General features: G+C 74.9%; 42 protein-coding genes. 24 read left to right on the top strand and 18 right to left on the bottom strand.

Annotated features, from left to right (window positions below):
- On the bottom strand, positions 1-443 hold a 443-nt coding region (locus AC3ET3_RS32165), incomplete at its 3' end, for a PPC domain-containing DNA-binding protein (RefSeq protein WP_432133683.1).
- 187 nt (positions 444-630) lie between these two features.
- Here AC3ET3_RS32165 and AC3ET3_RS32160 point away from each other — a divergent pair.
- Positions 631-1,710 carry a hypothetical protein gene (locus AC3ET3_RS32160; RefSeq protein WP_432133684.1) on the top strand — a complete coding sequence of 360 codons (1,080 nt, stop codon included), beginning with the start codon at positions 631-633 and terminating at the stop codon, positions 1,708-1,710.
- A gap of 131 nt (positions 1,711-1,841) precedes the next feature.
- On the opposite strand, the gene AC3ET3_RS32155 is transcribed toward AC3ET3_RS32160, so the two are convergent.
- Complete coding sequence (locus AC3ET3_RS32155; RefSeq protein WP_432133685.1) at positions 1,842-3,116, bottom strand: MFS transporter; 1,275 nt, start codon at positions 3,114-3,116, stop codon at positions 1,842-1,844.
- Between the two features lie 77 nt (positions 3,117-3,193).
- Here AC3ET3_RS32155 and AC3ET3_RS32150 point away from each other — a divergent pair, with 77 nt between their 5' ends.
- The 5 genes from AC3ET3_RS32150 to AC3ET3_RS32130 all read left to right on the top strand — a co-directional run bounded on the left by AC3ET3_RS32150 (position 3,194) and on the right by AC3ET3_RS32130 (position 10,312).
- Positions 3,194-3,937: an ArsR/SmtB family transcription factor gene (locus AC3ET3_RS32150; RefSeq protein ID WP_432133686.1), complete on the top strand. Its 744-nt coding sequence runs from the start codon at positions 3,194-3,196 to the stop codon at positions 3,935-3,937.
- Positions 3,938-4,075: 138 nt separating this feature from the next.
- Positions 4,076-5,464 (top strand): MFS transporter, encoded by a 1,389-nt coding sequence (locus AC3ET3_RS32145; RefSeq protein ID WP_432133687.1) that lies wholly within the window; start codon positions 4,076-4,078, stop codon positions 5,462-5,464.
- Between the two features lie 201 nt (positions 5,465-5,665).
- Positions 5,666-7,804 (top strand): TerD family protein, encoded by a 2,139-nt coding sequence (locus tag AC3ET3_RS32140; RefSeq protein ID WP_432133688.1) that lies wholly within the window; start codon positions 5,666-5,668, stop codon positions 7,802-7,804.
- Between the two features lie 285 nt (positions 7,805-8,089).
- Complete coding sequence (locus AC3ET3_RS32135; protein ID WP_432133689.1) at positions 8,090-8,548, top strand: MarR family transcriptional regulator; 459 nt, start codon at positions 8,090-8,092, stop codon at positions 8,546-8,548.
- A gap of 315 nt (positions 8,549-8,863) precedes the next feature.
- The gene (locus AC3ET3_RS32130) at positions 8,864-10,312 is read left to right on the top strand and encodes a DUF5933 domain-containing protein (RefSeq protein ID WP_432133690.1); all 1,449 of its coding nucleotides are present in this window, start codon (positions 8,864-8,866) and stop codon (positions 10,310-10,312) included.
- A gap of 91 nt (positions 10,313-10,403) precedes the next feature.
- On the opposite strand, the gene arcC is transcribed toward AC3ET3_RS32130, so the two are convergent.
- From arcC to AC3ET3_RS32110, 4 genes are all read right to left on the bottom strand, one after another.
- Positions 10,404-11,339, bottom strand: a complete 936-nt coding sequence (gene arcC, locus AC3ET3_RS32125) for a carbamate kinase (protein WP_432133691.1) — start codon at positions 11,337-11,339, stop codon at positions 10,404-10,406.
- A 68-nt stretch (positions 11,340-11,407) separates the two neighbouring features.
- Entirely contained in the window at positions 11,408-12,409 is a 1,002-nt protein-coding gene (gene argF / locus AC3ET3_RS32120; RefSeq protein ID WP_432133692.1) for an ornithine carbamoyltransferase, read from the bottom strand.
- Positions 12,410-12,542: 133 nt separating this feature from the next.
- Positions 12,543-13,799, bottom strand: a complete 1,257-nt coding sequence (locus tag AC3ET3_RS32115; RefSeq protein WP_432133693.1) for an arginine deiminase — start codon at positions 13,797-13,799, stop codon at positions 12,543-12,545.
- Positions 13,800-13,856: 57 nt separating this feature from the next.
- Positions 13,857-15,317: an amino acid permease gene (locus tag AC3ET3_RS32110; protein WP_432133694.1), complete on the bottom strand. Its 1,461-nt coding sequence runs from the start codon at positions 15,315-15,317 to the stop codon at positions 13,857-13,859.
- 616 nt (positions 15,318-15,933) lie between these two features.
- On the opposite strand from AC3ET3_RS32110, the gene AC3ET3_RS32105 reads away from it, so the two are divergent.
- Positions 15,934-17,049, top strand: coding sequence for a hypothetical protein (locus tag AC3ET3_RS32105; RefSeq protein ID WP_435613393.1), 1,116 nt, complete (start codon positions 15,934-15,936; stop codon positions 17,047-17,049).
- A gap of 126 nt (positions 17,050-17,175) precedes the next feature.
- Positions 17,176-18,048, top strand: coding sequence for a universal stress protein (locus AC3ET3_RS32100; RefSeq protein WP_432133696.1), 873 nt, complete (start codon positions 17,176-17,178; stop codon positions 18,046-18,048).
- Positions 18,049-18,180: 132 nt separating this feature from the next.
- Here AC3ET3_RS32100 and AC3ET3_RS32095 read toward each other — a convergent pair whose 3' ends face one another.
- The 3 genes from AC3ET3_RS32095 to AC3ET3_RS32085 all read right to left on the bottom strand — a co-directional run bounded on the left by AC3ET3_RS32095 (position 18,181) and on the right by AC3ET3_RS32085 (position 19,012).
- On the bottom strand, positions 18,181-18,393 hold the full coding sequence (locus AC3ET3_RS32095; protein WP_432133697.1) for a hypothetical protein: 213 nt from the start codon (positions 18,391-18,393) through the stop codon (positions 18,181-18,183).
- 27 nt (positions 18,394-18,420) lie between these two features.
- The gene (locus tag AC3ET3_RS32090) at positions 18,421-18,693 is read right to left on the bottom strand and encodes a DUF1918 domain-containing protein (protein WP_432133698.1); all 273 of its coding nucleotides are present in this window, start codon (positions 18,691-18,693) and stop codon (positions 18,421-18,423) included.
- A 196-nt stretch (positions 18,694-18,889) separates the two neighbouring features.
- Positions 18,890-19,012, bottom strand: coding sequence for a hypothetical protein (locus AC3ET3_RS32085; protein WP_432133699.1), 123 nt, complete (start codon positions 19,010-19,012; stop codon positions 18,890-18,892).
- Positions 19,013-19,176: 164 nt separating this feature from the next.
- Between AC3ET3_RS32085 and AC3ET3_RS32080 the strand changes: the two genes are divergently transcribed.
- From AC3ET3_RS32080 to AC3ET3_RS32055, 6 genes are read left to right on the top strand one after another with little or no spacing between them, the layout of a single operon-like run.
- Positions 19,177-20,481, top strand: a complete 1,305-nt coding sequence (locus AC3ET3_RS32080) for an NAD(P)/FAD-dependent oxidoreductase (protein WP_432133700.1) — start codon at positions 19,177-19,179, stop codon at positions 20,479-20,481.
- Complete coding sequence (locus AC3ET3_RS32075; protein WP_435613392.1) at positions 20,478-21,242, top strand: DUF1365 domain-containing protein; 765 nt, start codon at positions 20,478-20,480, stop codon at positions 21,240-21,242. The genes AC3ET3_RS32080 and AC3ET3_RS32075 overlap by 4 nt, the downstream gene beginning before the upstream one ends.
- The gene (locus AC3ET3_RS32070; protein WP_435613391.1) at positions 21,239-22,525 is read left to right on the top strand and encodes a class I SAM-dependent methyltransferase; all 1,287 of its coding nucleotides are present in this window, start codon (positions 21,239-21,241) and stop codon (positions 22,523-22,525) included. The genes AC3ET3_RS32075 and AC3ET3_RS32070 overlap by 4 nt, the downstream gene beginning before the upstream one ends.
- A complete protein-coding gene (locus AC3ET3_RS32065; RefSeq protein ID WP_432157512.1) occupies positions 22,522-23,844 on the top strand; it encodes a class I SAM-dependent methyltransferase in 1,323 nt (440 codons plus the stop codon). Before AC3ET3_RS32070 ends, AC3ET3_RS32065 begins: the two co-directional genes overlap by 4 nt.
- A complete protein-coding gene (locus AC3ET3_RS32060) occupies positions 23,841-24,662 on the top strand; it encodes a DUF1295 domain-containing protein (protein ID WP_435613390.1) in 822 nt (273 codons plus the stop codon). The genes AC3ET3_RS32065 and AC3ET3_RS32060 overlap by 4 nt, the downstream gene beginning before the upstream one ends.
- Complete coding sequence (locus AC3ET3_RS32055; protein WP_435613389.1) at positions 24,659-25,396, top strand: alpha/beta family hydrolase; 738 nt, start codon at positions 24,659-24,661, stop codon at positions 25,394-25,396. Before AC3ET3_RS32060 ends, AC3ET3_RS32055 begins: the two co-directional genes overlap by 4 nt.
- A 71-nt stretch (positions 25,397-25,467) precedes the next feature.
- Here the strand turns inward: AC3ET3_RS32055 and AC3ET3_RS32050 are convergent, their stop codons facing one another.
- The 9 genes from AC3ET3_RS32050 to AC3ET3_RS32010 all read right to left on the bottom strand — a co-directional run bounded on the left by AC3ET3_RS32050 (position 25,468) and on the right by AC3ET3_RS32010 (position 34,740).
- Complete coding sequence (locus AC3ET3_RS32050; RefSeq protein WP_432133706.1) at positions 25,468-26,127, bottom strand: fasciclin domain-containing protein; 660 nt, start codon at positions 26,125-26,127, stop codon at positions 25,468-25,470.
- An 85-nt stretch (positions 26,128-26,212) separates the two neighbouring features.
- The gene (locus AC3ET3_RS32045; protein WP_435613388.1) at positions 26,213-27,832 is read right to left on the bottom strand and encodes a molybdopterin-dependent oxidoreductase; all 1,620 of its coding nucleotides are present in this window, start codon (positions 27,830-27,832) and stop codon (positions 26,213-26,215) included.
- Positions 27,833-27,948: 116 nt separating this feature from the next.
- Positions 27,949-28,701 carry an anti-sigma factor gene (locus tag AC3ET3_RS32040; protein ID WP_432133708.1) on the bottom strand — a complete coding sequence of 251 codons (753 nt, stop codon included), beginning with the start codon at positions 28,699-28,701 and terminating at the stop codon, positions 27,949-27,951.
- Positions 28,698-29,282, bottom strand: coding sequence for a sigma-70 family RNA polymerase sigma factor (locus AC3ET3_RS32035; RefSeq protein WP_432133709.1), 585 nt, complete (start codon positions 29,280-29,282; stop codon positions 28,698-28,700). Before AC3ET3_RS32035 ends, AC3ET3_RS32040 begins: the two co-directional genes overlap by 4 nt.
- 186 nt (positions 29,283-29,468) lie before the next feature.
- Positions 29,469-30,548: a YihY/virulence factor BrkB family protein gene (locus AC3ET3_RS32030; RefSeq protein WP_432133710.1), complete on the bottom strand. Its 1,080-nt coding sequence runs from the start codon at positions 30,546-30,548 to the stop codon at positions 29,469-29,471.
- Positions 30,549-30,608: 60 nt separating this feature from the next.
- Complete coding sequence (locus tag AC3ET3_RS32025; protein WP_432133711.1) at positions 30,609-31,466, bottom strand: hypothetical protein; 858 nt, start codon at positions 31,464-31,466, stop codon at positions 30,609-30,611.
- Positions 31,467-31,492: 26 nt separating this feature from the next.
- Positions 31,493-32,104: an RNA polymerase sigma factor gene (locus AC3ET3_RS32020; RefSeq protein WP_432157515.1), complete on the bottom strand. Its 612-nt coding sequence runs from the start codon at positions 32,102-32,104 to the stop codon at positions 31,493-31,495.
- Positions 32,105-32,280: 176 nt separating this feature from the next.
- The gene (locus AC3ET3_RS32015; protein ID WP_435613387.1) at positions 32,281-33,240 is read right to left on the bottom strand and encodes an SCO2400 family protein; all 960 of its coding nucleotides are present in this window, start codon (positions 33,238-33,240) and stop codon (positions 32,281-32,283) included.
- Between the two features lie 228 nt (positions 33,241-33,468).
- Positions 33,469-34,740: a L,D-transpeptidase gene (locus AC3ET3_RS32010; RefSeq protein WP_432133714.1), complete on the bottom strand. Its 1,272-nt coding sequence runs from the start codon at positions 34,738-34,740 to the stop codon at positions 33,469-33,471.
- Positions 34,741-34,954: 214 nt separating this feature from the next.
- On the opposite strand from AC3ET3_RS32010, the gene AC3ET3_RS32005 reads away from it, so the two are divergent.
- The 10 genes from AC3ET3_RS32005 to AC3ET3_RS31960 all read left to right on the top strand — a co-directional run bounded on the left by AC3ET3_RS32005 (position 34,955) and on the right by AC3ET3_RS31960 (position 44,600).
- Positions 34,955-36,151 carry a lipid II:glycine glycyltransferase FemX gene (locus AC3ET3_RS32005; protein WP_432133715.1) on the top strand — a complete coding sequence of 399 codons (1,197 nt, stop codon included), beginning with the start codon at positions 34,955-34,957 and terminating at the stop codon, positions 36,149-36,151.
- A 38-nt stretch (positions 36,152-36,189) separates the two neighbouring features.
- Positions 36,190-37,923 carry a murein biosynthesis integral membrane protein MurJ gene (gene murJ, locus AC3ET3_RS32000; protein WP_432157518.1) on the top strand — a complete coding sequence of 578 codons (1,734 nt, stop codon included), beginning with the start codon at positions 36,190-36,192 and terminating at the stop codon, positions 37,921-37,923.
- A 23-nt stretch (positions 37,924-37,946) separates the two neighbouring features.
- Entirely contained in the window at positions 37,947-38,630 is a 684-nt protein-coding gene (locus AC3ET3_RS31995; RefSeq protein ID WP_435613386.1) for a response regulator, read from the top strand.
- Between the two features lie 68 nt (positions 38,631-38,698).
- Positions 38,699-40,237: an ATP-binding protein gene (locus AC3ET3_RS31990; RefSeq protein WP_432133736.1), complete on the top strand. Its 1,539-nt coding sequence runs from the start codon at positions 38,699-38,701 to the stop codon at positions 40,235-40,237.
- Positions 40,234-40,881 carry a hypothetical protein gene (locus tag AC3ET3_RS31985; RefSeq protein ID WP_435613385.1) on the top strand — a complete coding sequence of 216 codons (648 nt, stop codon included), beginning with the start codon at positions 40,234-40,236 and terminating at the stop codon, positions 40,879-40,881. Before AC3ET3_RS31990 ends, AC3ET3_RS31985 begins: the two co-directional genes overlap by 4 nt.
- Before the next feature lie 80 nt (positions 40,882-40,961).
- A complete protein-coding gene (locus tag AC3ET3_RS31980; protein ID WP_432133718.1) occupies positions 40,962-41,366 on the top strand; it encodes a hypothetical protein in 405 nt (134 codons plus the stop codon).
- A gap of 434 nt (positions 41,367-41,800) precedes the next feature.
- Positions 41,801-42,004: a cold-shock protein gene (locus tag AC3ET3_RS31975; RefSeq protein ID WP_358779709.1), complete on the top strand. Its 204-nt coding sequence runs from the start codon at positions 41,801-41,803 to the stop codon at positions 42,002-42,004.
- A gap of 191 nt (positions 42,005-42,195) precedes the next feature.
- Positions 42,196-43,818 (top strand): DEAD/DEAH box helicase, encoded by a 1,623-nt coding sequence (locus tag AC3ET3_RS31970; protein ID WP_432133719.1) that lies wholly within the window; start codon positions 42,196-42,198, stop codon positions 43,816-43,818.
- A gap of 42 nt (positions 43,819-43,860) precedes the next feature.
- Complete coding sequence (locus AC3ET3_RS31965; RefSeq protein ID WP_432133720.1) at positions 43,861-44,232, top strand: CBS domain-containing protein; 372 nt, start codon at positions 43,861-43,863, stop codon at positions 44,230-44,232.
- Positions 44,233-44,285: 53 nt separating this feature from the next.
- Positions 44,286-44,600 (top strand): SCO5918 family protein, encoded by a 315-nt coding sequence (locus AC3ET3_RS31960; protein WP_432133721.1) that lies wholly within the window; start codon positions 44,286-44,288, stop codon positions 44,598-44,600.
- Positions 44,601-44,603: the final 3 nt, after the last annotated feature.

The raw sequence follows: 44,603 nt of genomic DNA, 5'->3' as shown, positions 1-44,603 counted from the left end.
GTGTGCTGGTCCGGCAGGTCGATCAGCGCCAGGCCCAGGTCCGGGCGGTGGGTCTTGGCCAGGGCCGCCGGGCTGTCCCGCACGATGACCTCCAGCGTCGGCCACACTCGCCCCTCCAGCAGGTGCCCGCCCCTGGTCGTACCGTCCGAGAGACCCAGTACGGCGTGCAGGTGCGGGGTCGGGCCGTCCTCGCCCACGGCGATGTCGCCGAGCAGCGACAGCACCTCGCACTGCTCGTCGACCGGGATTCTCCGGTAGTCCTTCTCCCCGCGGTCGAACCAGCCCACCGCGGCCCGGGAGAAGGCCCCCACGGCGGTCACCTGCGACGCCCCCAGTGACTGCTCCCGGGCGAACCGCGTGAGCGCGCCGACGGCCTCCTCCCCCTCGTCGAGCACCACGACGAACACCGCACCGGGTGCTCCCTGCACCTTCTGCCACTTCATGCCCCCGCGAGTACCCGGCCGCCGGGGCGCCACGCCGCCGACGGCGCCCGCCCGCGCCGGGAGCCCCTCGGCGGGGTGGGCGCTCATGCGGGGCAGGCGCTCACGCGGAGCAGCCGCCGGAGGCTTCGCCGGGACGGGCAGGCTGTGCGAGGGTGTGGCCCGGTCGTAGGCGCGTACGGGGGTGGCTGTGAGCGAGGTGCTCTACCAGGAGCGGTCGTGGAATCCGCTGGCGCGGGTCGTGGAGCTGGCCGAGGAAGGGCTGCGCAGGGGCGGCAGGGTCACGCCGCTCGACGAGCTGAACCTCGCGGCGATGGCGGAGGCGTACCTGCGGGGCCACTGGCTCGGGGGCGGCGGCGCGGAGCGCCCGTTGGAGCGGCTGGCGGAGGGGACCGGGGTGGTGCCGGTCACCCGGGTCACCGGCAGCGCCACCCCGGTGAAGGTGCGACAGGCCGCCGAGTTCGCCCGCGCGCTGGGCGAGTTGGCGGTACGGCGGTGCGGTGGCCCCGACCAGGTCGGGGCCCTCGCGGACCGCGCCCGGGCCGAGGGGGTGCCCCTGTGGATCGCGCGGCGGTACGCCTCCGGCCCCGCCGGGCCGGTCACCGTCGCCGTGGACCGCCGCCTCGTCCGCGTCGATGTCTGGGGGCCGCACGCCCCCGTCGTACGGCTCCGCGCGCCGCACCGCTTCGACCGGGACTCGCCGCAGCCCGCCAAGGGCCTGCGGCTGACCGTCGGCGACGCGACGGCGCAGCTCAGTCTCCGCAAGAAGCTGCGCAAGTCGAAGAGCACGGTGGAGGTCCGGCTGCCCGGGCAGGCGCACTGGGTGCTGCGGCGGGAGGACGCCCTGAGTTCCTGGCTGCTGCGCGACGGGCGACGCGTCGCCCTGCTGACCCGTCCGGCGCGCCGGCCCGCGCTCGATCCGGGCGAGGTCCTGCTGCCGCTGGCCCCCGTGCGGTACGAGAGCGCCGATCCGCTGGACGCGGTGATGGCGCAGGTCTTCTCCGTCGCCTTCGGGCTCGGCGACACCACCGGTCACGCGCGCTTCCCGTCGCAGCGCCGCCCTGCGGCCACCGGCGAGCCGCTCGCCGCCGACTGGGCCTGGGACCGGCCCTGGTTCAGCAACCTCGGCAGCGACGGCCAGGACAACGAGTCCGGCGGCGGCGACGGGTGGGGCGCGGACGGCGGCGACGGCGGTGACGGCGGCGGGGGCGGATTCGGCGGTGACGGCGGTGACGGCGGCGGCGGTGGTGGTGACGGCGGCGGCGACTGAGGCCGCGGCCGGGCCGGCGGCGACGGCTGGGGTACGGACGGCGGTGACGGCGGCGGAGGCGGCAGTGGTGACGGCGGCGGCGACTGAGGCCGCGCCCGGGCCGGCCGCGCCCGCACGGTCCGTCGGGCGGGTCAGGCGCGCGGGGGCGGCGCGGGGCGCGGGTGGGTTTCGTACATGCGGGTCGCGACGAGCAGGCCGGAGGCGGCGGTGAGGGCGGCGACGGCCCAGATCGCGCTGGTCAGGCCGTAGGCGTCGGCGAGGGCCCCGGCCAGGAGGGCGCCGACCGCGAAGCCGCCGTCGCGCCAGAGCCGGTAGACGCCGACCGCGCGGGCCCGCCAGGCCGGGTGGGCGACATCGCCGATGACGGCGAGCAGCGTGGGGTAGACGAGCGCGGTGCCGGCCCCGAGGAGGACCTGCGCGGTCGCCCAGACGGGGAACGTGGTGCCGAGGGCGACCAGCGCGATCGCCCCGGCCTGCAGCAGCATGCCGGCGGTGATGAGGTGCTTGCGTCCGACGCGGTCGGACCACCATCCGGTGACCGGCTGCCCCAGCCCCCACACGGCCGGGTAGAGGGCGCCGAGGACGCCGATGCGGGCGACCGACAGGCCGTGCGCGGCGAACAGCAGGGGGAACACGCCCCAGGCGAGCGCGTCGTTGAGGTTGTTGACCAGCCCCGCCTGGCTGGCGGCGGACAGCGCCCGGTCCCGGACGCTGGTGAGCCAGGCGATCCGGCCGGTGGTCAGGTCCCCGTGGTGGCCGGGGCGGTCGGGGCGGTGGCGTACGGCCTCCAGGCGGGCGTGGTCGCGGGTCTCGCGGACGGCCAGGGCCGACAGGCCGAGGCCGAGGGCGGCGTAGGCGATGCCCAGCAGGAACGGCTCGGGGCGCAGTCCGGCGTGGGCGGCGATGGCACCGGTGGCCAGAGCGGTGACGGCCAGCGCCCCGTATCCGGCGGCCTCGTTGAGGCCCATGGCGAGGCCGCGCCGCTCCGGGCCGACCAGGTCGATCTTCATGATGACGGTGGTGGACCAGGTCAGCCCCTGGTTCACGCCGAGCAGTACGTTCGCGCCGACGACCCAGCCCCACGCCGGGGCCCAGATGAGCAGCAGCGGCACGGGCAGGGCGACGAGCCACCCCGCCACCAGGACCGGCTTGCGGCCGTAGCGGTCGCAGAGCGCACCGGCGAAGAAGTTGGTCACCGCCTTGGTGGCGCCGAAGGCGGCGATGTAGGTGAGGGCGGCGGTGTAGGCGGAGAGCCGGAAGACCTCGTCGGCGAGCAGCGGCAGCACGACGCGTTCCTGCCCGAGTACGCCGCCGACCAGGGCGTTGACCGCGACGAGCAGGACGAACTGGGGCAGGTTGGCACGCAGGCCCAGCCGGATGCCGGCCGCTCCTTCGGCGACGCCCATGCCGTGCTCGCCTCCTTCTCGCTCCTTCGGCGCGCTTCTCTTGCGCCACGATCGCCTCTACGATATTCCATGGATTTATGGAGGATGAGATGGGAGCAAGGGGACCAGTGGGAGCGGCCGGACCAGCCGGAGCGGCCCGAGCGGGAGCCGAGGGCAGGGCGGACGCGAAGGCGCGGCTCTACGACGCCTTCGCGGTCGGCGGCAAGGCGCTCGCCAGCGGGAAGCGACTGGAGCTGCTGGACCTGCTGGCGCAGGGCGAGCGCACGGTCGACTCGCTGGCCAGGGCCGCCGGGCTGAACCTGACGACGGCCTCGGCGCACCTGCAGACCCTCAAGCGGGCCGGGTTCGTGACGACGCGGCGGGAGGGCGTACGCATCCACTACCGGCTCGCCGGGGACGACGTCGCCCGGCTGTTCGCGCTGCTGCGCAAGGTCACCGAGACCCACCGGGCGGCCGTGACCCCGGCCCGTGCGGCGTACCTCGGTGCGGACGGCGCGGCGGAGCTGCGCCGGGAGGACCTGCGGGTCCGGGTGGCGGCCGGAGACGTGGTGCTGCTGGACGTACGGCCGGCCGAGGAGTACCGGGCCGGCCACATCCCCGGCGCGCTGTCCATCCCCGTCGGCGAACTGGCCGACCGCATCGGGGAGTTGCCCGAGGGCGCGGAGATCGTCGTCTACTGCCGGGGCGAGTACTGCGTGCTCGCCCACGACGCGGTGCGGCTGCTCGCCGACCGCGGCCGACGGGCGATCCGCCTCCACGACGGCATGCTGGAGTGGCGCCTGGCCGAACTGCCGGTGGAGACGGCGGCGGACCCGACCTGAAGCCCCCCGCCCCTCGCCCGTGTCCCTCCTTCCACCCTCGCTCGTTCCCCTCCCCGTTCCTCCCCCGCCTTCCTGCCGGCCCCCAACCCCTCCCGCTCATCCCCGTGAAGGAGCCCGCCCCGTGAAGGAGCCCGCCCCGTGACGAGCACCGCTCCCGCCGAGAGCGACATAACGGCCCGGCACCCCGAGGCACAGCGCCGCATCCTCACCGTCCTGGTCGTCTCCCAGGTCCTCAGCGGCGCCGGACTGGCCGCCGGGATCACCGTGGGGGCCCTGCTCGCCCAGGACATGCTCGGCTCGACGGGGCTCGCGGGGCTGCCCAGCGCCCTGTTCACCGCCGGGTCGGCGCTCGCCGCGGTCGGTGTCGGGCGGGTCTCGCAGGCGCGCGGGCGAAGACCGGGGCTGGCCGCCGGGTATCTGACCGGCGCGGTGGGCGCCGCCGCCGTCATCGTGGCGGCCGTCGCCGACAGTCCCGTCCTGCTGTTCCTCGCCCTGTTCGTCTACGGCGCCGGCACCGCCACCAACCTGCAGGCGCGGTACGCCGGGGCCGACCTCGCCGCCCCGGCGCACCGGGCCCGCGCCGTCTCGACCGTCCTGGTCGCCACCACGCTCGGCGGCGTCGTCGGCCCCAACCTGGCGTCACCCACCAGCGACCTCGCCCACGCCCTCGGCATGCCGCGCCTGGCCGGGCCCTTCCTGCTGGCCGGTGTCGCCTACGCGCTGGCGGCCACCGTCCTCGCCGTGTGGCTCCGCCCCGACCCGCTCCTGCTCGCCCGCACCCTCGACGACCGGGGGCAACAGCAGGCGACGGTGGCGGCGAGGCAGGTGGAGGCGGCGGAGGCGGTGGGGTCGGCGGGAGCCGCGCAGGCGGCGGAGGCCGGGCAGGACCCGCCGCCCCTGCCGCCCGCGACGCCCTCGCCAACTGCGGCGCCCACGCCGGCCGCCGCGCCCGCGCCACCCGCAGGAGCCGAGCGCCGTCGCCCCACCGTCGTCCTGGGCGCCCTCATCATGATCGTCACTCAGCTGGTGATGGTCGCGATCATGACGATGACGCCGGTCCACATGCACGACCACGGCCACACCACCGCCGCCTCCGGTTTCGTCATCGCCGTGCACGTCGGGGCGATGTACCTGCCGTCGCCGCTCACCGGCTGGTTCGTGGACCGGTACGGCCCCGTCGCCGTCGCCGCCGCGTCCGGCGTCACGCTGCTGGCCGCCGGTCTCCTCGCCGCCGCCGCGCCCGGCGACTCCGTCGCCCCGCTGGCCCTCGCGCTGGCTCTGCTCGGGCTCGGCTGGAACCTCGGCCTGGTGTCCGGCACCGCGATCATCACCGACGCCGTGCCCCTGGCCACCCGGGCCCGGACCCAGGGCCTGGTCGACGTCTCCATCGCCGTGGCCGGCACCACCGGCGGCCTGACCTCCGGCGCCGTCGTGGCCGCCGCGAGCTACCCCGCCCTCGCCCTCACCGGCGGCGTCCTCGCCCTCTCCGTCCTCCCGTCCATCGCCGCCACGGCCAGCCGCCGCTGAGCGCCGCACCCCGGCGGCCGACCGACCACGTGCCACTCTCCGGCAGCCGTCCGGCCCGTTTCCGCCGGACGGCCACGGACGGCACAGGCTGGGTACTAAGGTGCCGCTGAGTACTGAGTGTGTGGCACGTCACACCGGGTCCGCTCGCGAAAGGTGAGGCACAGCGACCCGTGTCCGGCGTGCGCGAGTGGGGGTGGGGCCGTGTACGAGTTGACCAAGGGCGCCAATGTGGGGCTGGCGACCCTGAGCGGGGACATCGACTCCGTGATCGTGAGTCTGGACTGGAGCAGTCCCACCGGGGAGGGTGACGCGGATGTCTCCGTGCTGCTGCTCGACGCGCACGGCAAGGTGCGCAGCGACACGGACTTCTACTTCTACAACAACCCGGTGGCCGCCGACGGGAGCGTACAGCTGCTGGGCAAGGCGCCCACGGGGAGCGGTAACAGGGACCGGATCAGCTTCGACCTGACGGCGGTTCCGCAGGACATCTCCCGGATCGTGGTCGCCGCGAGCCGGTACGAGGGGGCCCGCTTCGACGAACTGACCGACCTGCGGCTGACGTTGACCGACGGCTCCGGCGAGGGACTGATCAGGTTCGCCATCGACGACGCGGACTCGGTGAGCGCCTTCATCTTCGGCGAGCTCTACCGCCGGGGCGGCGAGTGGAAGCTGCGTGCCGTGGGCCAGGGCTACGAGGCGGGTCTGGCGGGCCTGGCGACGGACTTCGGCGTCGACATCGACGACGACGCGGAGGCCGAGGAGGCAGAGGAAGCCGAAGAGGCGCTGGAGAGCGCGGCGGACGACGCCCCACCGAACCCTCCCGCCCCCGCCTCCGCCCTCTGCGCCCCGACGGTCCCGGCAGATCCGTCGGCCTCGACCCCCGGACCGGACACCGGACCCCGGCCCCATCGGCCGTCCGGCTCCCCCGGGAAGCCGGCGCTGGGCGCCGTCCCGGCCCCCCGGCGGCCCGAGGAGGACACGGCAGCGGGCAAAGCGGCGTCCGCGCGGCCCCGTACCGCCAAGAAGAAGGTCACCTTGCCGAAGGTGGTCAAGAAGTCCCTGGCGGAGAACGACTCCTGGAGGCAGGCCAGGCTCTTCCCGGTGTCCGCGCTCAAGAGCGACCGGGACCGCGAGACACGGGCCACGTCCGTCCTGTTGTCGGTGATGGCTCAGATCCCGGAGTTCGGCCGGAGGCTCATTGCCGGGTTCGGCGCACCGGCGGGCCGTGTGGAGACGTTCACCGAGGTCTCGCTGCCGCACGGCGACACCCCGCGGCGGCCTGACGGGGTCATCCGCGTCGAGCGGGCGGGCAAGCTGTGGACGGCGCTGGTCGAGACGAAGACCAACGGCAACGCCCTGAAGCCCGAGCAGGTGCAGGCGTACATGGACATCGCCGCCCGCCGGGGTTACGAGGCCGTCATCACCCTGTCGAACGACGTCGCGCTCGAAGGGAGCCCGCTGGTCGACGTCAGGATCGACCGGCGGCGCAAGCACAAGGTGGCGCTCTGGCACCTGTCCTGGGCCGAGGTCGCCCACCAGGCGCAGATGCTGATCCGGCACGAGGGCGTCGGCAACCTGGCGCACGCCTGGCTGCTCCAGGAACTGCTCCACTACCTTCAGCACGAGAACTCCGGCTGCCACGGCTTCCAGAACATGGGAGCGGCCTGGGTCCCCGTACGCAACGGGATCGACGACGAGACCCTCTGCAAGGGCGACCCCCGCGCCCTGGAGGTGGTGGAGAGCTGGGAACGGCTCATCCGCCAGGTCTGTCTCCGGCTCGGCGGTGAACTCGGGCAGAAGGTGCTGCCGGTTCTGCGCTCCAAGCGCGGCAGCGACCCGCGTGAGCGCCGGGCACAACTGGCCGACCGGCTCTGCCTGGAGGGACGGCTCGACGCGGAACTGCGGATCGAGGGCACGCCCGGAGTCGTGTCGGTGATCGCCGACCTGCGCACAGGCAAGCTGCGCACCTGTATCGAGGTGCCCGCGCCGGACCAGGGATACCCGCTGAGCTGGGCGAAACGGCTGGTGCGCCGGCTGGCCGAGGCGCCTGCCGACCTGCATGTCGAGACCGTGGTGGAGGGGGAGGAGGGCGGGCCGCGCGGCACCCTGGAGCGGCTGCGGCCCGAGCCCGCGGACCTCCTCCCCAAGGACGGCGTGCGGATCACCGGTTTCCGGCTCTCCCTCTTCAAGGGCATGGGCAGCACCCGCGGCAACGCCGAGTCCGGTTTCATCCGCAGCGTCGACGACGCCGTGCACCGCTTCTACGCGACCGTGGTCGCCCGGCTGGACCGGCCGTCCCCGAGGCGGCCGGCCGACGCGGCGGACCGCGGAAGGGGCTGAGGGCCCGGCGCCCACCCGGGCCTGTCGCGCGTTCCCGCCGCGCCGCGATGCCTGGCACGGCACCTCGCCACGTTGGGATGCCGCCCGCGTACGGCCCGTACGCGGGCGGCCTTCCGCTGAGCAAGCTCTTGGCGAGGAGCGCCCGGACCGTGCCGTTGACCTGTGCGGTGGTCGTCGCGACCCCCTGTGGTAGCTTCGCGGGCGATGTAAGTGCGCGCAAGAAGTGACTGCATCAGAGATGTCTCTTCTTCGGAGCGGGGATTATGGAGGGGGAGGGCCCTGTCGATGCCGCTCACGGGAGACGAGGCGAGCGAGGTCCACCGCCGGTATCTGAGCGCCGTGACGCTGCACGGCCAGGCCGGGGCCCGGGCCTGTGGCCTCGGCGCCACCGACCTGTACGCGCTGAACATCCTTCGGCTGTCCGGGCCGATGTCCCCCGGCGAACTCGCCTCGCGCACGGGGCTGACGACCGGTCCGACGACCCGGCTGATCGACCGGCTGGAGCAGGCCGGGTACGCCCGCCGCGCCCCCGATCCCGGTGACCGGCGCAAGGTCGTCGTGGAGCCGCTGGGCGAGCCGGCCGAGCTGGACCGGGTCCTGGAGCCCGCGCGGCGGAAGGCCGCCGAGATCCTCGCGGGCTACACGCCGGAACAGCGCGACGTCCTCTTCGACTACTTCGCCCGCGCGACGGAGGCCTACCGGTCGGCGGCCGACGAACTGCGCCGTCCCGCGGGTGACGGCTGAGCCCGGCGGCCGACGACCTGCGCCGTCCCGCGGGTGACGGCTGAGCCCGGCGGCCGGCGAACCGCGATGCCCGGGAGGCGCTGGACGAGCCCGGCGGTCGGCCGGCGAACCGCGCTGCCCCGAGGGGTGACGGACGAGTCCGGAGCCCGTCCGCGCCCCTCCGATAACATGTCCGAACTCACGACGTACGCCCGAACATCGCCCCGTCCTCCACAGTCCTCCGCCGGAACGACGGGGCGTCCAGCGCGACAGGCGACCCGCCCCGACCCCCACCTCTCACCATCGGCCGAAAAATTGATACCCATAGCATCGCGGTTGCTCTCCCGAATACGCCGCACGAACCCGCACCCCGCGGTGCGCCGGACACGGGTGGTCCTGTGGACCACGGCGAGCGCGGTGGTCCTCGGGTTCCTGGTCGCGCTGGAGACGACCGCCCGGCACTACGACCTCCGGGGTCCGCTCACCAGCCTGGGCCGGGAGCTGGTGCTCCCGCCGAAGTCGGGCTTCGCCCTGTACGCGGCGATGGCCCTGATGCTGGTGGTGCTCACGCGGCGGGAACGGCTGATCGCGGTGGGCGCGGCGGTAGCCGTCGACGTGGGTTTCCTCACGGTCCGGTGGGCGGTCGGCGCCGACCTGACCGCCGGTCACCCCTTCGGCAACGGCGCGCTGTGGGCGATGCTGGGCTGCGCCGTCGTCGCCCTCACGCGCCGCACGGGCCCGGACCGCACCCTGCTGCTGAAGGGCGCCGGTCTGGGGCTGCTGCTGGTGGCAGGGCGCAAGACGGGTGACACCTGGCTGCTGATCACGTCCGCGACCCGGCCGACGGTGCTCGACCAGTACGTGGCGACGGCCGACCACGCGCTGGGCAACCCGTCGTGGCTGGTGGGACGGGCGCTCACCGCCAGCGGCACGGTCGGCGCCCACGCGCTCAACTACGTCTACGCCCAGCTCGCGGTCGCCGCGGTCGTCGTCGCCCTCTACCAGCTCCGCGACGTCGCGACCGAGCGCCGCTTCCCGGGCCACTACATCGTGCGGACGTTCCTGGTGATCGGGCTCCTCGGGCCCGCCATCTACATGATCTTCCCGGTGGTCGGCCCGATCTACGCCTTCGGCACCGGAAACGAGCACTGGGCGTTCGCCCACCTGTGGCCGCCGACGCCGTCCACCGAGCCGTGGGCGGTCGCCGACCTGTGGCCGGACACACCGACGCCGGTCACCACCCCGCACCCGATGCCCTTCGACACGATCACCCCCCGCAACTGCATGCCCAGCCTGCACACGGCGTGGGCGACCGCGATCTTCATCCACACCCGCCGGGGTCCGCGCGTCCTGCGCGCCGCCGGCACGTTCTGGCTGATCGCCACCCTCACCGCGACCCTGGGATTCGGCTACCACTACGGCGCGGACCTCGTCGCCGGCGTCGTCTTCGCGATCACGATCGAGGCGGGTCTGCGCGCGCTCGACCGGGGCTGGGACCGGTCGGCCACCCTGCTCGTGGCCCACGGCACGGCGGTCTTCGCCGCGATGCTGCTGTCGTACCGCTACCTTCCGCTGGAGATGGCGGAGTACGCCTGGCTGGCCGGGCCGCTGCTGATCCTCGCCATGGTCTCGGTGATCGTCGGCTACGTCCGCACCACCGCCCGATGGAAGCCGGAACCCGTACCGGCGGCGCAGCCCGCACAGCCCGGCGTCGAAGTGATCCGCCAGCGGCAGCCGCACCCCGACGAGAACGCGTCCGACGAGGCGGTCCCCACGGCCGGCTGAGCGGGGCCGGCCGGGTCCGGCGGGTCCGTGCTGAACCGGGCGGGGCGCGCTCGGTGGGCGGGCCGGGCGAACGGCGCCGGTGACGATCACCTCAGAAGTGGCCCTGTTCGGGATAGAAGCCACTCGGGGTGACGACGGTGCCGGTCTTGCCGGCCAGGATGTCCGCCGCGTCCTCCAGGGCGCCGATCGCGGCCATGTCGCCCGTGGTCTCCACGAAGCGGCACACCGCCTCCACCTTCGGGCCCATCGAGCCCGCCGGGAAGTCCTCGGCGCGCAGCTGCGCCGGGGTGGCGTTGTTGACCGGCTCGGCGTGCGCGGTGCCGTAGCCGCGCATCACCGTGGGGACGTCGGTGAGCAGGAGCAGGGCGTCCGCCTCCAGGGTCTCGGCGAGCAGTGAGGCGGTGAGGTCCTTGTCGACGACCGCCTCGACGCCGGTGAGCCGGCCGTGCTCGTCCCGGATCACCGGTACGCCGCCGCCGCCCGCGCAGACCACGGTCGCCCCGGACTCCAGCAACTGCCGGATCAGCCGGGTCTCCACGACCCGCCGGGGCTTCGGCGAGGGCACGGTGCGCCGCCAGTACTCGCCGTCCCGGCGCACGGTCCAGCCGTGCCGCGCGGCCAGCGCCCTGGCCTCCTCCTCGCCGTAGACGGGGCCGACGAACTTGGTCGGGTTCGCGAACGCGGGGTCGGCGGCGGACACCAGCGTCTGGTTGAGCAGGGCGGCGACCTGACGGCCGGGCAGGACGTTCTGCAGGGACTGCAGCAGCCAGTAGCCGATCATGCCCTGGGTCTCGGCGCCGAGGACGTCGAAGGGGTACGGCTTGCTCAGCGAGGCGTCCGCGGCGCTCTCCAGGGCCAGGACGCCGACCTGGGGGCCGTTGCCGTGGGTGACGACGAGCTGGTGTTCCGCCGCGATCGGGGCGAGGGCCCGCATGGCCCGGCGCACGCCGGCCAGCTGGACGTCGGCGTCGGGGCGTTCCCCGCGCCGCAGCAGGGCGTTTCCACCGAGGGCTACGACAACGCGCATGGTTCTCCCTAGGGAGTGAAGTGGAGTGGAGTGAGGGGCTGGGGTGGAGGCGGGGCGGGCCGCGCGGGTCAGTCGCCGAGGGTGGCGACCATGACCGCCTTTATGGTGTGCAGCCGGTTCTCGGCCTGGTCGAAGACGACCGACCGCTCGGACTCGAAGACGTCCTCGGTGACCTCCAGGGCGGTCATGCCGGTCTTGCGGAAGATGTCCTCGCCGACCCTGGTCTCCCGGTTGTGGAAGGCGGGCAGGCAGTGCAGGAACCTGACGTCGGGGTTGCCGGTGGCCTTCACCACGTCGGAGTCGACCTGGTACGGCTTCAGCAGGGCGATGCGCTCGTCCCAGACCTCCTTGGGCTCACCCATGGACACCCACACGTCGGTGTAGAGGAAGTCCACCCCGGCCACGCCCTCGGGCACGGACTCGGTGCGGGTCAGCCGCGCTCCGGTGCGCTCGGCGATCCCGGCCGCCTCCTCGAAGACCTCCGGGGCGCTCCACAGCTGCCCCGGGGCGACCATCCGGACGTCCATGCCGAGCATGGCGCCGGTGACCAGCAGGGAGTTGCCGAGGTTGTTGCGGGCGTCGCCGAGGTAGGCGAACGAGATCCGGTTCAGCGGCTTGCCGGAGTGCTCCCGCATGGTCAGCATGTCCGCGAGCATCTGGGTGGGGTGCCATGTGTCGGTGAGCCCGTTCCAGACCGGCACTCCGGCGTACGCGCCGAGCTCCTCGACGAGGGCCTGGGAGCTGCCCCGGTACTCGATGCCGTCGTACATCCGGCCCAGCACCCGCGCGGTGTCCCTCATGGACTCCTTGTGACCGATCTGCGAGCCGGACGGGTCGAGGTACGTGACATGGGCGCCCTGGTCGTGGGCGGCGACCTCGAAGGCGCAGCGGGTGCGGGTGGAGGTCTTCTCGAAGATCAGCGCGATGTTCCGGCCCACCAGCCGGGGGCGTTCGGTGCCGGCCCGCTTGGCGGCCTTGAGGTCGGCGGCGAGGTCGATGAGGGAGGTGAACTCGCGCGGGGTGAAGTCGAGTTCCTTGAGGAAGTTGCGGTGGCGCAGGTTGGCGGCCATGGCGGTGTCTCCTGGGTGGGTCGTGCGGGCTGTCCGAGGCGGGAAAGGGGCTGAGGGAAGGGCCCGAAGGGGAGGGTCCGAAGGGGAGGGCCCGAAGGGAAGGGGCGGCCGAGGTACGGGGCCGAGGCCGCGGTCAGGGGCCGGTGGGCGTGGCGTCCACCGCGTCGCGCTCGATGGGGCAGCTCATGCAGCGCGGGCCGCCCCGGCCGCGGCCGAGTTCGGAGCCGGGGACGGTGAGCACCTCGACGCCGTGGTCGCGCAGCATCTGGTTGGCGACCTCGTTGCGGGAGTACGCGATGACCTTGCCGGGGCTGACGGTCAGCACGTTGCAGCCGTCGTTCCACTGCTCGCGCTGGGCGGCGTAGGAGTCCTGCTCGGTGCGCAGCACCCGGACCGACCGGTGGCCCAGGGCGTCGGCGACCTCGTCGAAGAAGGACCGGTTCTCCCGGACGGTGAGGCCGGTGGGGCCGCCGCCCGGGGTGAGCGTCCAGGACCGCAGGGTGGCCGGGTCGAGTTCGCTGTAGAGGGTGAACACGTCCCGGTCGACCATGGTCATCACGGTGTCCAGGTGCATGCACGAGCGGGCCTTGGGCAGTTCGACTGCGATGACGCGGACCGCGGCGCCGGCGGTGAACAGCGAGCGGGCCACGAGGTCCACACCGGCCGGCGTGGTGCGCTCGCTCAGGCCGATCACGATCGCCCCGTTGCCGATCACCTCGACGTCGCCGCCCTCGATGCAGGCGGGGGCCTGCGCCTCGCCCGGACTCCACAGCGGGATGTCCTGCCCGGCGAACATCGGGTGGAAGCGGTAGACGGCCTCGTAGTGCACGGTCTCCCGTCGGCGGGCCCGCATCGTCATCGGGTTGACGGACACGCCGCCGTACAGCCAGCACGAGGTGTCCCGGGTGAACAGGTGGTTGGGCAGCGGCATGAGGAGGAAGTCGTCGTCCGCCAGCGCCTCCAGGCCCAGCGTGCGGGGGACGGCCGTCCCGGCGAGGGCCTTGAACTCCCGCTTGTTGATGCCGCCGATCAGATGGTCGGCGAGGGTGTCGGCGGGCAGGTCGTACAGGACGTCGTGGGCCGGCCCGGACAGGCTGCCGCCGATCCGTTCCTGCCGCTCGTCCAGCACCCGGCCGAGGACGAAGTCGAGGGCGCCGTCCTGCTTGAGGGTGTCGGTCAGCAGGTCCTTGAGCAGGTGCACCCGGACGCCGGCCTCCCGCAGCGTCCGCTGGAAGGTGCGGTGTTCCTCGCGGGCCTGCGGCACCCACAGCACATCGTCGAAGAGCAGACCGTCCTTGTTGGCGGGGGTGAGCCGCTGCATCTCCAGGCCGGGTTCGTGGAGGATCACCTGGCGCAGGACGCCGGCCTCGGAATCGACGTGGAAGGACATGGGGTCTCGCTTTCTGAGTTCTCGGGGCGGGTTCGGGGAACGGCGGGGCCGGGCGGGTCACCCGGCGTCCGCGTCGGGTGCGGCGGGCCGCACAGGGTCGGGAGCGGCGGGCTCCACCGGGACGGAGGCGGCTTCCGGCACCGCTTCGGGCCGGGCGCCGTACTCACCGCGGCGGCCCTTGACCCAGACGTAGACGACGACTCCGGCGAAGACCATCAACGTGCCGCTGAACACGGCGTCCCGGCCCGAGCCGTAGATGAGCCAGAAGGAGAAGGCGACCGCGAACACGGCGACGACCAGGTCACGGACGAAGGTCCGCGACGTCTTCCGCCCCTTGGCGATCAGCCAGAACAGCTGGACGCTCGTGCCGAGCAGGAACGGGATGGCCGTGGTCAGCGTGGTGAGCAGCACCACCGTCTCGAACACGTCGGCCGCACCGGCGTAGTTGACCAGGATCAGCGTCACCTTGAGGGCGAGCGAGATCAGCAGCGCGGCCCAGAGCGCCCCGTTGCGGCTCTGCTTGACGAACACCCGCGGGAACAGGCTGTCCTTGGCGACCGCGTAGGGCACCTCGGCGCAGACCGTGGCCCAGCCGATCAGCGCGCCGAGGCCGGACAGCACCGCCAGCGCGGAGACCACACCGCCCCAGGCGCCGCCGAACATGTTGACCATGGCGTCGGCGAACGGCGCCGAGGAGTCGACCAGTTGGTCGTGCGGCACGGTGCCGAAGATGACGACCGTGCTGAGGAAGTAGACCAGCGCACAGGCCAGGGTGCCGTAGATCCCGGCGCGGGAGACGTTGCGCTCCGGGTCGCGCACCCGGCTGGCCACGATGGCGGCGGTCTCCACACCGGAGTAGGCGAACAGCACCACGGCACCGGCCGAGGAGATCGCGCCGATCCAGGAGCCGCCGTCGGCGATGAACGGGCCGAAGTTCGCGGCCTTCAGGAAGAACAGGCCGACCACCGCGACGAACAGCAGCATGAGGAACTTCGCGCCGGTGACGATGGTCTGGACGAAGCCGACCCGCTGCAGCCCGGCGAGGTTGACGAGTGTCGGGACGCAGACGCCGACGACGGCCAGGGCGGCCTGACCGGGCTTGCTGTCCCAGTGCAGGAAGTAGTTGACGTAGCCGACCCAGGCCACGGAGATCGCGGCGTCGCCCGCCAGCACCGTGATGTAGTACGACCAGGCGCTGAGGAAGGCGGGGAACTCGCCGAGGCCGTGCCGGGCGTAGACGTACGGGCCGCCGGAGCCGGGGATGCGCGTGGACAGCTTGCCGAAGACGGAGGCGACGGCGAGTGCGCCGACCGTCACCAGGAGCAGGGCGACCAGGCTGACGGTTCCGTACCGCGCCATGGTCGCGGGCAGCAGGAAGATGCCGGTGCCGATGATGGAGCCGACCACGAGGGCCGTCGCCGCGGGCAGTCCCAGGCCGGCCGACGGGCTGTCAGCGGGCTTCGCGGATCCGGCCGGTGGGCTCGCCGGTCTCTCCGCGGGTGATGACGTCGTCGTCATGTCTTCTCCGTTCCGGCCCGAACGGGTCTGCGGCGCTTGTCCGTCGCGCCGTCCGTCCCGGCTCTCTTCCGTCCCGGCTCTCGTCCGTGCCGGCTCTGTGGGGCGCCGCCAGTCTGCGGCGGTGCGGGCCGTGGCGTCCGTGCCCGGGGACGGCGGCGTCGGCGCCCGGCGCGGGACCGGGGACGTGCGGCCGACCGGATCGCCGCCCGGTGCCCATCCGGTCGGCCGCATAGGTACGGTGTCGCCGGCCCGGGGCGGTGCCGGCGTCGCCGTCGGCTCGGTCGCCGGGCAGGCGGATGGCTATGCGGTGGTGGCGCCGGACGCGCCCCGGTGTCCGGGCGCCTCGTGCGGACACCGGCATACCCATGCACGGAGTGGGGCGCCGGACGGACGGCGTCCCCGGAGGGGAAGGTGAATACGTATACGACCGGCCTCGATGGCGGTGGCAGGCCCTGACACGCCCGGACGGTCCGAAGGTCCCCGGGATTCCGGTCCGGGAAGCCCACACGGCAGGGACCTGGGAGGCGGCGGCAGACGGGCTCGTCCGCGGGACGGTTGATCCGAGAGTCGGGGGAGACCTCAAGGAACGGCCGCCCCCCGCACAGGAGGTGGCTCAGTGCTCTCTCTGCTTCCCCCGGTCAGCCCCAGCCTGCGGCTGCCGGCTCCGTGGTCGGTGCTCGACAAGCCGGCGCGGCACCTGCTCAAGGAGGAGCGCACGGCCGACGCCCGGCGGTGGCTGTGGCGGTGGGCGCAGTCGGCCGCCCTGCCGGCCGGCCCGGCCGACTGCGAGCGGGCTCCGCGCGAGGTGGCCGGCGGGGCGCTGCTGCGGCTCGCCGTCGTCGGCCTGTGCTGCGACTGGCCCGACCTCGCCGCCGGCCCGGCGCACCGGCCGCCCGACGTCCCCCCGGAGCGGGTGACGCGCCTGTGGCAGGCGCTCTGCCTACGGCTGTACCGGCGGCCGACCGTACCGGTGGGCCCGGTGCTGACCACCTGGAACTGGCGGCCGGTCCAGCCCGGCGGCCGCACCGGCCGTCCCTGCCGGCCGTCGGACCTGCTGGTCCCCGGTGCGCTGCTGCCGCTCTACTGCTGGCCCTCGCCGGACGCGGCCCCCGACCTGGCCCGGGTGCTGACCACCCGGACCGCCCTGCTCGCCGCGTCCGCCGGTCTGCCCGGCACCGCGGCAGCCCTGGCCGCATCCGGCTGCCCCGCCGACCGGCTGGTCCCGGTGCTGGAGGAGGCGGACGCCGTCTGCGCAACCATCCGCGTGCTCCTGGCGGCCGCCCGGCCGGGGCTCGCCGGCGGCGCGGCCCGCCCCCCGGACTCCCCGGTGCAGCGGCGGGTACGGGAGCGCGTCCTCGCGCCACCGCCCGGCCCGCGCGGGCCGGCGCACCTCCCCGGTGTCCCGGTCGGCGCGCTGCCCCTCGCCCTGGAGGCCCCGTGGCTCCTCCTCGGCGGCGGCCCGGCCCGGCACACGGGCCCCCAGTGGTCCCCCCGCCACGGGGAGGCCGACCGCGAGCAGGCCCGGCTGCTGGCCTTGCTGCACACCGTGGGCCAGGATCTGGCCGTTCGCTGCCGGCGGCACCCCGCCGCCCGGGCGGCCCGCACCCGCGCCCTGGCCACCTGGCTGACCGCCGCCCGCGAACACGCCCACTGGACGGCGGCCGCCGCCCGGTACGGCGCCGAGCGGACCTCGGCGTGCAGCGCGGGTGCGGGAAGCCCACACTGGCCGTAGGGAGAGACGGCCGGGTGGGAGCGGCCGGAGGCCGTGCTCCGGCCCGGCCACCGTGTCGGAGCGTCCACGCGACCCCGTGAGACGCCCACGAGCCCACCTGCCTGCGAGGGAGTCCGGGAGGCGTTCATGACTGGTGCGGGAGGCCGTCGGCCGGTCGTTCTGGGGGTCGACCCCGATCCCGGGAAGCGGCTGGCGCTCGCCTGGGCCGCCGGCGAAGCGGCCCGGCGCGGCCTGCCCCTGCGGCTCGTCCACGCCCAGGGAGTGCCGACGCCCGGCTACCGGTCGGGGGAGACACGGCCGTCCTGGGAGCAGTGGAACCGGGCGCTGCACCGCGTCGGGGACGACGTCCTCGGGGAAGCGGTCGCGTTCGTCGAGTCCGGCTGGCCCGCGGTCGAGGTGTCGGCGCGGCTGGCGGAGGGCGAACCTGCCTGGGTCCTGCGCGAGGAGGCGGAGAACGCCGCCCTGGTCGTCGTGGGCTCCTGGCACCTGAGCCGGCGGCGGGAACTGTTCACCTCCGCCGCCGTGGCACTGCCGCTCAGCGCGCACGCGAGCTGCCCCGTGGTGGTCGTGCCGGAGCCGGAGCACGCCCCGCAGGAGCCCGGGTACTTCGTGGTCGGCGTCGACGGCAGCCCGCACTCGGCGGCGGCGGTCGACGTGGCGTTCGAGGAGGCGGCCCTGCGCGGAGCGTCCCTGCGGGCCCTGTACGCGTGGCACCCCCCGCTGCTGGGGGTCCTGGACGAGGACGCCGCGGTAGGGGAGTGCCGGCGCGTGCTGTCCGAGACGGTCGCGGGCCGCGCCGCGACGCGCCCGGAGGTGCGGCTGCACCACGAGGTCGTCCGCGGCCACCCGGTGCAGGTGCTGACGGAGGCCGCGGACAACGCCCTGGGCCTGGTCGTGGGCACGCGCGGGCACGGCGGGTTCACCGGCATGCTGCTGGGCTCCGTGAGCCAGGGCGTCCTCCACCACGCCCGCTGCCCCGTCATCACGGTCCCGGCGTGAGGCGGTCCCGGCACGAGACGGTGGCCGGCCGGGCCCGCAAGGCATCCCGGGTCGCGGGACCCGGCCCGTGGCCGGCCCGGGTGGTCCGAGGGCCGGTCCGGGTGGTCCGAGGGCCGGTCCGCCTCGTGGCCGTCAGCCGAACAGCCGGCGCACCCTGATCGTGTCGACCCGCCGCCGGCCTCCCCCGGGCAGCCGCAGCCACCCCCGCCCGGCCCCGGTGTCCCCGTCGTTCTGCCGTCCCGCCGCCGCGGTGTGCGACGCCCGGCGCCGCGGCGGGAGAACGGCGCCGCACCCCGGGCGCGCGCGGGCGTCCCCGCCCGCGGAGAAGTCGCCGCGGTGCCGCATGACCGGCATCTCCCCGGCGGTCGTGGCTCAGTCGCCCGGCGCCAGATGCTTCAGGTGCGCATCGGGCCCGGGGAAGTACAGGGTGACCCGTCCGGTGTCCGACCAGCGCACGTCGTACGGCGGGCTGCCGTCGGGGTGGTGGACGCCGACGATCTCGCCGTCCCGGGTGACGACGCCGGAGCCGGTGCCTCGTACGACGATCTCGTCGCCGACTCGGGCCCGCATGCTCAGGCCCGTCGTCTCGGCCGTGACCGCGGGTGCGGACCGGGGAGCCTTGCTCGTGGACGTGGCTGCGCTCATGTCGTGCTCGCCTCCTGTGTCGGTTCCATGGAAGGCCCGCGGCCACCCGGGGGGCAGGGGCCTTTGGTCCCCGGGACGCGTCCGGTGGGCCCCTCGACGGTCCGGCTCGCCCGGAGCGCGACCGGTGCGGGGCCCGCCGTCGGCACGGCGAGCACTGTCGGCATCCGTCTCGCCGTCGGCGCCGGGCAGTTCGGACTCACCGTCCCCGACGGCGGCGTGGTTCCGCCGGAGGAAAGGCGTCGAACACCGTCACCGTGGTCAGCACGGTGGGGATGCCGAAGGTGGCCGTGCCGGCGCCCGCCGCTTGGTCGTTTCGCATCGTAATACCGGAAAATGGACAAATAAGGCAGACGTGTCGAACGGCCGGCCAGGGCGCGCCGCGCACCTGGCCGCGGGCGGAAGGATCGAGCCATGGCCAATCCGGTGCCCGAGCGGCTCCGGATCACAGGTGACAGCCCTGATTCCGGCCGCGGAGGAGAGACCATGACGCGCACGTCTCCGGGGGCGTCGCAGACAACCGGACGGGAGGCGCGGCGTACGGCCGTGGTGGGGGCCGGGGTGGCCGGGCTGACCGCCGCCCACATCCTGGCCCGCACCCGCCACGTCACCCTCTACGAGGCGGACGACCGGCTCGGCGGACACGCCCACACCCATGAGCTGACCTCGGAGCGCGACGGACGGACGCACCGCGTCGACTCCGGGTTCATCGTGCACAACCGCCGCACCTACCCGCGTCTGCTGCGGCTCTTCGACGAGCTCGGCGTGGCGACGCGGGAGTCCGAGATGAGCATGTCGGTGCGGTGCGAGGGGTGCGGCCTGGAGTACGCCGGCGCCCGCGGCCCGGCCGGCCTGTTCGCCCGGCCGCGCAACCTGCTGCACGGCCGGTACCTGCGGCTGCTGTCGGAGGTTCCCGCGTTCCACCGGGCGGCCCGGCGGCTGCTGGACGGGGGCGCCGAGGACGACCTCACGCTGGGCGGTTTCCTGGACCGGGAAGGCTTCTCCGGCTACTTCCGCGCCCACTTCATGACGCCGCTGGTGTCCGCCGTCTGGTCCTGCGACGCCGCGACCGCCCAGCGCTACCCTGCCGCCTACCTGTTCCGCTTCCTGGCGCACCACGGGCTGCTGTCGGTCGGCGGCTCGCCGGTGTGGCGCACCGTGAGCGGCGGCTCGCGCACGTACGTCGACCGGGTCGCCGAGCGGATCGGCGAGGTCCGCACCGCCACCCCGGTGCGGTCCGTGCGGCGCCACGCGGACGGCGCCGACGTCACCGCCGGGGACGGGACGACCCGCTCGTACGACTCGGTGGTGATCGCGGTCCACCCCGACCAGGCGCTGCGGCTGCTGCCCGACGCCACCCCGCTGGAGAAGGACCTCCTCGGCGCGTTCCGCTACTCGCGCAACTCCACGCTCCTGCACACCGACACCGGCCTGCTGCCGCGCGCCGCGAGGGCGCGGGCCTCCTGGAACTACCTGATGCCGTCGTGCTCGGCGGGCGCCGACCGGGTGCGGGTCAGCTACGACATGAACCGGCTTCAGCGCCTCGACGCGGCCGAGACGTACGTCGTCACCCTCGGCGGCGACGACCGGGTCGACCCCGGCCGGGTCCTCGCGCGGATGGTGTACGAACACCCCGTCTACACCCCGGAGTCGGTGGCCGCCCAGCGCCGCCTGCCCGAGCTGAACAGCGCCGTCTGCGCGTTCGCGGGCGCCTACCACGGCTGGGGGTTCCACGAGGACGGCTGCCGGTCCGGCGCCGAGGCCGCCGCCGCGCTGGGAGTGGTGTGGTGAGCGCCGTGCCCGCGCGGGCCGTCCCCGCGGACGCCGTGCCCGCCCTCTACCCGTGCACGATCACCCACGTGCGCACCGCGCCCCGGCGGTACGTCCTGCGGCACCGCACCTACCTGTGGCTGGTCGACCCCGACCGGCCGCCCCGGCTGCCGCGCCCGCTGCGGCCGCTGGCCCGGTTCGACCCCCGGGACCACTTCACCGGTGACCGGCCCTCGATCCGCGCCGCACTGGACGCCTTCCTCGCCGAGCGGGGCGTCCGCCTGGACGGCGGGCGGGTGCTGATGCTCACCCACGGCCGGGTGCTCGGGTACGTCTTCAACCCGCTCACCCTCTACTGGTGCCACGGCCCCGACGGCGACCTGCGCTGCGTGGTCGCCGAGGTGCACAACACGTACGGCGGCCGCCACGCCTACCTGCTCCGCCCGGACGAGGCGGGGCGCGCCGACACCGACAAGCGGTTCTACGTCTCGCCGTTCTTCCCGGTCGACGGCCGCTACCGCATGCGGCTGCCCCCGCCGGGGCGGCACCTCGACCTCGCCGTGCACCTCGACCGCGGCGAGGGCCGGGCCCTGACCGCGACCGTGAGCGGCACCCGGCGCCCGGCGACCCCGGCGGCGCTGCTGCGACTGGCGCTGCGCCACCCGTGGGCCCCGCTCGTCGCCGCGGCCGCGATCCGCTTCCACGGCATCCGCCTCTACCTGCGCGGTCTGCCCGTCCAGCCCCGACCCGACGACCACCGCACCCCGGAGAACGTGACATGAGGACAGCAGAGCCCGGCATCGCCCCGCACGGGTCCGCCGTCGCCGTCGACCCCGCCCGCTGGCCGGACGTGGCCGGTGTCCCCCGGGCCTCGTGGCCCCGCACCGCCGTGACCGGGGCCGTCGTCCGGCGCGCCCTGCGGCGGCTGCCGCTGCGGGCCCGGTTCGCCGGCCCGGACCCGGCCGGCGCCCGCACCGTCGGCCTGGGCGGGCCGCTGCTTGAGGTCCGCGACCCCGCGGCGTTCCACGCCCGGATCGGCGCGCACGGCCTGGTCGGCTTCGGCGAGTCGTACATGGCCGGCGAGTGGGACGCCCCCGACCTGGTGGCCGCGCTCACGGTGCTCGCCGCGCACACCGCCGACCTCGTCCCGGCCCCGCTGCAGCGGCTGCGCCCCCTGTGGGCGGCGCGCCGGCCGGAGGGCGAGCGCAACACCCCCGACGGCTCCCGCACCAACATCAGCCGCCACTACGACCTGTCCAACGACCTGTTCGCCCTGTTCCTCGACGACACCCTCAGCTACTCGTCCGCCCTGTTCCGGGGCTTCCCCGCGAGCTGGGACCTGCTGGCCGCGGCCCAGCACCGCAAGATCGACCGGCTGCTCGACCTGGCCGGCGTCGGCGCGGGCACCCGGCTGCTGGAGATCGGCACCGGCTGGGGCGAGCTGGCCCTGCGCGCCGCCGCGCGCGGCGCCCGCGTCACCTCCCTCACCCTCTCCCGGGAACAGCGGCTGCTGGCCCGCGAACGCGTGCGCGCGGCCGGTCTCACCGACCGGGTCTCGGTCGAACTGTGCGACTACCGCGAGGCGCGCGGCGAGTACGACGCCGTCGTCAGCGTGGAGATGGTCGAGGCCGTCGGCGACGAGTTCTGGCCGGTGTACTTCCGCACCCTCGACGAGCGCCTGGCACCGGGCGGCCGGGTGGCGCTCCAGGCCATCACCATGCCGCACGAGCGGATGCTCGCCACCCGCGGCTCCTTCACCTGGATCCACAAGTACGTCTTCCCGGGCGGGCGGATCCCGTCCGTGCGGGCCGTCGAGGAGAGCGTGCGCGACCACACGCGGCTGACCGTCGCCGGGCGCGACGCGTACGGCGCGCACTACGCCGAGACGCTGCGGCTGTGGCGGGAGCGGTTCACCGAGCGCGCCGGCGAGGTCGCCGCGCTCGGCTTCGACGAGACCTTCCGCCGCATGTGGACCTTCTACCTCGCCTACTCCGAGGCCGGTTTCCGCTCCGGCTACCTCGACGTCCAGCAGTTCCTGCTCACCAAGGAGGACCGCGCACGATGACCGCTCCGCAGGCCGCCACCCGACCCGGCGCCGCCCGACCCGGCGCCGCCCACCGGCTCGCCGCCCTCGCCGGGGACGCGCTCGGCGGGCCCCTCCCGGTCCGGCTGCGCGCCTGGGACGGCAGCGAGACGGGACCGGCCGACGGCCCCGTGGTCGTCGTACGGTCCCGGCGCGCGCTGCGCCGGCTGCTGTGGCAACCCGGCGAGCTGGGCCTGGCACAGGCGTACGTCACCGGTGAGCTCGATGTCGAGGGCGACCTCGCCGAGGCGCTGCGGGTGATGTGGTCCGCCGCCCGCGAGCGGGGACCGCACCTGCCCCGCCCGACGCCCGCCGACCGGGTCCGCGCGCTCGCCACCGCCGTACGGCTGGGCGTGCTGGGCCCGCCGCCCGCCACGCCCGCCTCCCAGGCCAGGCTGCGCGGCGGGCTGCACAGCAGGGCGCGCGACCGGGCCGCCGTCAGCCACCACTACGACCTGTCCAACGCCTTCTACGAACTGCTCCTCGACGACACCATGGCCTACTCGTGCGGCTACTGGACGGGCGGGGCGGCCACCCCCGCCGGCGCCCAGCGGGCCAAGCTGGAGCTGATCTGCCGCAAGCTCGCGCTGGAGCCGGGCGCCCGGCTGCTGGACATCGGCTGCGGCTGGGGCTCGCTCACGCTGCACGCGGCCGAGCGGCACGGGGCGCTGGTCACCGCCGTGACGCTGGCCCGGGAACAGGCGGCGTACGTCCGTGAGCGGGTGCGCGAGCGCGGACTGGGGCACCGGGTGGAGGTGGTGTGCCAGGACTACCGGGACATCGCGGGCGGGGCGTACGACGCCGTCGCCACCGTCGAGATGGGCGAGCACGTCGGCGACGCCGAGTACCCGGCCTTCGCCGCCGCCCTGCACCGGCTCGTCCGGCCGCGCGGACGGGTGCTGGTGCAGCAGATGTCGCGCGGGCGCAACGCGCCCGGCGGCGGGCCGTTCATCGAGGCGTACATCGCCCCCGACATGCACATGCGTCCGCTCGGGGAGACGACCGGGCTGCTGGAGGAGGCCGGACTGGAGGTCCGGCACGCCGAGTCGCTGCGCGAGCACTACGTCCGCACGATCACCGCCTGGCACCGCACCCTGGAGGAGCGCCGGCCGGCGTTCGTCCGGCTGGTCGGGGAGGAGACCGCACGGGTGTGGCGGCTCTACCTGGTCGGCGCGGCGCTGGCGTTCGAGGAGGGCCGCATGGGCGTCGACCAGATCCTGAGCGTGCGCCCCGGCCCCGGCGGCGACAGCGGCATGCCGGCCGTCACGCACACCTGGTACGAAGGGCTGGACCGGTCGTGAACTCCTTCCCGTGGGGCGCGTTCGCCCTCAACCTCGGCTGGGCCGCCGCCGCGGCGCTCGCCGTCATGCTGACCACGTTCGCGCTCGCCGTGCGCCGGGGACTGCACCGGATCGTGGACGTCGCCTGGGGTGCCGGCTTCACCGCCGTCGCCGTGGTGACCCTCGCGGCCTCCGCGGGCCACGGCGACCTCGCGCGCCGGGTCCTGGTCACCGCCCTGACCGCCGTGTGGGGGCTGCGGCTGGCCGTGCACATCGCGCGGCGCGGCCGGGGCCACGGCGAGGACCCGCGCTACGAGAAGATGCTCGCCAGGTCCCCCGGCAGCCGGAACCTCTACGCCCTGCGGAAGATCTACCTCCTGCAGGGCGCCCTGGTGTGGCTGGTGTCGCTGCCCGTCCAGGCGGCCCAGTACGTGCCCGGCGGGCTGACGCCCGTCGTCTGGGCCGGTACGGCGCTGTGGGCGGTCGGGCTCGCCTTCGAGGCGGTCGGCGACGCCCAGCTGGCCCGCTTCAAGGCCGACCCCGCGAACCGCGGCCGGATCATGGACCGGGGCCTGTGGTCGTGGACCCGGCACCCCAACTACTTCGGCGACTTCTGCGTCTGGTGGGGCCTGTTCCTGCTGACCTGCGACTCGCTGTCCGCGGCCGCCGTGTCGGTGGTGTCCCCGCTGGTCATGAGCGCGCTGCTGACCCAGGGCAGCGGCAAGCGCCTGCTGGAGGAGCACATGCGCGACCGGCCGGGCTGGTCCGCGTACGCGGCCCGCACCAGCGGTTTCTTCCCGCGCCCGCCGAAGGCGAAAGCGGTGGGCGGCCGTCCGTGACCGTCGTCCGGAAGGAGCGCGCCGTGCGGCGCAACGACCACGAGTACCTGGCCCCCGCCGCCGACCCCCTGGTGCCGCGTGTGCTGCCGGCCCGGCCCCGGGCCGCCGTGCTGCTGCTGCACGGCGGGCGCGCCACCGGCCTCAGCCCCTCCCGGCCCTGGCACCTGGCGGGGCTGCGCATGCGCCCCTTCCACCGGGCGATCGCGGCCGCCCTGCCCCACGACGACGTCCTGCTCGCCCAGGTGCGCTACCGGCTGCGCGGCTGGAACGACGCCCGCGCCGACCCCCTGCCGGACACCCTCGACGCGCTGCGCCGGCTGGCCGAGCTGGCCGGGCCGGTGCCCACGGTGCTGGTCGGCCACTCCATGGGGGCCAGAGCCGCCCTGCACGCCGCCGGCCATCCGCAGGTGCGCGCGGTGCTCGCCCTGGCGCCCTGGTGGCCGCCGGGTGAGCCGGTGCGGCAGCTGGCGGGCCGGGACGTCGTCGTCCTGCACGGAGAACGCGACCGGGTCACCTCGCCCGCCGCCTCGGCCGAGTGCGTGCGGCGCGCGCGGGACACCGCGGACCGGGCGGCGATGGCCGTGGTCCGCGACGGCGACCACGCGATGCTGCGCCGGCACCGCTTCTGGCACGACACCGCAGCCTCCGTCGTCGCCCACCTGCTCGACCCGGCCGACTGCCCCGACCCGCTGCCCGCGGAGGCCTACCGGCCGGGCCGGCTTCCGGTCCTGTGACCGACGGCGGCGGGACGAAGGGGCCGGGGCGCACGCCCCGGCCCCTTCTCGCGGTCCGCTCCGCCCGCGGGTCAGGCGGCCGGCATCAGCACCGTGTCGATGATGTACACGGTGGCGTTGGCCGTCCGGACGTTGCCGCAGACCACCTTCGCGGAATCGTTCACGGTGTACGACTCGCCGGAGCCGGAGGTCGTCAGCTTCGACTTCTCCAGGGTCTCGAAGGAGCCGTTCTCCAGGTCGGCGGGCGCCAGCTTCCGGCCCACCACGTGGTACGTGAGGATCTTGGTCAGCTGCTCCTTGTCGTTGAGGACGGCGTCCAGGTCGGCCTTCGGGATCTTCGCGAAGGCGTCGTTCGTCGGCGCGAACACGGTGATGTTCTGCGCGTTGTTGAGGGTGTCGACGAGCCCGGCCTTCTTCACCGCCGTCACCAGCGTGGACAGCGCGGGGTTGTTGGAGGCGGCGGTGGCCACCGGGTCCTTCGCCATGCCGTCGAAGGACCCGGCGCCGTCCTGCGGCACCGCCGAGCAGGCCGGCCCGAAGGGCGCGTCCACGGCGGCGGAACCGTCGGAGCCGGCCATGCTCCCGTCGGCGGCCGGGGCCGACGCGGCCGCCTTCGTCGAGCTGTCGGACGCGGCGGAGTCGTCGCCGCCGTCGGAGCAGGCCGTCAGGGCGAGCGGCAGAACGGCCGCGGCGGCCAGCGTGACGGCGGTACGGCGGATACGCGTGTTCATGTGTGTTTCTCCTGTGGTGAGGGCGGCGGTTGCCGCGTTCATAGGGGGCAGGTGGATCGAGGGGCAGGTGGCTTGAGGTGGCGGGTCACTCGACGGTCACGACCACGGAGTGCCATCCCGCGGCGCCGTCGGGGATGGTCCGGGTGCGTTCCTCGGGCTGCGTCCGGCCGGTGCGGTCGGTGGCCCGGACGGTGAGGGTGTGGCTGCCCGCGGTGGCCCGCCAGGGGAGGGACCACTGGCGCCAGGTGTCCCGGCTGTCCTCGGCGGCGAGGTCGGCGGTCCGCCAGGGCCCGTCGTCCACGCGGACCTCGACCTTGTCGACGCCCCGGTGCTGCGCCCAGGCCACCCCGGCGACCATGACCGTGCCGGCCGCGGGGCGGGCGAACGGCTTGGGCGTGTCGATGCGCGACTGGGTCTTCACCGGTGCCCGCCGGGCCCAGCCGCGCTCGACCCAGTAGGGGTCGTAGGACTCGAACGTGGTCAGCTCGATGTCCTCGATCCACTTGCAGGCGGACACGAACCCGTAGAGGCCGGGCACCACCATGCGGACCGGGAAGCCGTGCGCGAAGGGCAGCGGTTCGCCGTTCATGCCGACCGCGAGGAGCGCGTCCCGGCCGTCCATGACGTCCTCGACGGGGCTGCCGAGGGTCATGCCGTCGACCGAGCGGGCCACCAGCTGGTCGGCCGGGCCGCCCCGCGACGGCGGTACGACCCCGCACTCGGCCAGCACCTCGGCCAGCCGTACGCCGATCCAGCGGGCGTTGCCGGCGTAGGGGCCGCCGACCTCGTTCGACACACAGGTCAGCGTGATGTCCCGCTCGACCAGGTCCCGCCGCAGCAGATCGTCGAAGGAGAGGGTGAGCGGACGCCGTACGCCCTCGCCGTGGACGCGCAGCCGCCAGGCGGTGGCGTCCACCCTGGGCACCACCAGGGCGGTGTCGACCCGGTAGAAGGAGGCGTTCGGGGTGATGAAGGGGCTGGCCCCGGGCACCGGCACCCGGGCGCCCCGGGGCACCGCGGGTGCGGGCGAGGCCGGCGCCGGCAGCACGAGCCGGTCGCGGGAGGCGACCGCGTCGCGTCCGCGCGCGCCGTTCAGGGCGCGGCCCAGGGCCCCGGCCCCCACCGACGCCGCCGCGGCGGCGGACGCGGCGACCACGAAGCCGCGCCGGTCCCAGTCCGGCCCGCGCGGGGCGCCGGTGTCCTCGGGGGCGGCCGGGGAGCCGGCGCCCGCCGACCGGGGGAGCAGACGGCCCGCGAGGACGTACAGCAGCACCGCCCCGGCCGACGCGCCCACCACGGAGGGCAGGGCGTCGGCCGGGCCGCTCGCGTCGGGCCGGCTCAGAGCCGCCGCCGCGCCGACCGCCCCGAAAAGCAGGACACCCGCGGCGCCCGCGAACCGGAAACGCACGGCGACAATTCCGAGGGTCAGTGCGAAAAGAGCCAGCAGCAGCAGAATTCCGGCCTGGAGAACCAGTTTGTCGGAGGTGCCGAAATTCCGGATCGCCCAGTTCTTCAGCGCGGCGGGTGTGCGGTCGATGACCGCACCGCCCACCGCGATCACGGGGCCCGCCTGCGGACGGACGGCCGCCGACACCAGCTCGGCCACGGCGAGCGCCGCGAATCCCGCGACCAGACCGCCGACCGCGCCGGCCGCCGGCCGTAGCCCGCCGGGGAATACTGGCGCTTTCTTCCTGTCGTCCGTCACGTGGGGAATCCGGCCCCGGACGGACCGCGGATTGGTCCGACACCCGATCGGATGGAATTTATTCTCGGACCAATCCGCGCCGGATTCCGCTACGGATCACCTGAATAGGCCGCCGGTCACGTGGGGAAGGGCAGCAGCGCGACCGGTTCGGAGGTCGGCTCCTCGGAACCGCCGGACGGCTCGACCGTGACGCCCATGCCCGAGGCGTCCCGGAGGGAGCCCCGCAGCAGGACGGCCTGATCGCTCCGGCCGGGGTCCATCAGGCCGGCCGACCGCATGCGGCCGTCGTCGTTGAACCACAGCTGGTACACCTTGCCGCTCGGCGGATGCGGCATGTTCGACACGACGAACACCGCCTCGTCCCTGCTGCGGGAGACGACCACGGCACCGGTGGAACCGTCGCCGAGCACGGCGGCCCGCGTCCGGGCGTCCGGCGAGGCCAGCACGGCGGCGATCTCCTGCCTGGTCCGCTCCGCCTCGCGCGCCTGGCTGAGCGCGTCCTCGGCGCGCTCGTGCTGCCAGACCGCCGTCCCGCCCAGCGCGGCGGCCGCCGCGAGGCAGGCGGCCAGCGCCCACCGGTACAGCGGACGGCCGCGCAGCCGGGCCCGGCCCGGGCGGCCCGCCGCCGCCCCGCCCGGCGACTGCTGCCGGACGCTGCCGATCCGGCGCAGCACCCGCTCGCGCAGGGCGGCGGGCGGTGACACGGTGGCGGCGAGCCCCAGCCGGGCCGCGGTGGCGGACAGCTCGGCGGTCTCGCGCGCGCACGCCTCGCAGCCCGCGAGGTGCCGCTCGAACACGACGGCCTCCTCGTCGGACAGCGCGTGCAGGGCGTAGGCACCCGTCAGGTGGTGCGGATCGGCCGTCGTCATGCGGTCACCCCCAGGCAGTCGCGCAGACGGATGAGCCCGTCCCGCAGTCGGGTCTTCACGGTGCCCAGCGGCAGCGTCAGCGCCTCCGCCACCTGGCGGTAGGTGAGCCCGCGGTAGTAGGCGAGGGTGACGGCCTGGCGCTGGATCTCGGTCAGCGTGCGCAGACAGCGCCGCACCTGCTCCCGCTCCAGCCGGGCCTCGACCTGCTCGGTCACCTCGTCGAACTCGGGTGTCCGGTCCAGCAGGGCGGCCTTGTGGTCCCGGGCCGCCGCGGCCTCCACCGACCGCACCCGGTCCACAGCGCGGCGGTGGGCCAGCGTCAGGATCCAGTTGATGGCCGTCCCCCGGTCCGCGCGGTAGCGCGGCGCGGTGCGCCACACCTCCACCAGCACCTCCTGGGCGACCTCCTCCGTCTGCGCCTGGTCCCGCAGGACGGCGCGCACGACACCCAGGACGGGCCCGGCGACCACGTCGTATACGGCGGCGAACGCCTCCTCGTCGCCCAGGGCCACCCGGCCCACCAGCTCCTGAAGATCCGGTTCCGACGAGGGGTTCGTGCCGATGTGCACGGCTTCTTTCACAGGGCGGCCTCCGAGGTCAGGACATCTCCGGACGTAATCCGGTCCAGCCTCGGCGGCGGATTGGTCGCCGGTACCGGCCGTCGGGATGCCGAACGCGCAGGGTACCGCCGCGGCGCGCACCCGCGGCGGGGCCACGGCGGCCGTCCGCGGGAACCGGTGGCGAAGCGGTCCCCGCCGCGCGCCGGGTCAGGGGCCGGCCAGCCGGCGGCGGTCCTGCTCGTCCCACGCCCGGGTGTCCCGCGGAGCGGCGTACGGTTCCCGGTCAGCCGGGTGGCCGCCCGCCACCGCCCGCTGCCGCGCGGCCTCGGCGTCGAACTCCAGGCCGAGCAGGATCGCCAGGTTGCCGATCCACAGCCAGACCAGGAAGACGACCACGCCCGCCATGGTGCCGTAGGCCTTGTTGTAGGAGGCGAAGCCGGCGACGTAGAAGGCGAGGCCGGCGGAGGCGGCCAGCCAGAGCAGCAGGGCGAGGAAACTGCCCGGGGTGATCCAGGTCAGGCCCCGCACCTTGGCGTTCGGGGCCGCCCAGTACAGGATCCCGATCATGACGGCGACCAGGACCACGAGCACCGGCCACTTGGCGATCTCCCACACCGTCAGCGCCGAGTCCCCGACACCCAGCGCGGTGCCCGCCTGACGGGCCAGATCACCGGTGAAGACGACGATCAGCGCGCTGACCACGGCGAGCACCAGCAGGACGACCGTCACGCCCAGCCGGATCGGCAGCACCTTCCACAGGGGGCGGCCCTCCGGCATGTCGTAGACGGCGTTGGCCGTGCGGATGAACGCGGCCACGTAGCCCGACGCCGACCACACCGCGAGCGCCAGACCGGCGACGGCCATCAGCGAGCCGACGCCGGCGTTGCCCTGCAGTTCCTCGACCGCCCGCGTGATGATGTCGCGGGCCGAACCGGGCGCGATCCGCTCGACGTTCTCCATGACGTGCCGCGTGGCGGACCGGCCGATGACCCCGAGCAGCGACACCAGCACCAGCAGGGCGGGAAACAGGGACAGGATTCCGTAGTACGTCAGCGCCGCCGCCCGGTCGGCCAGTTCGTCGTGCGCGAACTCCCGCAGGGTGCCCACGAGTACGGCGCCCCAGGACCGCGCGGGCAGGTCGGCGGGTGTGTCGGGGGCCCGCCGCTCCACCTCCGGAGCCGGACCGAACCGCTCCTCGCCCGTGCCGCCGGATCCGTCGGCGGATTCGTCGGCGGATTCGTGACGCCTGCGACGGTGCTTGTCTCCGGGGTGCGGCAGCCGAGTCATCCCTTTCGGGTATCCCGGCGAGGCGATTCTCATACCCCTTGTGTGGCAAGGGAGTTACGGTCAGTGGTGCGGCTGCGGCACGGCTTCCTCGTCCGCCGCGGCCGACTTCTCCTTCGCCTCCTTCGCCTTCTTCTCCTTCGCCTGCTGGTCGCCCTTCCCGGGCTCGTCCGGCTTCCCCGGCGGGTCCGCCTGCCCCGGCTCGGCCGCCTGCGTAGGCCTGGCTCTCTTCGTCGGTTCGCCGCGCCCGGTCGGGCCGGGGTCCCCGGCCGCGTCGGTCACCCCGGCGCAGTAGGCCGCGACCTGCTCGGCGCCGCCCGCGGCCCGGACGAGCCGCTGCCACGCCGGGGCGTCCAGGGCGTGGCCGCGTCCCTCGACCCGCTCGTAGGCGCGGCAGTGGGCCTCGATGTCCGCGCCGGGGCCGACGCCGGCGCCCGCGCCGGGGCTGGGCGCGCGGGGAGGAGAGGAGGCGGTCGTGCCGGGCGCGGGGGCGGGGGCGCCTCCCCGGTCGCCCGCCGGGGGCGCGGGTGTCCGGCTCGGAGCGGGGCCGCCGGCCGCGCGCGGCGCCTCGCGCCCGGCGTCCCCCACGCCGATGGAGGCGACGGCCACTCCGCCCAGCAGGGTCGTCGCCGCGAGGGCGGCGGTCCCGCCCCGCATCCAGCGCTGTCTGCGGGTTCGCGGGCGCCAGTCGTCCTGACGGCGGCCGGACGAGGGCTTCGTCGCCGCGAGGCGCGCGCTGCGGAACGCGGCCACCGCCGCCTGCTCCCCGGCGTCGTCCACGGGCTGTCGCCGCAGGGCCGCCGCGATCCGTTCGGCCGTGCGCTCCAGCAGGGGCGACTCCTCGGAGCTGTCCGCGCGGCCGGCGTCGTCCGAGGCTCCGGACCGCCGGGCGGCCGTGGACCGGTGGGTCTCGCCACTCAACGGTTCGCCTCCGTTCCTGTGGATGCTCAACTCGGTTCCCCCAGCCTCTCCGCGGCCTCCGGCACCGCCGCGCGCGGGCCGGACGCGCGGGCCAGTCTGCGCAGGCCGCGGCGTTCCAGGAGCCGTACGACGGCACGGGGCCGGCGCATGACGCGGGCGGTGGCCGCTTCGTCGAGCTGGACGGCGTGCCGCAGCAGGACGGCTTCGGCCTGGGCCGGCGGCAGCGCGGTGATCAGGTCCCGGGCCGCCGCGGCGGACGGTGCTCGCCCGTCGGAGCGGTCGTCGCAGTGGGCGTGGTGCGGGGTTCCGCCGGGGCCCGCCGGGTGGCGGGAGGCGGCGGTGGCACGCCCGGAGCGCTCGCGCGCGTGGCGGCGGGCGACGCAGGCCGTCCAGCCGCGGAACCCGGGCCCGTCGCCGCGGAACCGGGTCAGGTCACGGCCGATCTCCCGCCAGACCGCCGCGGCGATCTCCTCCGCGTCCTCGCCCACCGTGCAGCGCAGGTAGCCGAGCAGGGCCGGCTGGAGCCGCCGGTACAGGGTGGCGAACGCTGCCTCGTCGCCGTTCTGCGCCCGGATCACCGCCGAGGTTAATTCCACGTCGTCGGCCGGGACCTGGCCGGCAAGTCGTCCACGTCTCATGTGCGTCCGTCCCCCGTCGATCCGCCAACGCCCGGCAGAGTAAGGCACATTGGACGGACCGCCCAAGCGGTCGAGGGCTCCGCACACCTCCCGGGGAGGCCGGGCGGCCCGGTCGGCGGGTGCGTGGGGGAACGGAGGTTCGGTCCTTCACCGTGGCGGGAGGCGGCGCGGTCCGGTCAGCCGAGGCACAGCCCGAGCAGGCACAGCTGGTTGGGGGATGTCGTCGCGGTGGCGGGCGAGGTGCCGGTGGTGCCCGACTCGGTGCCTCCGGCCGCCGGGTCGGGGGCCGGCTCGGCCGCGGTACCCGAGCCGCTGGACGCCGTGGTGCCCGTGGTGCCCGTAGTGCCCGCGGTGCCGTCCGTGCCGCCCGCACCCGCGCCGTCGCCCGCGCTCGCCCCGCCGGACGCGTACGACGTGGCCGACGTACCGGACGCCCCGGACGTGTTCGCCGACGTGCCTGAGGACGCGTCGGTGCCCGACCGCCGCTCCGGCGCGGCGAGCGTGCGGGGCGCGGCGGCGGTGTCCGGCCGGGCCGCCGGGGCACCGGCGGCGGGGGTGGCTGGTGCGGGCCCCCGCGGGGCCGGGCCGGCGGCCGGCGTGCCGTCCTCGGGGGCGGTGCGCGGGGCGGCGGACGGCGCCTGCTGGTCGGGCTCCTCCTCCAGCGGCCCCCGGGTACCGCCCATGGTCCGGTCGTCCGGTGCGGTGGCCGCCTGGGCCCGGTCGGTGGTGTCCCGGTCCAGGGTGGCGACCGACAGGCCGCCGCCGACGAGCGCGAAGGCGGTGGCGACCATGGCCCGGCGCTGGTGCTTCTTCAGACGGGCCAGTTGGCGGCGGCGCGCCGCCCTGCCCGGCCGCGCGGACGGCGCGTCCGCGGTGCCGGCGTGGCCGCCGGGGGACGACCGCTCCCGCTCCGTCAGGTCCCCGGCGTCCGCGGCGAACCCGTCGCCGTCCCACGCGGCGGGCGGCGAGGCGGGCGGCGCGGCGGGGAACGCGTCCGTCGGCGCCGCACCGGCGGACCGGTCCGGGCCGGGGCGTTCGACGACGACCGGCGGCGCGATGTCCGGGGCGTACGCCCCGCACCCCGGGCACACCAGGGCGCCGTTGAGGTGCCGACGACATGTGGAGCAGTAGTCCATCTGCGGTCTTCCTGGGTCGACTGCCTGGTCACGCCCGTACGGACCCGTACGGAGAGGCGCGGCCAGCAACGCTAACGAGCCTTTCGAACGGCTGTGTGCAGTCCCTGTGCGACTCCTGCGCAGATTCCCTGCCCGGGCGCGGTGGCGGGGCGGACCGCGGGGGCGGTGGCGATCGACGCGCGGTGCGGCGCGCCCCGTGGCCGGCCCCGCCGGGAAGCCCGCCCGGCGTCAGCCGTGCAGCGCGCTCCTGCCCTGCCACTCGGTCCAGGAGAGGTTCCAGGCGCCGAAGCCGTTGCCGGGTGCGACCACGCCCTTGGTGTCCTCGCCCGTGATCTCGAAGGGGTCGCCCGGCCGTACCTGGCCGTAGAGCCAGGCCGCGTCCGCGTCGCTCATCCCTATGCACCCGGAGCTGTGGTTGGCCCGGCCGAAGTGGGCGGCGTTCCACGGGGCGGCGTGCGCGTACATCCCCGACCAGGTCAGGCGCATCGAGTAGTCGACCATCTTGTCGTAGGCGTCGCCGAGGCCGACCGTCTCGGAGTTCATGTTGATCGTGCCCTCCTTGGCCATGAGGACCGCGGTCCCGCGCCAGGAGCGCCTGTCGCCGCCGGGCGTGCCGCCGGACACCGGGATGCGGCGCACGGTCCGGCCGTCGCGTTCGAGTGTGAGCCGGTGGCTGTCGAGGTCGACCTTGACGACCTGCCGGGCGCCGACGGTGAAGCTGGTGGTGTAGTCGCGGACGAACCAGCCGCCGCGGCCCGAGTCGGTGCCGTTCAGCTCTGCGTTCAGCGTGACCTTCGTGCCGGGCTTCCAGTACTGCTCGGGCCGCCAGTCCACCCGGTCCCGGCCCGACCAGTCACGGATCCAGCCCCAGGAGCCCCCGGTGCCGTCCGACGTGGTGACCTTCAGCTGCCTCTCGACCGCGGCCCGGTCGGTGACCGGGTTGTCGAAGACCAGGGAGAGCGGCTGGGCGACGCCGACCGTGGAGTGGGCGCCGGGCCGCCAGTCGACCTTGTTGACCTTGTCGGCCGGGGCGGTGGTGAAGGAGGACGTGGTGCTCCCGGCGGTGCCGCCCTCGCCGCGGGTCGCCGCCGCCACGGTGTAGGCCGTGCCGGGCGCGGCCTTGCGGTCGGAGGTCCACGACCGGCCGTCGGCGGCGACCTTGCCGGCGAGCCCGTGGCCCTCGGCGTCGGTGACGGTCACCGACGTGAGCGTGCCGCCCGCGGCCCTGACCGTCACCGGCCGGCCCGCCGGGGCCCGTTGCCCCGAGGGCGTGACGGTGACCGTGACGGGGCGGCCGCCGGCGTCCGGGCCCGCCCCGCGGCCGGAGCCGCCGGAGGAGCCGCCGTCGGACACGCCCGACGAGCAGGCGGCCAGCGGGGCCAGCAGGGCCGCCGCGACGACGGCGGCCCGGACGCGGACCCGGGTGCGGACCCGGGTGCGGACCCGGGCGGGGACGCGGTCGCGGGCGGGGGAGGGGGCGGGTACGCGGTTGCGGGGCAACGGGGCCTCCGGGTGAGGGCGAGAAGCGGATCGGGACGGCGATGCCGTGACTGTAGGCCCGGAAAACCCGAGGTCAGCCGCCATGGAGCGATGTGACGGCGACTGGTGAGGAACGGTCATGGTCCGGTCACATTCACCGCGCGGAGCGGTCATGGGCCGCTGTGAGCATCCAGTGCGTCCCCGCGACCGGCCCGGGGAGAAGGAGAGGCTCACTGTGTCAGCGCTGCTCGTGCCGCCCGGCCGTACGCGCCCGGCGGGGGACGGGGACATGGCCCTGCGTCCCGTCACCGCCCGGACGTACCGGGCCTTCCTGTCGTCCCCCGCCGGCGCGGCGCTCGGCGCCGGGTTCCTGCAGTGCCCCTCGTGGGCCGACGTCAAGCAGGGCTGGCGCGCCCAGCTGCTGGGCTGGGGGCCGGATCCCGAGGCGGGGGAACTGACCGGGGTGGCGCTGGTGCTGCTGCGGCAGTTCCCCGGCACCCGCAAGTACTTCGCCTACCTCCCCGAGGGGCCCGTCGCCGACTGGACCGACCCGGACGTCGACGGCTGGCTCGATCCGCTGCTGGAGCACCTGCGCCGCGCGGGCGCCTTCGCCGTGCGCATCGGCCCCTCGCCCGCCTACCGGCGCTGGGACGCCGCCCGGCTGAAGCCGCTCGCCGGCCCCGGCCGCCGCCTCGGCGACGTCCTCGCCAGTGAGGTCGACCCGCTCGGCACCGCCGTCGCCGAGCGGCTGCGGGCCCGGGACTGGCGCCGCTGCGGCGGGGACGGCACCGAGGCGGACGGGGACGCCCAGCCGCGCCACGTCTTCCGGGTGCCGCTCGCCGGGCGCACCACCGACGACCTGTGGTCCGGGCTCAACCAGGAGTGGCGGCGCAACGTCCGCCGCGCGGGGAAGGAGGGCGTGGAGGTGGTGGTCGGCAGTGCCGCGGAACTCCCCGAGTTCTACCGGCTGCTCGGTCTCACCGAGCGCCGCGACGGCTTCCGGCTCGGCCGCTCGCTCGCCTACTACGAGCGCCAGTACGCGGTCCTCAACGCCGAGGAGCCGGGCCGGATGCGGCTCTACCTCGCCCGGCACCGGGGTGAGATCCTCGCCGCCCACACCATGATCACGGTGGGCCGGCGGGTCTGGTACCAGACCGGCGCCTCGGCCGACCACCGCCGGGAGGTGCGGCCGTCCAACGCCCTGCAGTGGCGGATGCTGCGGGACGCCCACGCGCTCGGCGCCGACGTCTACGACATGCGCGGGGTACCCTCCACTCTCGACCCGGGGGAACGTGCGTACGGGCTGCTGAGGTGGAAGCTCGGCACCGGGGGACAGGTCGTCGAGACCTTGGGGGAATGGGAGAAACCGTTGGGCGGCAGCGCCAACCACACGCTCTACCGCGCCTTCCAGGCGTATCTGAACCGCCGGTGAAGCCGCCGACGACCCCGGCGCCGGCCGGCACCGGGAGCATGCCGGAGCCCCGGCTCCCGCACGGCACCGGACCCGCCGCCGGAACTCACGCCGGACCCGCCCCCGACGCTCACGCCGGCTCCGACGCCGGACCCGACGCCGGAGCCGGCGGCTCCGGGGCCGGCCCCCGGCCCGCCGAAGCGGCCGTGCCGGTCTCCGCCGCGCGCGGCAGCGCCGTCATGGCCGCCGGGTCCGTCGTCGCCCGCGCCACCGGATTCGCCCGCTCGGCCGTCGTCGCGGCGGCACTGGGCACCATCGGCCCGGTCGCCGACGGCTACGCGGTGGGCAACGCCCTGCCCACGATCGTCTACATGCTGCTCCTCGGCGGCGCGCTGAACGCCGTCTTCGTGCCGGAACTGGTCAAGGCCGCCAAGGAACACGACGACGGCGGCGTCGCGTACACCGACCGGCTCGTCACCGTGTGCGTCGCCGCCCTGCTGGTGATCACCACGGCCGCGGTGTGGGCGGCCCCCGCGATCATCGACGCGTACACCGACTACGGCGGCGAGCAGGCGGCCATGACGACCGCGTTCGCCCGCTACTGCCTGCCCCAGATCTTCTTCCTGGGACTGTTCACCCTGCTCGGGCAGGTGCTCAACGCCCGGGGCCGGTTCGGCGCGATGATGTGGGCGCCGGTCCTGAACAACGTCGTCGTCATCACCGTCTTCGGCCTGTACCTCGCCCTGACCACGGGCGGCAGGGGCACCCTCGACGCGACCGAGACCGCCGTGCTCGGCTGGGGCACCACCGCCGGCATCGCCGTCCAGGCCCTCGCCCTCCTCCCGGCGCTGCGCGCGGCCGGCTTCCGCTGGCGGCCCCGCTTCGACTGGCGCGGCAGCGGACTGACCCGCCCGCTGCGCTCCGCCGGCTGGCTGGTGCTGCTGGTCCTCGCCAACCAGGCCGCCTACTGGGTCACCACCCGCCTGGCCACCACCGCCGGCCTCGACGGCGGCCCCGGCTTCGGCGCCTACAACAACGCCTACGTCCTGTGGGTGGTACCGCACGGCATCGTCACGGTGTCGGTGGTGACCGCGCTGCTGCCCCGGATGAGCGCGGCCGCCGCCGACGGCGACACCCCCGCCCTGCGGCGCGACGTCTCGCACGCCCTGCGCGTCTCCGCCTCGGCCGTCGTCCCCGCCGCCTGCGCGCTGCTCGCCCTCGCCCAGCCGGTCATGGCCGTCGTCTTCGGCCACGGCAGGACCAGCGCCGCCGACACGGCCGCGATGGCGGGCATCCTGATGGCCTTCGCGCCCGGCCTGGTCGCCCTGTCCGGCCAGTACGTGCTCTCCCGCACCTTCTACGCGCTCTCCGACACCCGCACGCCGTTCCTGCTGAACCTCGTGATCGTCAGCCTCAACGCGGGACTGTCCGTGGCCGCCGCGCAGCTGCTCCCGGCCCGCTGGACGGTGACCGGCATGGCGGCGGCGTACTCGGTGGCGCTGTGCGTGGGCTGGGCGGTGACCGGCCGGGTGCTGAGCCGTCGGCTCGGCGTCGCCCGCCCCTGGCGTTCGTCGGCGGCCGGCGCGCACGCCCGGCTGGCGGTCGCCGCCGCACCCGCCACCGTGCTCGGCCACCTCGCGGCCGTCGGGGCCGGCCGGGCGGGCGCCCTGGCCGCGGCGGCCTCCGGCGCGGCCGTCGTCGTGCTCGTCTTCGCCCTGCTCGCCCGTCCGCTGCGGCTCGCCGAACTCGACGCGCTGCTGTCCGGCGCCCGCCGCCGACTGGCCCGGTCCTGACCACCACCGAGGGAGAACCGCCGATGCCCCGCGTGCTCCTCATCGAGGACGACCCCTCCGTACGCGAGGGGGTCGAGCTCGGTCTGCGCCGCCGAGGCCACGAGGTACGGACGGCCGCGACCGGCGAGGCCGGCCTCGCCGCGCTGGCCGCGTTCCGCCCCGACCTGCTGCTGCTGGACCTGATGCTGCCCGGCATGAACGGTGTGCAGGTCTGCCGGCAGGTCCGCGAGCACAGCCAGCTGCCGATCATCATGCTGACCGCGCGCGGCGACGACTTCGACGTGGTCGTCGGCCTGGAGGCCGGGGCCGACGACTACATCGTCAAGCCCGCCCGCCCCGAGGTGATCGAGGCCCGGATCCGGGCCGTGCTGCGCCGCATCGACGACGGCCGCCCCGGCCGGACGGCCGTCGAGGTGCACGGGGAGCTCGCCGTCGACCGGGCCGGCCTGACCGTCATCAAGGCCGGCCGGCCCCTCCCGCTCGCCCCCTCCGAACTCAGGCTGCTCCTGCACCTGTGCGCCGCCCCCGAGCAGGTGTTCAGCCGGCAGCAGCTGCTGGAGCACGTCTGGGAGCACAGTTACCACGCCGACGCCCGGCTGGTCGACGCCTGCGTCGCCCGCCTGCGCGGCAAGATCGAGGACGAGGTCGGCCGCCCCCGCTACGTGCAGACGGTGCGCGGCTTCGGCTACCGCTTCGGACCGCTGTGACCATCCGCTCCGGCTCCTCCGGCTCCTCCGGCTCCTCCGGCTCCTCCGGCTCCCGCCTCCCCCGTCGGCTGCGGGCGCCGTCCGTGCTCCGGGTCCGCCGGGCACCCGGCGCCGGGGCGGCGCGGCCGGGTCGAGCGGCCGTCGGCGACCGGGCGCGGGCCAGGGCGTTCGGACTGCGCACCCGGCTGCTGTTCGCGTTCCTGCTGGTCGCCGCCGTCAGCGCCGGCACGACGTCCGCGCTGACCTACCGCGAGGCGCGCAACGCGCTGCTGAAGACCGCCCAGGACACCGCCGTCTCGTCGTTCCGCGACCAGGTCCAGCAGACGGGCTTCAGGTTCCCCGTGGGCGGGGGGAGCGACATCCAGGGGGTCCTGCGCGACATCGCCCGCAAGGGCAAGCCGCGCCCCTGGTGGGTGTTCGCCGAGTACGGCTCGGTGCGCGCCTCCTCGGGCGAGAACCCCGTCTCCACCGTCATCACGCCCGAGCTGCGGCGCGCCGCACTGGCCAACCCCAACGGCAGCTTCCAGCGGGTCGTCAAGGACGGCAGGCCCTATCTGACCATCGCCATGCCCACCGTCTTCAAGACGGGCCCGTACAGCGTGGTGCCCAGCCGGCTCGTCATCTACGCCGTCATGCCGATGAGCGACGAACAGGTCAACGTCGAGGCGCTCCTGACCGCGGCCCGGGACGGCGCCGTGCCCGGCCTCGCGATCGCGCTGATTCCCGGCCTGCTCGCCGCGCGCAGCGTCCTGCGCCCGGTGCGGGAACTGCGCCGCGCCGCCCGCAGCATGGGCAGCGGTCGGCTCGACACCCGCATCCCGGTGCGCGGCAGCGACGAACTGGCCGACCTGGCCCGCACCTTCAACGAGGCGGCGGGCCAACTCGAACACTCCGTGCGGGAACTGCGCGACGCCGAGGAACGCGCCCGCCGTTTCGCCTCCGACGTCTCACACGAACTGCGCACCCCGCTCGCCGGGATGCTCGCCGTCACCGAGGTCCTCGACGAGGACGCGGACCGCCTGGACGCCGACACCGCGCGGGCGGTACGGCTGGTCAGCGCCGAGACGGGGAAGCTCGCCGTGCTCGTCGAGGACCTGATGGAGATCTCCCGCTTCGACGCCCGCGCCGCCGAACTCAACGCCGACGAGGTCGACGTCGCCGAGGCCGTCCGCAAGACCCTCCACAACCGGCACTGGACCGACGGCCGGGTCCGTGCCGAACTCGCCGACGGCGTGCGCGCCCGGCTCGACCCGCGCCGCTTCGACGTCGTGCTCGCCAACCTGGTGGGCAACGCCCTGCGGCACGGGGGCGCGCCCGTGACGGTGCGGCTGCGTGCCGAGGCCCGCTCCCCGGGCCCGCCGGTGCTGGTCACCGAGGTCATGGACAGCGGTCCCGGTATCCGCCCGGAGTCGCTCCCGCACATCTTCGACCGCTTCTACAAGGCCGACGCGGCCCGCACCCGGTCGGCGGGCAGCGGCCTGGGGCTGGCGATCACCCTGGAGAACGTGAAGCTGCACGGCGGGACGATCCGCGCCGGGAACCTGCCCGGGGGCGGCGCCGTCTTCACCGTGGAGATACCGCTGCACGCGGAGGAGGCCGGGGCATGAGAGGGGTGCGGACGCCGCGCGTGCGGACGCGCTGGCCCAGGCCGGCCGCCGTCGCCGCGACGGCGGCGCTGCTGCCGCTCCTCGGCGCCTGCGGCATCCAGGAGACCGACGTCATCGAGGCGGGCGGCCCCGCCACCGTCCAGGCGTTCTTCGACCACGGCTACGACGTGCTGCTCTTCTTCCGCGCCCCCGACGGCGGGCTGTCCCCGGTGATCTGGAAGGCCCAGCCGTCGTCCGGGTTCGGCCCCGATTACACCGACCCGAACGCGGCCGGGACCCCGCCGGTGCCGACGGAGAAGGCCGTACTCGCCCTGCTCAACGGCCCCCGTCCGGAGGACAGCGCCGCCGGCCTGACCACCGCCCTGCCCACCGCCACCCCCCGCGGCCCGCTCACGGTCGAAGCCGCGCCGGCCGGGGAGGTCACCGCCCACGTCCCCCTCCCCCTGGCCGGCCTCGACACCACCGCCCTGCACCAGCTGACCTGCACGATCGCCTACAACGAGGATCCCGGCGGCCAGGCCGTCGTCCATCTGACGGGCGAGGACGGCAACTCCGCGACCGAGACCTGCGACATCGCCCCGGCCGCCCCTCCCACTGCACCCGCGCGACAGGCCCGGACCACCCGCCCGGGCGGGACCGGCTGAGCCGGTGATCCGGCCCGGCACGACGGGAATTCGGTGCCCGTCGCGCGTCGGCACCCGCCGTCCGGCTAGGCTCCCGAAGCATGAAGCACCCCGACGAGCTGCTCGTCGCGATCGCCCGGATGGTCGAGTCGCAGCACAGCAGCCGGATGTCCCTGACCGTGGTGACGCCGGGAGCCGTCATCACCGGACGGCTGGCCCCTGAAGCCCTGTGGAAGGAACGCGTCGCCGAAGTCCTGAGCGACTCCGAGCAACTGAGGCGGTTCGCCGCCGCGTTCACCGGCCCCCCGGACGGCCGCGACCTCGACGACGGCCACGGCCCCGGCCCCGGCCCGGAGCCCACCGGCACACCCACGCACCTGCACTTCCATGTCGCCCGGATTCTCCAGGGCAGCTTCGGCATCCCGGGCACGGGAGGCATGTACCGCGTCGCGCTGGAGGACGTGAGCGCGTGGACCATCGGGGACATCGGCTTTTCCGACCAGTGAGGTTCGCCGCGGAGGCCGGGTTCGGGGGCGGCGGCGGATGACGCAGGGTCGGCGGCGGATGTGAGCTTCCTCGCGGAAGCGGCGCCGCCGCGCGTCCGCCGCCGTGCCCGCGCGCGCGGCGGTCGCCACCCCCGCATCGGCCGTCCACGGAGGTCACAGGCCTGCGGGCGGGGCCCACGGCAGGAAACACCGGTCCCGCGACGCGCAATATCTGTTCCCGCGAAATGAGAAATAGATCCGGGGTCCGGCGAGTATTCCCCGGCCGCCGGTCGGGTGGGGATTATCGGCCGGGCGGGGCCGGTCGTGCCGTGCTACTGTCGTTATCAGTTGCAGGTGTGGTTCCCAGCAGGTTCATTTCCGACGGGGCAATCATCGCGGCGACTCGGAGTTCGCAAACGGCGAGTTCCCTGACACCGGCTCCTAAGGAGATTGACATGGCTACTGGCACCGTGAAGTGGTTCAACGCGGAAAAGGGCTTCGGCTTCATCGAGCAGGACGGCGGCGGCCCCGACGTCTTCGCCCACTACTCCAACATCGCCACCTCCGGCTTCCGTGAGCTGCTGGAAGGCCAGAAGGTGTCGTTCGACATCGCGCAGGGCCAGAAGGGCCCGACGGCCGAGAACATCGTTCCTGCCTGACACCGGCGCAGACACGTATTTCGCAGCTGGGGCCCGCACCTCTGGGGTGCGGGCCCCGGCTCGCTTCGTTTCCGGGCGGGAGACAGGAAAACCCCGCCCTCACATTTTTCTCAGGCTCGTTTCGAGATTCTCTGCGCCACTCGTCTGCTGCGGGAATTCCTTGATGCGTGCCCCATCAAGGAAGGCTCCGCATGAAGCGTGCCCGCACCTCTCGTTCGTATGCCCCCGCAGGAGGGGGCGCCGGCACCAACCGCTCCGGCGGTCCGCGCCGTTCCCAGGGCCAAGGCCAGGGGCAGGGCGGCCAGGGCCGTCGGCCGGCCGGACGGACCAAGCAGCCCGGACAGCCGCGGCGTGCCGCGCAGGGCGAGTTCGCGCCGCCGAAGACGATCACGCCCGCGCTGCCCGCCGTCGAGTCGTTCGCCGATCTGGCCCTGCCGCCGCGGCTGCTGGCCACGCTCGGCCATGAGGGCGTGACCGCGCCGTTCCCGATCCAGGCGGCGACCCTGCCGAACTCCCTGGCCGGCCGTGACGTACTCGGCCGTGGCCGGACCGGCTCGGGCAAGACCCTCGCCTTCGGCCTCGCCGTCCTGGCCCGAACGGCCGGGCGGCGTGCCGAGCCGCGGCAACCGCTCGCCCTCGTCCTCGTCCCCACCCGCGAGCTGGCCCAGCAGGTCACCGACGCGCTCACCCCGTACGCCCGCTCCGTGAGCCTGCGGCTCGCCACCGTCGTCGGCGGGCTGTCCATCGGCCGTCAGGCGGGTGCGCTGCGCGACGGGGCCGAGGTGGTCGTCGCGACGCCCGGGCGGCTCAAGGACCTCATCGACCGGGGCGACTGCCGGCTGGACCAGGTGGCGATCACGGTCCTCGACGAGGCCGACCAGATGACCGACATGGGCTTCATGCCGCAGGTCACGGCCCTGCTCGACCAGGTGCGCCCGGACGGGCAGCGGATGCTGTTCTCGGCCACCCTGGACCGCAACGTCGACCGGCTGGTCCGCCGCTACCTGTCGGACCCGGTGGTTCACTCCGTCGACCCCTCGGCGGGCGCGGTCACCACGATGGAGCACCACCTCCTGCACGTCCACGACGCGGACAAGCACCGGACGACCACCGAGATCGCGGCGCGGGACGGGCGCGTGATCATGTTCCTCGACACCAAGCACGCGGTGGACCGGCTGACCAAGCACCTGCTGAGCAGCGGCGTCCGCGCCGCGGCCCTGCACGGCGGCAAGTCCCAGCCGCAGCGCACGCGGACACTGACCCAGTTCAAGAACGGGCACGTGACGGTCCTGGTGGCGACCAACGTCGCCGCGCGCGGTATCCACGTCGACAACCTCGACCTGGTGGTGAACGTCGATCCGCCCACCGACCACAAGGACTATCTGCACCGTGGCGGGCGCACGGCCCGCGCCGGCGAGTCCGGCAGCGTCGTCACCCTGGTCACCCCCGACCAGCGCCGCGACATGAGCCGGCTGATGGCCTCGGCCGGTATCGCCCCCCGGATCACCGAGGTGCGCTCGGGCGAGGCGGAGCTCAGCCGCATCACGGGCGCCCAGGCGCCGTCCGGCATCCCGGTCGTCATCACCACGCCGAGCGCGGAGCGTCCCCGCGGCGGGGCGTCCGCGTCGCGCAGTCGCCGCGGTCGCCGGGGCGGCGGGGCCGGCGGAGCACGCGAGGCCCGCGGGAACGGCGGAAGCCGCGGGGGCCGTGAGGGCCGCGCGGGTCGCGGGGGCGACACCGGACAGGGCCGTCCCGCCGGTGAAGCGGCGCGCCGCAGGCCCCAGCGGCGGACCGGTCACGGCTCGGCGGCCTAGAACCACGCGATCACCAGTCCACCCCTTCACGCAGGAGGCTCGATGACGTCGGCTCGGACGCAGCACCAGGCAGTGGACCGCACCACCAGGCCCGTGGCCGACGCCAGGGACGTGGTGGACGGCGGGGACTCGTCCGGGCCCCGGGTCCGTGACGACATGACGGTCGAGGTGGCTCTGTCCCTCATGGCCGGTGCCCATGTCGACCACCTCGTCCTGTGCGACGGGGACGACCAGAGCACCGGCCTGATCACCCTGGCCCGGCTCGCCGTGCTCCGTGACAGCCCCGCCTACACGGACCGGACCCGACTGCGGGACGTCCTCACCGGGCCGCGCGCCTCCTGGGGCGTCCGCCCCGCGCCCCTCGCCGTCGGCCGGCCGGACCGGACACCGGGGGTGTCCAACCTCGCCCGGTGACCGACCCCGCCCGTCCGCTCGGCCCGTACCCCTCCTTCCCCCTGTGAGGCATCATGCGCTGCGTCATCGCCCGGTACCCGTTCGAGCTGTCCAGGAGCGGGGTGCTCGCCTCGATGAAGGGCGTCACCCCGGAACTCGTCACGGGTGAGTCCGTGACCATCGGCCGCCGCCGGTATCCGGTCAAGCAGGTGGGCCAGGTCATCACCCGGCAGGACCGCCGCGACTTCACCGGCAGGGAAGTCGTCCGGGCCATGACCCTCCTCGGCTTCACCTGCCACGAGAGCCTCCAGCCCGTACCGGCGGACGTGCCCGCTCCGCTCAGGACCGCGTCGGCGCTGCTGGGGGGAACCGCCGCACCGCAGGTGTGAGGA

It is taken from the genome of Streptomyces sp. bgisy159 (genome assembly GCF_057707805.1).
Note: the sequence above shows the minus strand (reverse complement) of the source record. Positions and strands in the feature narration are given on the sequence as shown.

What these genes read in the sequence shown, in the direction of transcription:
- AC3ET3_RS32155 (WP_432133685.1), bottom strand. Translation starts at nt 3,116, where the DNA reads ATGGGCGTCGCCGAAGGAGCGGCCGGCATCCGGCTGGGCCTGCGTGCC.
- AC3ET3_RS32150 (WP_432133686.1), top strand. Translation starts at nt 3,194, where the DNA reads ATGGAGGATGAGATGGGAGCAAGGGGACCAGTGGGAGCGGCCGGACCA.
- AC3ET3_RS32135 (WP_432133689.1), top strand. Translation starts at nt 8,090, where the DNA reads ATGCCGCTCACGGGAGACGAGGCGAGCGAGGTCCACCGCCGGTATCTG.
- arcC (WP_432133691.1), bottom strand. Translation starts at nt 11,339, where the DNA reads ATGCGCGTTGTCGTAGCCCTCGGTGGAAACGCCCTGCTGCGGCGCGGG.
- argF (WP_432133692.1), bottom strand. Translation starts at nt 12,409, where the DNA reads ATGGCCGCCAACCTGCGCCACCGCAACTTCCTCAAGGAACTCGACTTC.
- AC3ET3_RS32115 (WP_432133693.1), bottom strand. Translation starts at nt 13,799, where the DNA reads ATGTCCTTCCACGTCGATTCCGAGGCCGGCGTCCTGCGCCAGGTGATC.
- AC3ET3_RS32110 (WP_432133694.1), bottom strand. Translation starts at nt 15,317, where the DNA reads ATGACGACGACGTCATCACCCGCGGAGAGACCGGCGAGCCCACCGGCC.
- AC3ET3_RS32100 (WP_432133696.1), top strand. Translation starts at nt 17,176, where the DNA reads ATGACTGGTGCGGGAGGCCGTCGGCCGGTCGTTCTGGGGGTCGACCCC.
- AC3ET3_RS32095 (WP_432133697.1), bottom strand. Translation starts at nt 18,393, where the DNA reads ATGCGGCACCGCGGCGACTTCTCCGCGGGCGGGGACGCCCGCGCGCGC.
- AC3ET3_RS32090 (WP_432133698.1), bottom strand. Translation starts at nt 18,693, where the DNA reads ATGAGCGCAGCCACGTCCACGAGCAAGGCTCCCCGGTCCGCACCCGCG.
- AC3ET3_RS32085 (WP_432133699.1), bottom strand. Translation starts at nt 19,012, where the DNA reads ATGCGAAACGACCAAGCGGCGGGCGCCGGCACGGCCACCTTCGGCATC.
- AC3ET3_RS32080 (WP_432133700.1), top strand. Translation starts at nt 19,177, where the DNA reads ATGACGCGCACGTCTCCGGGGGCGTCGCAGACAACCGGACGGGAGGCG.
- AC3ET3_RS32070 (WP_435613391.1), top strand. Translation starts at nt 21,239, where the DNA reads ATGAGGACAGCAGAGCCCGGCATCGCCCCGCACGGGTCCGCCGTCGCC.
- AC3ET3_RS32065 (WP_432157512.1), top strand. Translation starts at nt 22,522, where the DNA reads ATGACCGCTCCGCAGGCCGCCACCCGACCCGGCGCCGCCCGACCCGGC.
- AC3ET3_RS32050 (WP_432133706.1), bottom strand. Translation starts at nt 26,127, where the DNA reads ATGAACACGCGTATCCGCCGTACCGCCGTCACGCTGGCCGCCGCGGCC.
- AC3ET3_RS32040 (WP_432133708.1), bottom strand. Translation starts at nt 28,701, where the DNA reads ATGACGACGGCCGATCCGCACCACCTGACGGGTGCCTACGCCCTGCAC.
- AC3ET3_RS32030 (WP_432133710.1), bottom strand. Translation starts at nt 30,548, where the DNA reads ATGACTCGGCTGCCGCACCCCGGAGACAAGCACCGTCGCAGGCGTCAC.
- AC3ET3_RS32020 (WP_432157515.1), bottom strand. Translation starts at nt 32,104, where the DNA reads ATGAGACGTGGACGACTTGCCGGCCAGGTCCCGGCCGACGACGTGGAA.
- AC3ET3_RS32015 (WP_435613387.1), bottom strand. Translation starts at nt 33,240, where the DNA reads ATGGACTACTGCTCCACATGTCGTCGGCACCTCAACGGCGCCCTGGTG.
- murJ (WP_432157518.1), top strand. Translation starts at nt 36,190, where the DNA reads ATGCCGGAGCCCCGGCTCCCGCACGGCACCGGACCCGCCGCCGGAACT.
- AC3ET3_RS31995 (WP_435613386.1), top strand. Translation starts at nt 37,947, where the DNA reads ATGCCCCGCGTGCTCCTCATCGAGGACGACCCCTCCGTACGCGAGGGG.
- AC3ET3_RS31985 (WP_435613385.1), top strand. Translation starts at nt 40,234, where the DNA reads ATGAGAGGGGTGCGGACGCCGCGCGTGCGGACGCGCTGGCCCAGGCCG.
- AC3ET3_RS31980 (WP_432133718.1), top strand. Translation starts at nt 40,962, where the DNA reads ATGAAGCACCCCGACGAGCTGCTCGTCGCGATCGCCCGGATGGTCGAG.
- AC3ET3_RS31975 (WP_358779709.1), top strand. Translation starts at nt 41,801, where the DNA reads ATGGCTACTGGCACCGTGAAGTGGTTCAACGCGGAAAAGGGCTTCGGC.
- AC3ET3_RS31970 (WP_432133719.1), top strand. Translation starts at nt 42,196, where the DNA reads ATGAAGCGTGCCCGCACCTCTCGTTCGTATGCCCCCGCAGGAGGGGGC.
- AC3ET3_RS31965 (WP_432133720.1), top strand. Translation starts at nt 43,861, where the DNA reads ATGACGTCGGCTCGGACGCAGCACCAGGCAGTGGACCGCACCACCAGG.
- AC3ET3_RS31960 (WP_432133721.1), top strand. Translation starts at nt 44,286, where the DNA reads ATGCGCTGCGTCATCGCCCGGTACCCGTTCGAGCTGTCCAGGAGCGGG.